We start from the raw sequence: 57671 nt of genomic DNA on the forward strand, positions 1-57671 counted from the left end.
CGCCTTGAACTCCGGCGAATGGTTCTTCCGTTTCGACATCTCTAATCTCCTTATCGTCGAAGACCAGCAGACAACAAATCGTAGCTTACGTCAGTGTCCGAATTTCAGGGGGTAGCTCACTATTCCAGGCCGCTCTCGTCGCCAGCCACCACAACCCGGTTCTCAAAACCTTCGCGGATCGCCTGCGCGCTGCTGGAAAACCCCATAAAGTGGTCATAACCGCCGTCGCCAGAAAGCTTGTCACAATCGCGAATGCGCTTTGCAGATCACGTCAAAAGTGGACCCGTCTGACCGCCTGAGAAATACAGTTGCTAAGGGGCTGGGTCACCTTCGCTACAACTATGCTCGCAAAAATAGCTGCGGTTTGGTGGGAAGGCAGTTCATGCCACTGGCTCAGTTGGTGCGACACGGCACTGGCCAAGAAGGCGGAAACCACGCATGCTAAGGCGTCTTGAAATGGTCGGAAACAGAGCGAAACGGACGCCGCATGTCTGAACCGGCATATCGCACGCGCGGGCTGACGAAAGTCTACGGCGAAGGCCGTTCCGCAGTGCATGCGCTGCGCGGGGTCGATCTCGATATCCCGCAGGGTGAAATCGTCGTATTGCTGGGGCCTTCGGGGTCGGGAAAGTCCACGCTTCTGAATATCATTGGTGGGCTGGACCACGCGACCGACGGCACCGCGCAGTTTCGGGACAGGTGCCTGACCGACATGACTGATGCGCAGCTCACCCGGTATCGGCGCGACCATGTCGGCTTTGTTTTCCAGTTCTACAACCTGATGCCCAGTCTGACGGCGCGGGAGAACGTAGAACTTGTGACCGAAATTGCCGCAGATCCGATGGATCCGGACGAAGCGCTGGATCTTGTCGGGCTGCGCGCGCGCAGCGACCATTTCCCGGCCCAATTGTCAGGCGGCGAACAGCAACGCGTCGCGATCGCGCGCGCCATCGCCAAGCAGCCGGACGTGCTGTTCTGCGACGAACCCACCGGTGCGCTGGACAGCGCGACAGGGCGCGCGGTGCTCAAGGTGCTCAGCGACGTCAATGCGCGGCTGGGCTCGACGGTGCTCATGGTCACCCATGCCGCGAGCACCGCGGCTATGGCCCACCGGGTCATCCATTTTGCCGATGGCAAGATCCGCGAAATCATCCGGAACGAGACCCGCGTGCCCGCCGAGGAGATCGAGTGGTGAACCCGCTGGACCGCAAACTCCTGCGTGACCTCTGGCGGCTCAAGGGGCAGGCCATCGCCATCGCCGCGGTGATTGCGGTGGGGGTGCTGATGCTGGTTATGATGACCGGCCTTGCCGCCTCGCTTTCCGAAACGCGGGATGCCTATTACGAACGGTATCGGCTGGCCGATGTCTTCGCGCCGGTCGCCCGTGCGCCGGAACGGATTGGCGACCGGCTTGGCAATATCGGGGGTGTCGCCACGGTGCAGACCCGTGTGGTGGGCCGTGCATTGATTACCATCCCGGGGCGGACATTGCCGGTGCAGGCCCGGGCCTTGTCCTTGCCGGATCGCGGTGCACCACGGCTGAATGATGTCTACCTGACGGATGGGCGCATGCCTGCGCCGGGACATCCGGACGAAATCCTGCTGCTCAGGAGTTTCGCACGCGCTCATGATCTGACACCGGGCGACACAATTCGCACCACGATGAACGGGGCCCGCCGCAGCTTTGATATCGTGGGGCTCGCCCAGAGCCCTGAATTTCTCTACACGACCGCGCCGGGCGAAATCGTGCCGGATGATGCGCGTTTCGGCGTGATCTGGATGAGCCGTTCCAGCCTGGCCGCCGCCTATGACATGGCAGGAGCCTTCAACGAAGCCTTGCTCGGCCTAACCCGGGACGCGCTTGAAGCCGAGGTGCTTGCCACGGTTGACCGCTTGTTGGAGCCCTATGGCGGAGCGGCGGCCTATGCCCGCGCTGAGCAGTTTTCCAATCGCTTCGTGACGGAGGAAATCAACGGTATCGGGGTGACCGCGCTTTTCATTCCTCCGGTCTTTCTCGCGGTGGCGGCGTTCCTGCTTTACATCGTGATCAGCCGCCTGGTTCAGGCTGAACGTGAGGAGATCGGTTTGTTGAAGGCGTTCGGATATACCAATTCGCAGGTCGGGACGCACTATTTCAAGCTGATCCTCGTGATCGCAGTCGGCGGTGCCCTTGCCGGGTGTTTCGGCGGGATCGCGGCGGGCCGCGCCATGACGGAACTCTACACGATCTATTACAAGTTTCCCTTTCTGGTGTTCCGCCTGGAGCCCCTCTCCTTTGTCGTGGGAGTCAGCGTCAGTATCCTTTCAGCGTCAACCGGGGGACTGTTCGTGATGCGGCGCATCTTTGCGCTGGCCCCGGCCGAGGCCATGCGCCCCGCCGCGCCGCCGAATTACAGCCGGTCCGGGCGCATCGGTCAGGGTCTTGCCCATTGGCTTGACCAGCCCAGCCGCATGGTGCTGCGCCGGATCACGCGCCAGCCGATCCGGATGGCGGGGGCCGTCGTCGGCATTGCCTGTGGGATGGCGCTGTCCTCGGCGATGACCACGCTTTATGCCGGGTTTGACCGCACCATCGATCTTACCTTTTCCGTCATCGACCGGAGCGATGTGGCCGTTACCTTTACGCATCCGGTGAGTGAAAAGACGCTTTTTGAACTCGCACGGCTGGACGGTGTGCAAAGGGTGGAACCCGTCCGCCACGTGGCCGCCGTTCTCCGTCACGGGCTGCGCACGCATCGCGGATCGGTCACCGGCCTGCCCCCCGATCCTGAACTAAACCGGGCACTGGATGCCGACGCTGTCCCGATCAGGCTGCCGCCTGATGGCGTGATCCTGTCGGATGTGCTGGCGCGTAAGCTCGCGATCTCCCCCGGTCAGGTTCTCACCGTGGATGTGCGCGAAGGGCGACGTCCGACCTTGCATATACCCGTTGCGGGCACTGCGGAGTCTCTTCTGGGCGCGCCGGCCTATATGAATATCGCAGCCTTGAACCGGGCGATGCGGGAACCCCGGCGTGTCTCGGGTGTCAACCTGATCATTGATGAAGCACAGAACGCGTCGGTCCACGGCGCGCTGCAGAACATGCCCGCCGTTGCCGGGGTCAGCCTGAAATCCGAGGCGCGGGCCGCGTTTGAAACACTGATGAACGAAGGGGCGGGAGCGACACGCTATGTCATGGGGGCTATTGCTTTCGTGATTACCTTTGGCATCGTCTATAACGCCGCGCGCGTGGCGCTGGCCGAACGCGCCCGGGATCTCGCCTCGCTTCGCGTTATCGGTTTCACCCGCGGCGAGACGGCCTTTGTCCTGCTGGGGGAATTGGCTGTTGTGACGTTGGTCGCGCTGCCGCTGGGGGCCGCTTTGGGATATGTGCTGTCTTTTGCAATCGCCGCTGGCTTTTCAACGGACCTTTACCAGATCCCCATCCTTTTCGATCCTGCCAGCTATGGTCTTGCGGCGCTGGTCGTGCTGGGAGCGGCGCTTGTCTCTGGACTGGTGGTCAAGCGTGACCTCGATCGTACCGATCTGGTTGCGACCCTGAAAACACGGGAGTGAACGGCATGCCGAAACACAAGAAGATATCGCGTGCATTTCTGACTCTTGCGGCACTGACGCTGGTTGCCGCGGGGCTTGCCGCCGCCTTCTGGCCCCGTCCGGTTTTGGTTGATCTGGGCGAGGTCACCCAGGGACCAATGGTCGTGACCATAGACGAAGAAGGCCGCACCCGCGTGCGAGAACCCTTTATCGTCTCCACGCCTGTCGCCGGTCGCTTGCAGAGAGTGCAGGTCCACCCCGGCGATCCGGTCATCAAGGATGAAACGGTAGTGGCACATATGCTCCCCACCAATCCCGCGGCGCTGGACCTACGCACCCGGGAACAGGCGCAGGCCATGGTTCAGGCCGCCGAGGCCGCCCTGCGCGTGGCCAAGGCGGATCACAATTCAGCCCTTGCCAGCCTGGACCTCGCCCGCACCGAATTGCAGAGGACCGAGACGCTGGCCGAACGCGAGATTGCCAGTGCCGCGGCGCTGGAGCGCAAAAGACAAAGCTTTCGCATTGCCGAAGCACAGGCCCAGACCACCGAAGCCGCCATCGCCATGCGCGAGGCCGATCTGGCCAATGCCCGCGCCCGGCTCATCGATTTTGACGATCGCGCGCCGCGCGGCGCGGATGGCGTGACAAATGGCGGGGATATTCCGCTGTACGCCCCGGCAAATGGGCGCGTGTTGCGGGTGATGCAGGAAAGCGAAACCACCCTGCCTGCTGGAGCCCCGGTGATGGAGATCGGCAATGTCGAAGACGATCTTGAGGTCGTTGTCGAGCTGATTTCATCCGACGCAGTAAAGATCAGGGTGGGTGACCGGGTGATCATCGACAACTGGGGCGGACCGGTCACGCTGGACGGGGAGGTGCGCCGCATCGATCCGCTGGCCATCAGCAAGTATTCTGCCCTCGGGGTAGAGGAACAGCGCGTTCCAATAACAGTTGCCCTGACCGGTCCGTCGGAGACACACCGCGCGCTTGGTCACGGTTACCGGATCGAGGCACGCATCATCGTCTGGCAATCCGACAACGCAATACGTGTTCCCTCAAGCGCGCTGTTCCGGGAGCGCGGGTCTTGGGCGGCGTTTACAGCCCATGACGGTCTGGCGCATCTGACACCAGTGGAGATCGGTCACAATAACGGGCGCGTTGCTGAGGTGTTGAATGGTCTGGAGTCCGGAGATCAGGTCATCCTCTATCCGTCCGCTGCGGTTCGGGACCGGATAGCCATTGCCGAGCGGGTAGCAGAATGAAGCGGGCGGAATTCGGCGGACGCCGTCCAGCGTGAAAAGCCACGTGCCCGTTCAGAGTCATTGAGATTGGGCCATGTTGACAAAACGGATCCACATCTGACTTTCGTCATGTTTCATACGTGGACACCGCCTTTGCAGGCGGCGCATCACGTCCAGCGTCCTCGTCCCGCCCGGCTTCGCGCTGACTTCCTGGGCCGTCAGGTTCGCGATGGGCTGAAGCGTCCAGCAGGCAAGGTGGCGCTGCGCGTCATTGTCGGACGTGGCCAAGGTCAAGCGAGTCTGCTCTTTAACCGTGTTCTGAATGCCGGATGCATCCCGAAGCCTTGCTCCGAGGTTGGTCAGCGATGCGCCGTTTGATTAGGGTGCCTGTAGCCTGCCAACACTGTTCCGGTCCTTCGCCGCGACTGGAAGAAATCCAAAGGGAGCCGCTGCATGGACGCACCATTCCAGACCGACCAACCCCAGGACGCTCTACTGCGCACTCTCTACGAGGCACAGGAGCGCCTGCCGCTGAGCTTCGAGGTGTTTCCGCCGAAGAACGCGACCGGACGCGCTGCGCTCGAACAGACGGTCGATCATCTTGCCCCCCTGGCGCAGCACGGCTTCTCTGTTACGATGGCGCGGGGCGGCGCGACGCGGGACGGCACGGTCGAGACCGTGACCGACATCGCCGCACGCACGGGACGCCCGGTCATGGCGCATCTGGTCTCCCTGGGCCTCACGCGAGATGAGGCGCTGCAGACGGCTGACCAGCTCTGGCGGCGCGGCATCCGTCACATTCTTGCGCTGCGCGGTGACCGCCCAGACGGCGCCTTTCCGCCGGGTTTTGCCTATGCCTCAGAGCTTGTCGCGGCTCTGCGCGCGCAGCACGACTTTGAGATTGCGGTGGCCGCGCATCCCGAAACACACCCGGAAGCGGACAGTCCGGAACAAGACATCGATCATCTAAAACGCAAGCTGGATGCCGGGGCTGAAACGGTCTATTGCCAGTTCGCCCTGGACCCGGCGGCTTATGGCCGGTTCGTTGAGGCGTGTGCGAAGCGCGGGATCAACGTGCCTATCATCCCGGGTCTGATGCCGTTGGAAGGGTGGTCCCGTGTCAGACGTTTCGCCCTGATGAACGGGGCGGTGGTGCCTGACTGGCTTGATCACATGTTCGCACGAGCCGCGGCCAACCCGGAGATTGAGCCTTATCTTGCGGCTGCCATCACCGTGGAACATGCGCGGCACCTTGTGGCCTATGGTGCCCCGGCGATCCATGTTTACACGATGAACCGCTGGCCGCTGCCGATGGCTCTGGCAAGCTTTGTGGGGCAGAGGTGAGACGGATCGTCGAGGGGGTGACCCGATGCCTTCCGCGAAAGGCGCGATGATCCCGGGGGCGCGCCCAGGCGTGAACACCCAGCTGAATGGATATCTTCAAATCTGGCCCTCGATGCCGTCGATGTCGATCTTGGCGCGACCTTCCGGAAAGGAGGCCAGGCGGATCAAAACTCTGTCCCAATAGCCTGCAGGGACACAGCGTCCGGTGTCCCGGTCGCCGCTGATCCCTTCGATTTCTGGAAATTTCTCATCCCACACCATCTTCCGGCGATGAACCGACAGGCACCAGATGGGTGAAATCTCAGGACGTCACGCGCGTGAAGCGCCGTGTTTGCCAGACCGGCCATCCGAGGATCTGGCTCACGGTCACGAAGCGCATGCCGCGTTTCGCCAGGCCGTCCAGCGTGCCGGGCATGGCGTCGATTGTGCCGCGATGGATATCATGGCTCAGGATGATCGCACCCTTGTGGCTGTGTTTGAGAATACGCCGCGCCACGACCGAGGCACCGGGCCGCCGCCAATCCGCCGGGTCGACCGACCACAGCACCGTGGGCAGTTTGCGCCCCTTGTGCAGCCATGTACGCTGGGCCCGTGTGAACGCGCCATAGGGCGGGCGGAAAGTGACCGGCGGGCGGCCTGTGGCGTTCCAGATTGCCATCGTGGTCTTGTCGATCTCGTTGAGCACATGTGTGTTGCCGAGCTTATTGAGAAACGGGTGCGACCAGCTGTGATTGCCGATCTCATGGCCTTCATCGGCGATGCGCTTGGCGATCTCGGGCCAGGTCACGACGCGGTTGCCGATCAGGTAGAAGGTCGCCTTGATATTGCGTTCGCGCAGCATATCGAGCAATCGCGGCGTGTTGCGCGGATGCGGCCCGTCGTCAAAGGTCATCGCCACCACTGGCGAGGGCGTGCGCACCGCGGTGATCGTGGCCGCATCGCGTTCGACAATGTCATTGGGCAGGGCAATCATCGCCCGTGCCTCGGCCGCCGCTGGCAGCAACCCGGCCGCAGCAAATCCGGCCCCGCCAATCAGGGCCTCCCGTCGTGTTACTCGCACATACAATCCCTCCCCAGGGGCGCGGCGGCAGACCGCGCAGCGTTCCAGTCGGTTCTTAGGAGGGTACGCCAAGGCGCTGAAATCAAAGCGTTTTTTGAATTGGCCCTGTTGCCCTATGGGCTTGGCCGCATTGGGCCACAGTATCTTGTGGTTGTGCGGGCGGGTCTGTGGCGAAAAAGCTGCAACTTTTTCACCCAATCGTGCTTGACGCGCCCCGCGCCCCCGCCTAAAAGCGCCCTCACGCTTCATATAGAAGCCAAAGCGCGGTTGTAGCTCAGTTGGTTAGAGTGCCGGCCTGTCACGCCGGAGGTCGCGGGTTCGAGCCCCGTCAACCGCGCCACTTTTCTTCCCGATCTCCACAGTTTGTGAACGCGCGCGCGCTCGGTGTTTTTGCGTGAACGGTCGGCATATACCCGGCGCGGAATCAAGGCGAAGCCGCCGCGCCATCGCCATGCCAAGGGCATGCTTTCGGCATGACCCGCCCCAACGGGGAGGCGAATTGTCGACGTATGCGCGTCGCTCGGACCGCATTCGGATTTGGCTGGCATAAAGTGCCCATCACAGCTGTCGGATCGCCACCCCAAGGGGTGGCGATAGCGCGGCCTACTGCTTCTGGCCAATCGAGTAGCTCGGCGTCAGCCGCAAGGGGCGCGGGGCAATTCGCGTGCGGGGCATTTTTTGCATTGACGCCCGCGCGCGCATCGCCTATCCCGCCCCTCACGCGGTTGTAGCTCAGTTGGTTAGAGTGCCGGCCTGTCACGCCGGAGGTCGCGGGTTCGAGCCCCGTCAACCGCGCCATTCCTTCCCTTAACATCGGTGATCAGAATGGCGTTTCTTGACCGCATCTCATGGACCATTGCATTGCTGCTCGCCCTGACGCTGGGATTGGCCCCCTTCGTGCCGGAACCGCATATCTGGGAAAAGCTCAGCATGCTGGCGGCGGGGAAGCTGCGCGCGCCCATCGACATGCTTGATCTTGCCATGCATGGCGCGCCCTGGCTGCTGCTGCTGGCCAAGGGGCTGCGCGCCGTGAAAGGCCGCTCAGTGGGTTAATCCGCCCCCTCATAGACATAGCCCATCGCCGCCTCCGTCCCCGGATCGAGCCGCGACAGCATATAGGCGCGGTCCTCTGCGCTCATCTCTGCGGGCGTCTCGGGGCGGGTCTCCACCGCTGGTTTGAACTTGGCCCCCAGCCGTTTCGTGACCGGCTTGAACCCGTCCCGCGCGGGCAGGTCCAGCCCTGTGCCCAGATCGTCCAGAAACGCCTCTGGCGCGGCCAGAACGGCCTCCATCCGCACGAAAACCACGCTGGGATGGCGCAGCGCGAAACTGAGCAGCGTGGCCATCTTCACCGCGCGCAGCTCGAACAGATCGGCGAACATCGCCCCCGTCACCGGGTGCCGGTCGGCCTGCAGCGGCTGGCCGCGATATTCCGGGGCGTCGGCCCAGGGGAAGTAACGCGGCCGGTCCACCCGGGTGTCCCATGGTGCGCGGATAAACTCGGAAAACCCCAGCGCCTGCAACGGCGGGCGGGCGTGCCAGGGTTTCGCATGCATCGACAGCGCCCAGCGGTTGGCGGCGCGGAAGCTGCAAATCACCGTCAAATCCGCCGGAATGGCCAGCATGCCCGGCACCCCATGTTTCCAGCCCAGAACCTCGGAATTCTCAAGCGCGCAATTATTGTCCACCAGCCGCTTGACATAGTTGGTGCCCGAGGACCGTTCGCCCATCACCTGAAACCGCCGCGAGGCCGAGCCACTGTGCCGGATCGCCCAGCCGCGCTCGCGCAGGTCTGTCATTATGTCACTCATGCCTGTCCCTGCTCTTTGCCATTTCCCGAGGGCGGTTAACCCGCTATTCTGACCCAAAGAGGTAAAGGGGCGCCAAGCCCCGCGCAAGAGCAGGACATATCATGCAGACAACAGCCGCCGCTTTGACGATGGTGCGCGACGACGCGTTTTTCCTGCGCGCCTGGCTGCGCCATTATGGCGAGGCGCTGGGGCGCGAGAATTGTTACGTGGTCAATCATGGCTGCGGGGAAGAGGTGGCAAAGCTGGCGGATGGCTGCAACGTCATCGGCATCCCCGGCACGCCTCACAAGAATTTCGACATGAAGCGCTGGCGGATGCTGAACAATTTCGTGCAGGGCATCCGCTGTTATTATGACCATGTGATCGTGGGCGATGTGGATGAGCTGGTGGTGGTGGACCCGGCGGCGGGGGTGTCGCTCTTGGAGTTTCTGAAGGCCCAGCCGCTGCGCCGCGTGCTGACGCCGGTGGGGCTGGAAGTGATCCACCGGATTGATCTGGAGCCGGAAGCGATCAGCGACCACATCATCGGCCCACGCCGCCATGTGCGGCTGGCCCCGCATTACTCGAAACCCTGCGTGGTGTCATTGGGGACCAAGATCGCGCGCGGCGGGCATTTCACCCAGGCGGACAAGCTGTTCACGCCGGATGAGCTGCTGCTCTTCCATCTGAAATTCTGCGACTTCCCGTCTTATGTGGAGGTGATGAACCAGCGCAACGCGGTAACCGAGGCGACGGGGGCAGGGGTCAAGGAAGCTTCCATCGGCCGCCACTGGTTCGCCGAGGCGCGAGGCGAGGACCGCGCGGTGTTCGAGGCGTTTGCGGAGCGGGAGATGGTGGACTATGACCTGACCGGCGTGCGCAAGGGGATGCACAGGAGTTTCAAGGCCCGGGGAGAGACGGGGTTTTACGAGTTCGCCCGGGCGGAGAATGATCAGCAGATGGTGCTGCCGGAGCGGTTTGTTGGGGTGGTTTGAGGAGCGTTCGCGCGAGAAACAAATTGCTTTTATAAACAGATAGTTAAGCCTCGGATCGGTGGCCGGATATGATCGTGAAGATTGCCCCAACGCACCGTTCGCTTCCTCGCGGTTAGGGGACAAGCCGCGCATTGCCGACGCGCGCGGGGGCGATCCAGCATTGGTGATGGACGCTTTATGCCTGCCAAATCCGCGGAACCTCTGAACGGCGCGCTGGCGGCAGCCAAATCGCCGCCGCGTCACGCCAAGGGCGTGCCACTTGACCTTGGCGCACCTTTGGTGCGACGGGGCGCGTCATGCCGAAGGCATGCCTCTGGCATGACGATGCGCGGCGACCTTCGGCCTCGATTCCGCGCGGCGGCTTCGCCACTGTTTCGCGCGGGAACTATTTTCAAACAGAAGAAGTAGGGAGGGCTTGCGTCAGAGGGTCGACAGGAATTCGAGCACAGCTTCACCAGTGGCTTTTGGCGCCGTGTCGGGAAAGAAATGGCCGCCGGGGATGGCGCGGGACTGCATGTCAGTGAGTTTGTCCGCCCAGGTGGCGGCCACATCATAGTGCTTGGCCATGGCGCCGTCGGCACCAAAGAGCACCAGTGCCGGACAGGTGACACGGGCGTCCGGTTCAGCGCTGTCATGGGCGAAATCATACAAGAGCGCGGCGCGATAATCGTCGCACATGGCGCGGATCGTCTCGGGACGTCGCCAGCTTTGACGGTAGGCGGCCAGCGCTTCCGGGGCGAAGTCGCTTAGGGAGGCGCCGCCCCAGCCGAGCAGGCAGCTTTCGAAATAATGGTCAGGATCATGACCGATCATCGTTTCGGGGAAGGGCGCAGGCTGGGCCAGAAAGAACCAGTGGTAATAGGCGTGCGCCACCTCCTTCTTGAGATCGGCCAGCAATGTGTGCGTCGGTACAATATCCATGAGAGTGAGGCTGATGATCCGGTCAGGCGCGTCCAGCGTGAGCCTGTGGGCCACCCGTGCGCCGCGGTCATGCCCGACAAGGTGGAAACGATCAAAACCGAGGCGCGACATCAGCGCCGTCATGTCCCCAGCCATGGCGCGGAAGCTGTAATTCTCCGGGCCTTGCGGTTTGAAACTGTCGCCATAGCCGCGCATGTCGGCGGTGATCACGGTGAAGTCCTGCGCCAGCATGGGGGCTATGGGTCTCCACATGGCGCGGGTCTGGGGAAATCCGTGCAAGAGCAGGACGGGCGGGCCATTGCCCGCCACGTCAAAAGCTATGTCGGTCATGTGAGCGCCCCCAAAACCCGCACCCAGCTCCGTATCCCCTTGTGGAAGCTCTCCACATCGTATTTCTCATTCGGCGAATGGATATTGTCGTCATCCTTGGCAAAGCCGATCAGCATGGCGTTCATGTCCAGGATATCCTTGAAATACCCCGCAATCGGGATCGAGCCGCCGCAGCCTGCAAAGGCCGCAGGCACGCCCCATTCTTCGCCCAGAGCCACGCGCGCCGCCTCGAACGACGGGTCGGAGACGTCCATCTGCGAGGCAGGCGACCCTTTCTCGGTGCGGTACTCCACGGTGAAGCCCTCGGGCAATTGCGCCTCAAGATAGGACCGGAAGGATGCGCGGATTTTCTCGGGGTCTTGCTGGCCCACCAGCCGGAAGGACAGCTTGGCCGAAGCTTTGGACGGCAGCACCGTCTTGAACCCGTCGCCGGTATAGCCGCCCCAGATGCCGTTCACGTCGCAGGTGGGGCGCGACCAGATCTGCTCCAGGGGCGTGCGGTCCTGTTCCCCGGCTGGGGTCACGAGCCCCACATCGCCAAGGAAGGCGGCGTGATCAAAGCCAAGCGCCTGCCATTGCGCGCGCATCTCGTCGGAAAGCTCCGGCACATCGTCATAAAACCCGTCCAGCGTGATGCGCCCCGTCTCGTCATGCAGCCCGGCCAAAGCCTTGGTCAGCACGCGGATCGGGTTCATCGCCAGCCCGCCATACATGCCCGAATGCAGGTCGCGGTCGGGGCCGGTGATGGTGAAATCCTCGCCCAACAGCCCGCGCAGCTGGGTCATGATGGCGGGCACACGGCTCTCAAACAGTCCGGTGTCACAGATCAGCGCGATATCGGCGCGCAGCTCCTCGGCGTTTTCCTCCATGAACGGCACCAGCGAGGGCGAGCCGCTTTCCTCCTCGCCCTCGAAGAAGAACGTGATGCGGCAGGGCAGGGTGCCATGCACCGCTTTCCAGGCGCGGCAGGCCTCGACAAAGGTCATCAACTGGCCCTTGTCATCGGACGATCCGCGCCCCCGGATCACCCGACCGTTGGGCGTCTCCTCGATCTGCGGATCAAAGGGATCGCGGTCCCACAACTCCAGCGGATCGACCGGCTGCACATCATAGTGACCGTAGAACAGCAGATGCGGGCCGTCGCCCTCCACATGCCCGACGACCATCGGATGCCCCGGCGTTTCCCGCTTCTCCGCCCGCACCCCCAGCGATTGAAGATCGGCCACCAGCCAGTCGGCGGCGGTCTGGCAATGCGCGGCAAAGGCGGGATCGGTAGAAATGGACGGAATACGTAACAATTCCAGGAGGCGGTCGGTTGCCGCATTGATATCTGTATCGATTCGGGCCAGTACGTCGTTCAGTTGCATGGAGTTTCCTTTCTGCTCCGGACCGTGTCGCATGGAAAACCGACTGTCCAGTGAGCTTTGACACAGATCAAAGCTGCGGCCAAAGGTCATGTTTAGAGAGGTTGCCACGCGGGCCATCTCGCGATAGGTATTCATGAACATGAATTTGATCGCGGGGGAGGTCTGCCGGTCAGGTTCACGAGGACGCAGGGCCACACCAGCCCCACGCTGAAAATAGGAGGTGCCGGTGGACTACACCGCGAAACTCGACGCTGCCCTGAACCGCCTGCACGAAGAAGGCCGTTACCGCACGTTCATCGACATCGAACGCAAAAAGGGCCAGTACCCCCACGCGACATGGCGCAAGCCCGATGGCCGCGAGGAGCCGATCACCGTCTGGTGTGGCAACGACTATCTCGGCATGGGCCAGCATCCGGTTGTTCTCAAGGCGATGCATGAGGCGATTGACGCCACCGGCGCAGGATCGGGCGGGACGCGGAATATTTCCGGCACGACGGTCTATCACAAACGGCTTGAGGCAGAGCTTGCCGATCTGCATGGCAAGGAAGCGGCGCTGCTCTTTACCTCGGCCTATATCGCCAATGATGCGACGCTGAGCACCCTGCCGAAACTGTTCCCCGGTCTGATCATCTACTCGGATGAGTTGAACCATGCCTCGATGATCGAAGGCGTGCGCCGCAATGGCGGGGCCAAGCGGATTTTCCGTCACAATGACGTGGCGCATCTGCGCGAGCTGCTGGAGGCCGACGATCCGGCGGCCCCCAAGCTGATCGCCTTTGAATCGGTTTACTCGATGGATGGCGATTTCGGCCCGATCGAGGCGATCTGCGATCTGGCGGATGAATTCAATGCGCTGACCTATATCGACGAAGTGCACGCCGTGGGCATGTATGGCCCGCGTGGCGCGGGGATCTGCGAACGCGACCGGCTGATGCACCGTCTGGACATCATCAACGGCACGCTGGCCAAGGCTTACGGCGTGATGGGCGGCTATATCGCGGCATCGGCGAAAATGTGTGACGCGGTGCGCTCTTACGCGCCGGGCTTCATCTTTTCGACCTCGCTGGCACCCGCGCTTGCGGCCGGTGCGACCGCATCGGTTGCGTTCCTCAAGACTTCTGAGGGCGCGAAGCTGCGCGAACAGCACCAGACCCAGGCCAGCATTCTCAAGCTGCGGCTCAAGGGGATGGGCCTGCCGATCATCGATCACGGATCGCATATCGTGCCGGTGATCGTGGGCGATCCGGTGCACACCAAGAAACTGTCGGACATGCTGCTGGAAAACTACGGCATCTATGTCCAGCCGATCAATTTCCCGACCGTGCCGCGCGGCACCGAACGGCTGCGGTTTACCCCGTCGCCGGTGCATGGACCGCGCGAAATGGATAAACTGGTCGGCGCGATGGACGATTTGTGGTCGCATTGTGCGCTGAATCGTGCCGAACTCTCGGCCTGAGCGCTTTTACCCTGCAATCGATCTTGCCCTGTGTTAAACTTGTCGCAACAAGTGGGGCGACTCGAATCGCCCTGCATCCCCAAGAGGTTGGGCACTCATAGGGTGGCGTAAGGACAGGGCAGAGCGGAATGATTGGGCGCAGATCAAAGCGCAGCGAGACTGCACAAGCGCAGGAAGACGTCGGGCCAAAGGGCTTTGACGACTATGCGCTGCGGCTTGGCGACGTCATGCGTGGCGAACGCGCAACCATGGGCAAGTCCCTTCTGGACGTTCAGCGCGAACTGCGCATCAAGGCCTCCTATATCTCGGCCATTGAGAACTGTGATCCCGAAGCCTTTGATACGCCTGGCTTTATCGCCGGGTACGTGCGCTCCTACGCGCGCTATCTCAACATGGACCCGGATGCCACGTTCAAGCAATTCTGCGCGGAAAGCGGATTTGCAACGGCGCATGGCATGTCGGCCGAGGCCTCGTCCAATGACCGCAAGCCCAAGGGCGTTGCCGCGCCTGTGTCGGGTACACGCGACGCCTTTGCCGACCCCAGGATGCCCTTTGCTCCGACAGGTGAAAGCGTCTTTTCGCGGGTCGAACCGGGCGCCATTGGTTCGCTTCTGGTACTGATCACGCTGATTGCGGGGATCGGCTATGGCGGCTGGTCCGTGCTGCAGGAAATCCAGCGGGTGCAGCTTGCCCCGGTGGACCAGACCCCCATTGCGCTGTCCGATCTTGATCCGCTGGCCGGTGCCGGAACGGCGCAGACATCCGTGGCCGACGCCGCGTCCATCGCCGCCGACCCCGATGAAGTGCAGGCCGCTGGCGTCTTTACCCCGCCCGCAGGTGAACCGCTGGACCGTCTTTACCGCCCCGAGGCGCTAGATGTGCCGGTGCTGATCGCGCGCGATGCGCCGATCTCGACGCTGGACCCGTCCCGCGTGGGCACTTTCGCCGAAGCCGCACGCGAGAAAGCCCCCGATTTCGCCACCGCAAGCGCAGAAGCTTCGGGTGATGTGCCGCTTCAGGAAGCCATCGAAACCCTTCTGCCGCAGGTCCTGGCCCCGGCCAAACCCGGTGTGCAGGTGGTGGCGGTCCGTCCGGCATGGGTGCGTGTGCGCTCCAGCGATGGCAGCGTGCTGTTTGAGGGCGTTATGGATGCGGGCGCAACCTATGACGTGCCGCAGACCGAAGGCACACCAACCCTGCGCGTTGGCGCGTCTGGCGCGATCTATTTCGCGGTAAACGGGCATACCTATGGACCGGCAGGACCGCGCGGTGCGGTCACGTCCAATATCCCGCTGACCTCGGATCAGTTGCTGGCCAAATACGAACCGGCTGAGCCCTCGAATGACGCCGATCTTGAACGTATGGTCGCGCAGTTGAACCTGCGCACCGGTCCCGCCCCGCAAGCGGCGGGCGAATAATCGGATCGTGATCCGCGCGGGTGGTTTTCCCGCGTGCCCCAAGCCGCTATATCCTCAGACAAAGAGCTGAACCCAAGGGGATCACATGAGCCTCAATCCCGTCCGTCCGTGGCGCAATATCTATCGCCGCAAAAGCCGCCAGATCATGGTGGGCAACGTCCCCGTCGGGGGCGATGCGCCGATCACGGTGCAGACCATGACCAATACGGTTACCACCGACATCCCCGGCACCATCGCACAGGTACAGGCAGCCGCCGAGGCGGGGGCCGATATCGTTCGCATCTCGGTCCCTGATGAGGACAGCTCCCGCGCGCTGAAAGAGATCGTGCGCGAAAGCCCGGTGCCGATCGTGGCCGATATCCATTTCCATTACCGCCGGGGGATCGAGGCCGCAGACGCGGGCGCCGCCTGCCTGCGCATCAATCCGGGCAATATCGGGTCGCAGGACCGGGTGAAGGAAGTGATCAAGGCCGCGCGCGATCACAACTGTTCCATCCGCATCGGGGTAAATGCCGGCAGCCTCGAAAAACACCTGTTGGAAAAATACGGCGAGCCGACCCCCGACGCTATGGTCGAAAGCGGGCTGGATCATATCAAGGTGTTGCAGGACAACGATTTTCACGAGTTCAAGATAAGCTGCAAAGCCTCCGATGTCTTTATGGCCGCCGCGGCCTATCAGCAACTGGCCGAGCAGACCGACGCGCCCATTCACCTTGGCATCACCGAGGCCGGGGGGCTGATGTCCGGCACGATCAAATCCGCCATTGGGCTGGGAAATCTCCTGTGGATGGGCATCGGTGACACGATCCGTGTCTCGCTCTCTGCCGATCCGGTGGAAGAGGTCAAGGTGGGTTACGAGATCCTGAAATCGCTGGGCCTGCGCCATCGCGGCGTGAATATCATCTCCTGCCCCTCCTGCGCGCGGCAGGGCTTTGACGTGATCAAGACGGTCGAGACGCTGGAGAAGCGGCTGGAGCATATCAAGACGCCCATGAGCCTGTCGATCATCGGCTGCGTGGTAAATGGCCCGGGCGAGGCGCTGATGACCGATGTGGGCTTTACCGGCGGCGGGGCGGGCAGCGGCATGGTCTATCTCGCGGGCAAGGCCAGCCACAAGATGTCCAATGACCAGATGGTCGAGCACATCGTCGAAGAGGTGGAAAAAAAGGCCGCCGAGATCGAAGCGGCTGAAGCGGCGCAGGCGGCCGCCGAATAAAGCCACCCCGCCAGCGGGCGATCAGCCATTTGGGCGATGCCGCCCCCATCGCCTATGACACGGGCGGGTAGGGGCAAAGGGCGCATCGCAGCTGGTTCCGCGGCGTGCATACGAATTTCAATCCGAACGTGGCCAATATGGCCGCTTATACCGCCGTGCCCGAGGACCAGTATGACCCCGACCGCCACGGCTTCCGCGTCTTATCCGTCGAGGAAAAACGCGCCAACCGGCCCGCCTGCTGCGGCTGCTCGACAAAGGTTCGGAGGAGCGTTTGCAGAGCTTTCTGGGCAAGATCGAACAGGATTTCCCCGAGGATGTCCGCCTCGCCCGGGACTGGCTGGCGGAACGCGAAGCCAACCGGTAAGGCCAATCTGATCTTCTTCTGTTTAAAAATACCTTGGGGGTGAGGCCGCAGGCCGAGGGGGCAAAGCCCCCTGAGCCGGAACTTACTGCGCCCGATCCCGCACATAGCGTTCGATCACAACAGGCGGCACATGCCCGCGCACCATCAGGTCCTCAAAGACATAAGAGGGCAGGGCGTCGAGCCCCAGAGCCGCGCCCAGCGTCTCGTCCTCGACCAGATAGACCCGCAGCGGCAGCGTCCGCGCCAGCGCCTCCAGCTCCGTGCGCGCAGCACCGCAATCCGCGCACTCCCCCGTCAGGAGTGCCAGCCGCACCGGCCCGTCGCCAAACCCCGGCAGCGCCGGATCAAACAACCGCGCCGCCAGCGCCGCGATCCGGTCGCGATCCGCCGCCGCCTCCGCCGCGTAGCCCCCGGGCTGCGCCGATGTCAGCGCCTGTTCCACCACCTCGGGATGCGCAAGTAGATAGGCGCGCAGTTCCGCCCGGAAGGCCGCGCGCTCCGCATCGCTCAGTGCCTGCAGATCGCTTTGCGCAAATGCAAACGGCGCCGCAAAAAGCAGCGCCGTCATCGTCAGGACCCGCATCGGGCTCACCCTGCGTCGCGCACCTGATCCACGAATTGGCGCATGCCTTCCAGCGGCACGTAGCCCCGGATCATTTCATCTTCGAGCACAAAGGTCGGCGTGCCGTTGATCTGCAGCCGCTGGGCCAGCGCGCGGGTCTCGGAGATCACCCTGGCCACCGCATCGCTTTCCATCTCGGCCAGCACCGCATCGGCGTCCACGCCCAGTCCCATGGCCAGCTTGCGCAGCGAACCCTCGGTGATCTTGCCATTGTAACGGATCAACGTGTCATTGGCGGCCACATAGGCGTCGTCGCCTGCCACGTTGCGCACCGCGATGGCGAATTTCGAGCTCTCAAGGCTTTCCGGCCCAAGGATCGGGAATTCCTTGGTGATGAAGCGGATATTGCCATCGGTGTTGATCAGCTCGTGGACCTCGTCATGGGCCTTGCGGCAATAGCCGCAGCGGTAATCGACGAATTCGACCATGGTGATATCGCCGTCGGGATTGCCGCCCACATGGGAGAACCCGTCATTGAAGATATCGTCACGATTGGCCTGAACCAGCGCGACATCCATGCCCTCCTGTGCGGCCTGCTGACGCTCTTCGAGCACCTGAACGGCCTCCATGATCACTTCGGGGTTGTCCAGAAGATAGGCCCGCACCTCGGCGCGGAATGCCTCACGTTCGGCGTCGGACATTTCGGTCAGGTCCGTGGCCAGCGCCGGTGTCGCCAAAGCGAGGGTCGAGGCCAGCGTGGCGTATTTCAGAAATTGGGTCATGAGGGTCTCTATCCTTCGATTGAATATCTCAGCGCAGGCGCACGTTCTTGGTGGCAGAAAGCACATCCTGGGCCCGCCGCCAAGGGCCGGAGCCCCGCGGCAGGAGTTTCTCGGCCCGCGTTGCGTGCAGCTTGGCGTCTTTCATCCGCCCCTGTAGCGCATAGCGTTCAGCGGTGACCAGCGAGGCCATGCCGTTTGAGCCGGTCTTGGCGTAGGCCACGGCCAGATCACGCAGGATGCGCGGATCGCGGAAGTCACGGGCCCGCGCGCGTTCAAGGCTTTGCAGCGCAGCGGCAGGGTTGCCCGCCGCCAGCTGCGCCCGGCCCAGCCCGCCAAGGATCAGCGGCTCGTTTGAGGCGCGGCGCGCGGCCTGGGAATAGACCGTCACGGCCTGAGAAAACTGGCGGCTTTCCAACAGGATCTGCCCCTTGAGCTCAAGATAGAGCGCATCAGTGGGGCGGATCGCCAGCGCGCCGTCAATCGCGCGCAGCGCTTTCTTGAGGTCCGAGCGCCGGTGATGGGCAATCGCTTCGCGCATCAGCCGGATATCCTTGCTCACGCTCGATCCCGCCCGGCGCAATGTCCAGTTTGGCGCGCGCAGAAACGCCGACAGCTTGCCCTTGGCCCGGTCCATCCAATAGACAGCAGCAGGGTCTTCGGTCGGGTTCGATTTGGTTCCGGCAACAAAGGCCTTGGCCGCCCGCTCGCGGTCGCGGGTCAGCGGGTGCGAGCGCATATAAGGGTCCTGCCGCCCGGCGGTCAGCACCTCTTGCCCGCGAAAAATCTCATGCACTTCCAGCGCGCCCCGCGTGTCGATCCCGGCGCGCAGCATGGTGCGCAGCGCGCTCTGGTCGGCCGAGGCCTCTTCGGCGCGGGTATGGCTCAGAAAGCGGCGCAGCGCCGAGGATTGCGTGCCAAAGGCGATGCCAGCGCCCACATCCGGGCTGCCCGCCGCCGCCGCGGCCGCGGCCAGCACAAAGCCCAGCCCCGCCGCCGTGCGCGCCGAACGCATGTTGCCCGCCCGCCGGGCCAGATGGCCATTGGCGATATGCGCGGCCTCATGCGCAATGACATATTGCAGGGCGCGGGCCGAGGGCATGCGCATGATCAGCCCGGAATGCAGGAAGATATGCTGATTATCTGCCACGAAGGCGTTCAGCGAGCTGTCATTGATCACCAGAATGCGCACCGAAGAGGGCAGTCCGGCGGCGCTCAGCACCGGTTTGGCCAGCTGCGCAAGCGCGTATTCCACATCTGCGTCGCGGATCAGCCCCTTGGCTGCCGCAGAGACGGTGAAAAGCGCCAGCATCGTTATGGACGCCACGAAATGTCGGACTGTTCGCATTGACCTGCCTGCTCTGATCCCTGACAACCGCAATTCAGCAGAGTGTGGGAGAGTTATATGCGAGACTCAAGCCGTGGCGAGGTTGATCCCTTTATTGTGATGGACGTGATGGAGGCCGCGCGGCAGGCCGAGGCGTCGGGTCGTCACATTATCCAAATGGAGGTGGGTCAGCCCGGAACGCCCGCGCCGCAAGGCGCGCGCGATGCCGTGGCCCGCGTGATGCGCGAGGACCCGATGGGCTATACCGTGGCGCTGGGCCTGCCCGAACTGCGCGCGCGGATTGCGCGGCTTTATGCGGATTGGTACGGGGTTGATCTTGATCCGGGCCGCGTTGTGGTGACGTCCGGCTCTTCCGCGGCCTTTCTTCTGGCCTTTACCGCTTTGTTCGACGCGGGCGACCGCGTGGCGATTGGCGCGCCGGGCTATCCCTCCTATCGTCAGATTCTCAAGGCGCTGTCGCTTGAGCCGGTCGACCTGCCCACATCGCCCGAAAATCGCTTGCAGCCCGTGCCAGCGGACTTTGCCGAGATGGATATTCAGGGCCTTATGGTGGCGTCTCCGGCCAATCCCACCGGCACGATGCTGGATCGTGCTGCCATGACCGCACTGATCGAGGCGGCGGCGGCCAAGGGCGCGGCCTTCATCTCGGACGAGATCTATCACGGCATTGAATACGAGGCGAAGGCGGTCACCGCGCTGGAGATCACCGATGACGCCTATGTCATCAATTCCTTCTCCAAGTATTTCTCCATGACCGGCTGGCGCATCGGCTGGATGGTGGTGCCGGAGGCGCATGTGCGCAAGGTCGAGCGGCTGGCGCAGAACATGTTCATCTGTGCCCCGCATGTGAGCCAGGTGGCGGCGCTGGCCGCGATGGAGTGTGACGTGGAGCTCCAGGCCAATCTGGCGGTTTATGCGGAAAACCGGCGGCTCATGCTGGAAGGGCTGCCGAAGGCGGGCTTTGACCGGATCGCGCCGCCCGATGGGGCGTTTTATGTCTATGCAGATGTCAGCCTTTTGACCGATGACAGCCTCGCTTTTTCGCGCGAAATCCTTGATCAGGCGGGCGTCGCCGTCACCCCGGGGCTGGATTTCGACCCGGCGCGCGGGGCAGGGACGTTGCGCTTCTCCTATGCGCGCTCGACAGAAGATATCCGCGAGGGGCTGGCGCGGCTGGATCGGTTCATGGCGAGCCGGGGGTAGGGTGGGCAATTCCTGCCCACCACTCCGTTACTCCGCCGCCTTCAACGGCAATTCCGGCTGCATCTCATCGGTCAGCACCAGCGGCTTGGTCTCGGGCGCATCGACCCAGATGATCTCCGGATGCTTGATACGCCGCGCCTCGCGCGCCAGCGCCCAGTCCCGCGCCGCGCGGCTGGAGCGGCGGGCACCAAGGCGGCCCAGTAGCCGCGCGATGCCAAAGATGATCGTCCAGAACCACACCCGCAGCGCCAGCATCGCGGGCGTGAAAACCAAGGTCAGAACCGTCGCAATGCCAAGGCCAAAAACCACCGCCGTGGCCAGTTGTTTCCACCACAGCGCTGTCGGGCTGTCGATGGAATAGCCGCCGCCCCAGAAATCAAGGCTCAGGCCAAACATCATCGGCGCAAGCCCCGCCATCGTCGTGATCGTGGTCAGCAACACCGGGCGAATGCGGTCCTCCGCGGTGCGGATAATCGCCTCGATCCGTGGCATGTAGCGCGAATATTCCTGATAGGTATCAATGAGAACGATGTTGTTGTTCACCACGATCCCCGCAAGCGCCACGATCCCCGTCCCGGTCATGATGATCGAAAAAGTCTGATCCATGACCAGCATGCCGATGAGCACGCCGGTGGTGGAGAGCACCACCGCCAGAAGCACCAGAACCGCGTTGTAGAAGGAGTTGAACTGCGCCAGCAGGATGATGAACATCAGCCCCAGGGCCCCCGCGAAAGCCGATTGCAGGAAGGCCTGGCTCTCCGCCTGATCCTCCTGATCGCCGGTCCATTCGGTTTCGATCCCGGTGGGCAGGGGGGACGTGTCGAGCCACGCCGTGAGCGTCTCGATCCGTTCGGTCGCGGTCAACGGCACGGCCCGCAAGTCGCCCCCTTCGGCAAGCGCCTGCAATTCTTCCAGCGGGGCGTCGCCTTCGAAGGCTTCAACCGCAAAGCTGCGCGCGCCAATGGTAAGCGGCCCGTCTTCGCCCTCGGGCAGGGCGCGGCCATGGCCGAGGATCTCTGCCGCATCGCCCTGTCCGGTTACAAATGTGCTCAGCCCCGCCGCGATCCCCGCTTTGACGTCGAAATAGCGTTTCTGGTCCACCCGCGTGATCTCGGCCAGTTTTTCCACCGGCTTGCGGGTGATGAAATTCGACAGCGGCACCAGCCCGTCGCTTGTGCGCACCTTGAGCGTATCCAGCGTGGAGAGCACACGGTCTTCTTCCGGCAGGCGCACGCGGATCTCGATTTCCTCGTCGCTGCTGTCCACCCGCATCGTGTCGAGCATGATGCCGCGCGTGACCAGTTGCACCATTGCGCCCACGGTTGCCACATCCGCGCCGAACCGTCCGGCTTTTTCCACATCCACGTCGATCTGCCAGTCGATGCCGGGCAGGGGGAGCGTATCCTCAATCAGTTCCAGCCCCGGCGTCGCTTCGAACCGCGCGCGCGTGGTACGGGTGGCGGCCAGAAGGTCATCCCAATTGTCGCCCTTTATGCGCAGATGGACGGGCTTGGCGCTGGCGGGGCCACGCGCCTGGGCCAGGATTTCGATCCGCACGCCGGGCATCTGTTCAAGTGCGGCCTGCAATTCGTCCAGAACGAGATCGCCGTCCAGTTCAGGCCGGTCGCTGCGGTCTTCCCATGGAATCGTCTCAAGCTGGATCTGGCCGATTGTTTCCTTGGGCGGTTGCGCGCCGCCGGTGTTGGAGTTCAAGCCCCCGTCTCCCGCAAAGGCAAAGGCGTTGTCCACCCCGGGATGGGCCAGCACGATGCGTTCGGCCTCGGCCACGATGGCGTCTTTTTCCTCAAGGCTGAGATTGCCCCGCGCCAGCACATAGACAATCGCCTGTTCCGGTTCGCTTTCGACAAAGAATTCCACGCCTTTGGAGTTCTCGCCGAAATAGGCAAAGACCGACATGACAAAGCCGATGACAGCCGCCACGGTAATCACCGGCATGATCGGGTTGCCCGCGATCAGCTTGATGAACCAGCCAAACGGCGTCCGGCGGCGTCCCGCGCGGATGCGGTTGCGACGCCAGTGAATTTGCACGGCGCCCATGGTCACGCTGGTCAGGAACGCGCCCGTCAGGAAGATGGTCGTGCCCAACAGCAACGGCACCATGCCGGGCAGGGTGGCCAGCGCCTCGCGCGGGAGGAGATAGGCGGGGTTGAGCACCTGCATCGCGCCGATGAACACCACCATCATCGAAGGCGGCACCAGAAGCGCCCGTATCACCCAGGGCAGGCGGCGCTCCAGCGCGTCGGACAGGTTGCCGAAAAAGCGGCTCATGCGGCCTGTCACCCCGCCCATCACCGGCAGGTAGATCAGCGCCACGATGAGCGAGGCCGACAGTACGAATATCAGCGTCACCGGCAGCATGCCCATGAATTCGCCCGGAACACCCGGCCAGAACAGCATCGGCAAAAAGGCGCAGAGCGTCGTCGCGGTGGAGGACACAATGGGCCAGAACATCCGCTTGGCCGCTTCCACATAGGCATGCATCGGGCCGGTGCCTTCGCGGATGCGTTTGTCAGCGTATTCCACCACCACGATGGCCCCATCCACCAGCATCCCCACCGCAAGGATCAGGCCGAACATCACGATGTTCGAAATGGTGATGCCCATGACGCCCAAAAGCACGAAGCAGAGCAGAAAAGATGTGGGAATTGCAAATCCAACCAGCAGCGCGGGCCGCGTGCCAAGCGCGCCCAGCACCACTATCATCACTAGTGCAATGGCGGTCAGGACCGAACCCTCAAGCTGGCTGACCATCGAGGCGACGGTGCGGCTCTGGTCGTTCGACGTGCCGACCTGAACGGCGGCCTTGAGTTCCGGCGGCCAGTCTTCGCGCGCGGCCTCGACCGCCTGTTTCACCTCTTCGGCGGTGTCGATCAGGTTGAAGCCCTTGCGCTTGACCACCTGCAGCGCAACCGTCGGATCGCCGTTGAAACGCGCCCTCCCCTCCCGGTCTTCAAAGGTCAGCTGGATTTTCGCCAGGTCGCCCAGCGTCACCACCCGGTCGCCATTGACCTTGACCGGCAGGTTATAAACGTCCTGTGGCTCGTCAAAGCTCGACGGGATTTTGACGGCGAAGGTGCCTTGGGCGGATTCGATCTCACCGGCGGCGATCAGCTGGTTGTTGTTCTGCACCACATTGATCAGCTCGCCGGCGGTGACGTTGTAGGCCTCAAGCCGCAGCGGGTCGATCGTGACTTCCAGCATCTCGTCGCGATTGCCCGCGATCCCGGCCTCCAGCACCGAATCCAGCGCTTCAACCTTGTCCTGCAAGTCCTTGGCAACGCGCGCCATCGTGCGTTCAGGCACATCACCGGTCAGGTTGACGATGACAATGGGGAATTCCGAGAAATTGATCTCGTTGATGGAATATTGCTCTGCGCCTTCGGGAAAATTCGCCTCGGCATTGTTCATGGCGTCGCGCACATCGGCCATGACCTTGGTCTTGTCCCAGCCGAACTCGAACTCCAGTGCGACCCCGGCATAGCCTTCAGCCGCCGTCGCGCTCAGCCGGTCGAGCCCGTCGAGATCGGCCAGTTCCGTTTCCATCGGCTTGACCAGCAGGGTTTCGGCATCCGCCGCGCTGATCCCGGGAAACGGCACCGAGACAAAGAGCGCCGGGATCTCGATATCCGGTTCGCCCTCTTTCGGCAGGCCCACATAGGCAAAGCCCCCCGCCAGCAGCGAGAGGGCGATAAAGGCCAGAACCATCCGCGCCCGCGACGCGGCCCAATCGACGATACCGGTCATTGCGTGGCCTCTTCGGCTGTGTCGGCGCTGTCACGGAAGCTGGGGATCACCTTGACCCCGTCCACCACGTATTCCTGTCCAAGCGTGATCACATCGACATTGTCCGGCAGCCCGGCAACCCAGACGCCTTCGCGGGTGTCGCGCAAGAGCTCAACGGGGATAAAGGCCACGCTATTGCCCTCGGCCACGGTGCGCACGCCGAGCACGCCTTCATCATTCAGGGTCAGCGAGGATTGCGGCAGAAGATGCGCGGTCACGCCATCGGCCTCGATCAGGATTTCCGCGGTTTGCCCATCCCGGATGGCAAGATCGGGGTTCGGCACTTCAATCTCGACCCGGAATGTGCGGGTGGTCTCATCGGCAGAGCGCGACAGGAAGGTCACCCGCCCGATCACGTCCGAGCCTTCGGACAGCCGGGCACCCGCGCGCGCGCCAACCTCGACGCGCGATACCTCTGTCTCGGGGACAAAGCCCACCAGCTTGATCGGGTCCAGCTGGATGATGGTGGCGCAGAGCGCGCCGGGCTGCATCAGCGTGCCCAGTTCTGCGGTATCCGATTCGAGCAATCCGGCAAAAGGCGCCACCGCGCGCAGGCGTTCGATTTCCTTTTCCGCGCCGGCCACGGCGGCCTGGGCCGACTGGATCGCGGCCTGGGTGCTTTCCATGCCGGAACGGGCCGCTTTCACTCCGGCCTCGGCGCTGGACACGGCCGCTTCGGCGGCTCGCACCGCCGCGGCGGTAGAGGCAACGCGCGTTTCGCTGGCAAACCCGTCCTCCTGAAGCTTGGTCGCGGCATTGGCGTTGATCACCGCTTCCTCAAGCCGCGCGCGGGCCTCTTCCAGACGCGCTTCGGCCTCGGGGATGCGGGCCTCGGTCGTGGGGACCTGCGCCCGCGCCTCGGCCAGTCTTGCGCGCATCTCGTCCAGAGTGGCGGACCGCGTGCCGGGGTCCAGTTCGCACAATTCCTCGCCTTCTTCGACGAATGCGCCCTTGCGCAGAGGCTCGGAGATCACCAGCCCGCTGGTTTCCGCCATGACGCTGACCTGTCGCGCGGCCTCGGTCTCGCCGCGCAAAAGCACCGCGCTGTCCACCACCTGTGCCACCGAGCGCAGGGCAACGACGCGCACGCCTGTCTCGGGCGCATCCGCTTCGGTTTCCTCTGCCTCGGCTACGTCTTCCGCGGGCGCGTCGTCGCCGCTTTCCTCTTCGCCGGTCAGAAGGCCCAGATGATCGAGCTGAGCGAATTCCAGAAGCCGGTCCCGTTCGAGGATGGCAAAGGCAATGAACGCCGTGACCGCGACGGCGAGAAGTATCGGGATAAGTCGCATCTTGTGCCTTTGACCTCATCAAATCAGAACGGGCAGCCCCTTGGGCTGTCACAGGACAGCGCGTATATAGAGGCAATACGCTAAACTAACCAGTTCAGATTAAACTTTTCTGCACTGCCGCGCAACTGCGCCACAACCTGTTGCGATGTGACACCGTCCGGCACCTCTTGGCACTGGGAGGCTCACGGGGTATGACGGGCCGCAATAGCCGGATTGATCCGGCCCTGTTGGCGATGCGTCGCGATGGGATAGGCACAGGAAACAGGCGGGGGCAGGGCAGAGTGAGCGACACTGACAGCTTCATCGAGGAAGTCACCGAAGAGGTCCGCCGCGACCGGCTTTTCAAGACATTGCGCAAATATGGCTGGATCGGTGTTGTCGCCGTCGTGGCCATCGTGGGTGGCGCGGCGTGGAATGAATATACCAAGGCACAAGAGCGCGCCAAGGCCGAGGCGCTGGGGGATTCGATCCTGGGCGCACTTGAGCCTGAAGCCCCGGAAGATCGTATTGCCGCGCTGGGCGAAATCGAGGCCGAGGCACCGGGCGGTCGCGCGCTTCTGGGTATGCTGACCGCGGCAGAGCAGGGCGCGGACGACCGCGCCGGGGACGCGGCCGAAACGCTGGGCGGCATTGCCCGTGACGGTGAGGTGCCCGATATTTACCGCGATATCGCGAGTTTCAAACGTCTTTTGCAACTGGGCGACAGCCTGTCGGTTGACGAACGCCGCACCGCGTTTGATGCGCTGGCACGTCCGGGCAATCCGCTGCGCCTGCTGGCCGAAGAGCAACTGGCGCTGATCGAGGTGGAAACCGGTGATACCGAGGCGGCGATCACCCGTCTCAAGGCCATTCTGGAAGACAGCGAAACGAGCTCGGGCTTGCGCCAAAGGGCATCTCAGGCGATTGTCGCCTTGGGCGGAGAGCTTGACGCGGCCTGACCGGGACACGGGCAGCCGCAAATAATTGGAAAAAACGGGGGCGGATCACGTGACCACCGCAAAGATCAAACTGGTTATGGGCGCGCTTGGCCTGTCGGTGCTTATCGGCTGTGTAGAGCGCGAAGTGATCCTGCCCGGCGCGCGCGAAAACCTGCGCGCCGATGAGCCGACGCTGGTGGATGACGCGGCTCCGGTCTCGACCGCATTCGCCGTCCCGGCCACGACCCGCAATGCCAACTGGCTGCAAGGCCATGGCACGCCGTCGACCCGCACCGACCACCCGGCCTTTGGCACCTCTGTCACGCCGCTCTGGTCGGCCAATATTGGCAAGGGCGACAGCCGCAAGTTCCGCATCACCGCCGATCCGGTGGTGGCGGACGGGCGTATCTTTACCCTCGACAGCCAGGCCACCGTGACGGCAACCTCGACCTCTGGCGAAACGCTCTGGAGCATTGATCTGGCCCCGGCCCGTGATGGCGCGGGGCAGGGTTCGGGCGGCGGAATCGCCTATGGTCAGCGGCAGGTTTATGTGACCTCGGGTTTTGGTACGATCACCGCGCTGGACCCGTCCACCGGGGCCGAGATCTGGCAGCAGCGCCTGCGCGCCAGTGGTTCGGCTTCGCCGACTTATCATGAGGGCCTCGTCTATCTGGTGGCGGGCGACCGCACGGCCTGGGCGCTTGAGGCGGATACCGGCCGCATCCGCTGGACGCTGGACGGCATTGACGATGTGCATAACGTGCATGGTGGCCCGGCCCCGGCGGTGAATGATCAATATGTGGTCTTTGGCTATGGCTCGGGCGATGTGCAGGGCGCGTTCCGCAAGGGCGGTCTGCGGCTCTGGAACGCCACGATCGCGGGCAACCGCGACGGATTTGCCATCAACCGCGTGGGCGATATCACCGGCGATCCGGTGATTGTCGGTGAGACGGTCTATGCAGCCAACCATTCCGGGCGGCTCGTGGCGATGAATGTCGGCTCCGGCACCCGCAAATGGACCGTGCGCGATGCGGCGCTGCAACCCGTTTGGGTTGCGGGCGGCTCTGTCTTCTTTGTCTCGGACCGTAACGAGCTGATCCGCGTGGACGCCGAAACCGGCGCGCAGGTCTGGGCCAGGGAACTGCCCGGCTACACCACCCAGCGCCCGCGCCGCCGCGAACGCATTCACGGCAATTACGGCCCGCTGCTGGCCGGTGGTCGGCTTTACGTGGCGGGCGGTGATGGCGTCATGCGGATCTATAACCCGGAGTCCGGGGACCTGTTGCAGACCGCCGATATCCCCGGCGGTGCAACGACAAACCCGGTCGTGGCAAACGGCGTCATGTATGTCGTGACGAAAAAGGGCCAATTGCAAGCCTATGGCGGGTGATGTATCGGGGGCGCTTGATGATGCGTCCCTGACGCAAGCCGGAGCCTGACATGTCCTTTTCCCTTGCCATCGTGGGCCGCCCCAATGTGGGCAAATCCACGCTTTTCAACCGTTTGGTGGGCAAACGCCTTGCGCTGGTCGATGACCAGCCCGGCGTCACGCGTGACCTGCGCGAGGGCGAGGGCAAGCTGGCCGACCTGCGATTCACGGTGATCGACACCGCGGGGCTTGAAGATGCTACCGACGATTCGCTGCAAGGGCGGATGCGGCGGCTGACCGAGCGGGCGGTGGACATGGCCGATATCTGCCTGTTCATGATCGACGCGCGCGTGGGGGTGACCCCGGTGGACGAGATTTTCGCCGAGATCCTGCGCAAACGCGCCAAGCACGTGATCCTGGCCGCCAACAAGGGCGAAGGGGCGGCTGCGGATGCGGGCGTGCTGGAGGCGTGGAACCTCGGGCTGGGCGAGCCCATACGCCTGTCAGCCGAACATGGCGAAGGGTTGCCCGATCTCTACAACGCGCTGATGCCGCTGGCCGATGAATACGAGGCCCGCGCAGAAGAGGAAGCGCCCGAGATCGACGTGACCGTGGGCGAAGATGGCGAGGACATCCCCGACCACACGCCAACGCAGAAGAAACCGCTGCAAATCGCCGTGGTGGGCCGCCCCAACGCGGGCAAGTCCACGTTGATCAACCAAATCCTTGGCGAGGACCGGCTGTTGACCGGGCCAGAGGCGGGGATCACCCGCGATGCGATCTCACTCACGCTGGACTGGCACGGCACGCCCTGCCGGATCTTTGACACGGCAGGTATGCGCAAACGCGCCAAGGTGCAGGAAAAGCTTGAGAAACTCTCGGTCTCCGATGGCCTGCGCGCGGTGAAATTCGCCGAGGTCGTGGTGGTCCTGCTGGACGCGGCGATCCCGTTTGAGCAGCAGGACCTGCGCATCGCCGATCTGGCGGAACGCGAGGGCCGCGCCGTTGTTGTGGCGGTGAACAAATGGGATATCGAGGACGAGAAACAGCAGAAGCTGCGCGATCTGAAAGAGGCGTTCACCCGCCTCCTGCCGCAGCTGCGCGGCGCGCCGCTGGTCACCGTTTCGGCCAAAACCGGGAAGGGGCTGGACCGGCTGCATGATGCGATCCTGCGCGCGCATGACATCTGGAACCGCCGGGTGACCACCGCCCAGCTCAACCGCTGGCTCGAAGGCATGGTGGCCGCACATCCGCCCCCCGCGCCACAGGGCAAGCGGATCAAGCTGCGTTATATTACCCAAGCCAAGACCCGCCCGCCCGGCTTTGTGGTGATGTGTTCGCATCCCGACAAGATGCCCGCGAGTTACAACCGCTATCTGGTCAACGGGCTGCGCGATGATTTCGACATGCCCGGCACGCCGATCCGCATGACCCTGCGCGGGCAGGGCGACAAGAACCCCTATAAGGGCAAGAAGAAATCGACGCCCTCGCGCCTGCGCAAGCATCTTGGCAAAGGCCGCGCCGACGGCAAGTGAGTCGGGCGCGGTTTTTGGCCGGCCCCCGTTGTGCGCGTTTGCATTTGCGGGACTTGGCCGATTGCGGTGGCGGGGCTTTGCCGGTGGGGCATGATCCTTCAGCTTAGAGGCGAAACTTGGCCGAGATTTGCGGCGGCTTGTCGCCTGCGCCCGGCGATGCATTGCCGGTTTCCACGCGCATCTTTCTAAGCGGTTTCAGGGGCTTGTCGCGGTCGTTTCGCGTTGTCACCTTTTGCCCCGGGCGGCACCACTCGCCGCCTTGGACAACCAAAAGGAGACGTCCCATGAAAACCACTGCATTGAGCTTCGCCACGATCCTTGGTCTGAGCGTGACACCCGTTCTGGCCGAAATCATGGTCGAGGATGCCGATGCAAGCGGCGGCTATTCGATCGAGGAACTGACCGCCGCCTGGCCCGATATGACCGAAGAGCTGTTTGTTCAGCTTGACGTAGATGCCAGCGGTGAGGTGAGCCCTGACGAGCTTGCCGCCGCGCAGGAGGCGGGCCTGATTTCCGAATGATCCCACTCACTCACGGGATCGCCGGTCTAAAGCACCCTGGGTTAGAGACCGGCAGGGCGGCATCTTCGGTGGGGGAGGTGCCGCCCTTTTGCAAAACACTGTTTCAGCTATGGCTATACTCAGATACGGTTTTGACAGGGCAAAATTTTAACTACCAAAAAAATTGGGCAGCTAAATGGAACGAATGAATAGGGAAGCTCCGCTCCCGCCTGAAATGCAAGGTGAATGGAAGGGCATGTGGGATCCAGGAGTAACCTTGGTTGTCGACGGCGGATTGGTTCGGTGTTTTGGACAGGTCATGGAATATGACTTCAAATTGGTCGGTCAGGAGGACGGCGCGATTATCGTGTCGCTTGGCGTGGACGATCTTGAGGGCGAAGATGAGTTTGCCCGGGCAAATGTCACCGATTTGGTGATCACTCCAGAAGGCGAATTTCATGCCTACAACGTAAAGTTTTCGGAGCAATTTACGCGAGGCACATTCCAAAGCTCGTAAGTTCGGAAAGGTCTTACTCGGGACGAGCGGTTGACGCTTACACCCGAACCACCAACCGCTCCAAGCCGTGGAAATGGTAGAGATTGGCGTAGCGCGGTGTCTCGGCCAGAGACAGGCCGGGGCAGCGCTCAAACAGGATCGGCAGGGCGATCTGAAGCTCCAGACGGGCCAGCGGTGCGCCGACGCAGAAATGCCGCCCGGCACCGAAGGCCACATGGGTTTTCACCGGGCGTGTTGGGGCAAAGCGGTCCGGTTCGTCCCACATCTGCGGGTCGCGTCCGGCGGCCCCCAGCATCAGCCCGATCTGCTGTCCGCGCTTCAGGGTAAACCGCCCGATCTCCACATCGGCGTAAGCGTAGCGCGTGAACATATGCAGCGGCGGGTCATAGCGCAGGATTTCCTCGACGGTGCCCTCAATGGCGTCCGGGGCCAGCCATTCGGGCCGCGCCCCGTTCTCCAGCAGCGCCTTCACCCCGTTGCCCATCGTATGCACCGTGGCCTCGTGGCCCGCATTCAGCAGCAGGACACAGGTGGCGATCAGTTCCGGCGTGCTCAGGCTCTCGCCGTCTTCTTCCGCAGCGATCAGATGGGTGATCAGGTCGTCGCCCGGCGTTTTGCGCCGGGTGCCGATATAGTCCGACAGGTAGGAGGCAAAATCGCGGGCGGCGGTGTTGGCAGCAATCTCGACCGCCCGGTCGCGGCGGGCCTGGTAGATGGCGACCATATCATTGGACCAGCGCAGAAGCTGGTCGGCCATGTCATCCGGAATGCCCAACAGCCGCGCGATCACGATCACCGGTACGCGCGAGGCATAGCTGTGCAGCAGGTCATGGTCGCCGCTTGGGAACCTGTCGATCAGATCATGGCAGAGCGCTTCGATCTCAGGCCCCAGCGCCGCGATCCGCCGTGAGGTAAAGGCGCGCAGCACCAGCTTGCGCAGCCGTGTATGCCGCGCCCCTTCCAGTTCCAGCATGGAATTGTCGTCAATCGCGTAGAAATCGCGCAAATGCTCCGGCGTGGGCTGCCGCAATTCCTCCGGCACCTCGCGCCCGAGCCGCCCATCGCGCAGGCAGGCATTGATCACCGCATGGGAAAAGGCGCAGTCCAGATCATACTCGACCCAGCGATGCACCGCGCCTTGCGCCCGCGCGGCGGCATAGAACGGGTAGGGGTTCTGGAAGAAATCGGGATCGGTGGGCGATTGATGCAAGTCTGTCATATCCGCATCCATGCGGGTTCGGCTTTCCTTTGCAAGGGCTTGGTTGCTAGAAACGGCACATGACCACCCGCTCGTCCTCGATCTATGGCCTTGTTGCACTTTACGTGTCCGCCATCGTGCTGTTCAGCGCGCTGGTCTGGCAGACCGGTTATCGGCAGGGGCTGGACCAGTTGTCGAACCGCGGGCAATCGGACCTGTCGCTGGCCGCGGACCGGTTGCAGGCGCAGCTTGAGCATTACCGCGAGGTCGCTGTTCTGACCTCGGATCATCCGCATCTGGCCGCGCTACATGCGGGGGCGGACCCGGCAGCGGCGCAGGCGCTGCTTCTGGATGTGATGGACAAAAGCTCGGCCATGACGCTGTTTTATGCCGATACATCGGGACGGGTTCTGGCCTCGGCCACGGATGCGATCCCCGCCGATCTGGCTGCTGCGCCGTGGTTTTCCCGTGCGCTCCAGGGCGCTTTGGGCACCGGCCACCGGGTGAGCGACGTGTTCGGCGTGCGCGCATGGTTCTTTGCCGCGCCGGCCTTTGGTCCGGACGGGGCGGTACAGGGGGTGCTGGTTCTGGGCATCAATATCGACCGCGCCGAAGAGGAATGGCGCGGCGATCGCCCGGCGATCTATTTCGTCGATCGCTCGGGCACGATCTTTATCTCCAATCGCTCCGAGCTTCTGTTTTGGTCCCGTCCCGAAGGTGCGGCAGGACCCGCGACGCCCGATGGCAATGTCCCGTTCGAGCTGCATATGGGTGGGCATGAGATCTGGCAGCTGGACTGGTCGGCCTATGTCCCGCGTCATGCGCTGCATCTGGAAAAGGACCTGCCGGTGATCGCCATGACCGCCGAGGCACTGGTGGACACGGCACCGGCCATGCGTCTGGCGCTGTGGCAGGCGGCGGCGATGGCGGCGCTGATGGCCACGTTTGGTGCGCTTCTGTTCCTTGCCGGGGCACGGCGGCGGGCCTTGGCGCAGGCCAATACCGTGCTGGAAACCCGTGTCGCGGACCGCACGCGGGAACTCTCGAACACAAACACCATGCTGCGGCGCGAGGTGCGCGAACGCGAAGAGGCCGAGGCCGCGCTGAAACGCGCACAGGCCGATCTGGTGCAGGCGGGCAAGCTTTCTGCGCTTGGCCAGATGTCCGCCGGGATCAGCCACGAGCTGAACCAGCCGCTGATGGCGATCCAGCAATATGCCGAGAATGCCGGGGCCTTCCTCGACCGCGATCAGCCCGCAACCGCGCGCGATAACCTTGGACGCATCGCCGATATGGCGCGGCGCATGGCGCGGATCATCAAGAACCTGCGCGCTTTTGCCCGCAATGAGAGCGAGCCCATGGGCAAGGTGGATATCGTGGCTGTGATCAATTCCGCCGTGGAACTGACCGAGGCGCGGCTGCGTGGGTCCTCCGTCCATTTGGACTGGACCCCGCCCGAAGGTCCGGTCTGGGTCTGGGGGGGCGAGGTGCGGCTTGGTCAGGTCTTTGTCAACCTGATCTCCAATGCCGCCGATGCGATGGAAGGGGCCGACACTCGCGCCTTGTCCATCACGCTGGAGGGAACGGAGCGCCCGCGCGTGACCGTGCGCGACACCGGGCCGGGGATCGAAGACCCCGAGCGCATCTTTGATCCGTTCTATTCCACCAAACAGGTGGGCGGCCCGGACGGGATGGGGCTTGGCCTGTCGATCTCTTACGGTCTGGTGCAAAGCTTTGGCGGCACGATCAAGGGGGCGAACGCGCCCGGGGGCGGTGCGGTGTTCACCGTCGAGCTGGAGCATTGGCACGAAGGGGAGAAAGCGGCATGACCCTGACCAAGGTGCTTCTTGTCGATGATGACGCGGCGCTGCGCGATGCGCTAAGCCAATCGCTGCAACTGGCCGATTTTAAAGTTGTGCCCTGCGGGTCTTTTGTTGTGGCCAAGGATCATATCACACCGGAGTTCGATGGCGTGATCCTGTCCGATATCCGCATGCCGGGGCGCGACGGGTTTCACCTTCTGGATTATGCGCAGGAGGTGGACCGCGACCTGCCGGTGATCCTTTTGACCGGCGAAGGGGATATTCCGATGGCGGTGCGCGCCATGGGGGCGGGGGCCTTTGCCTTTCTCGAAAAACCCTGCAAGACCGAAGAACTGCTCAACGTGCTGACCCGCGCGCTGTCCACCCGCATGATGGTTCTGGAAAACCGCCGCCTGAAATCGCAGCTTGAGGCCGGCGACCCGGCGGCGCGCATGCTCTTTGGCATCTCTGACCGGGCCGAGGCGTTGCGCGCGCAGGTGCGACAGGTGGCGCTGTCCACCGCCGAGGCGCTGGTGACGGGGCCGCAGGGGTCGGGGATTTCCAAGGTGGCCGAGGTCATTCACCTCTGTTCGCCCCGCGCCAAGGGCCCGTTCGAGAAACGTGCCGCGCGCACGCTGGACCGCGACGCATTACAGGATGCGTGGGAGGCGGCCAGGGGCGGGACGCTATTCCTTGACGGAGTGGGGGATCTTCCGGCGGACAGCCAGCTTGCGCTACTGGATTTTCTGGACGGCGACGATCCGGTGCGATTCATCGGCGGGGCGGTGGACGGGCTTGAACCCGCGCAGGAAGAGGGGCGCATCGACACCGACCTGTTTTACCGACTGAACGTGCACCCGGTGCGTATCCCGGCCCTGTCGGAACGTCCCGAAGACATCCCGGTGCTGTTCCGTCATTACGTCGATCAGGCAGCGGAACAGGCGGGCGTCAAAGCCCCCGATCTCTCGCCCGAGCACTTGTCGTCGCTGATGACACAAAGCTGGCCGGGCAATGCCCGCTCGCTCATGTCCGCTGCCATGCGCTTTGTGCTGGGCATGCCGGACGAGGCGGCGATGGTGGCCGAGATGGGGCTGGCCGAGCAGCTGGCGCAGGTGGAACGCTCGCTGCTGATCGCGGCGCTGGGCCGCCAGAATGGCCGCGCCTCGGAGGCCGCCAAGCAATTGAAGCTGCCGCGCAAGACCTTTTATGACAAGCTCGCGCGCTACGGCATCAAGCCCGAGGATTACCGGCGTTGAGGTGACGGCGGGCCGGAATGTGCGGAATCTCGCACTGTTAACCGCTAACGCTGTGCGGGAATTCGCACATTGCTGCTTTGCAGCAGGCTTTTCTGTGTTTGCGCGATGCCGCATTTTCCATCGTTTTCAGGGGGTTGCGCCGCAAGTTCCAGCAGCTCTCACAAACTGTTGAGACCTCGACGCAACGCGGTTTCACTGAGTCGTGTGTTGCCGGGCGTATGGCCCGGGCAAATCACCATCACTCTGGGAGGAGACCCAAAATGAAATCCATTCTGACCACTGCCGCCACCGCGCTGGCCCTGACCGTGACCGCCGCAACCGGTGCCATGGCGGCCTGCGATGACGGCGAGATCGTGATCAAGTTTGCCCACGTGACCAACACCGACAAGCACCCCAAGGGCATTGCCGCGTCGCTGCTGGAGCAACGTGTGAATGACGAGATGAACGGCAAGGCCTGTATGGAGGTTTTCCCGAACTCGACGCTCTACAATGACGACCAGGTGTTGGAAGCGCTGCTGCAGGGTGACGTGCAGATGGCTGCGCCCTCGCTGTCCAAGTTCGAACGCTTCACCAAGCAGTTTCGCATTTTCGACCTGCCCTTCATGTTCAAGAACATCAACGCCGTGGACGCGTTCCAGAACTCAGAAACCGGTCAGGCGATGAAGGAATCCATGACCCGCCGTGGCCTGCTGGGTCTGGCCTTCTGGCACAATGGCATGAAGCAGATGTCGGCCAACAAGCCGCTGATGCTGCCGTCGGACGCCGAGGGCCTGAAATTCCGCGTACAGTCCTCTGACGTGCTCAAGGCGCAGATGTCCGCGATGGGTGCCTCGCCCCAGCCGATGGCCTTCTCCGAAGTGTATGGCGCGCTGCAGACCGGCGTTGTGGATGGACAGGAAAACACCTGGTCCAACATCTACGGCCAGAAATTCTTTGAGGTGCAGGACGGCATCACCGAAACCGATCACGGCATCATCGACTATCTCGTCGTGACCTCGGTCGATTTCTGGGACTCCCTGCCCGACGATGTGCGTGACCAGCTGAAAACCATCCTTGATGAAGTGACCGCCGCACGGAACGCCGAATCGACCAAGGTGAACGCCGACGCCAAGCAGGCGATCATCGACGCGGGTGGCACCGTTCGGACCCTGAACGCCGAGCAGCGTCAGGCCTGGGTCGACGTGATGAAGCCGGTCTGGGAACAGTTCAAGGACGATGTCGGTCAGGAAAACATCGACGCCGCCCAAAAGATCAACATGACCAACTGATCTGAGGCTTTGCCATCCGGTCCGGCGCGTGATCCGCGCCGGACCATCCCGGACTGCGGGCTGTGTCCGAGAGGTTATTTTTCGTCGGAAAATCGACCACCGGCCGCGCAGGATTTCTTCACAACAGGGGAGGGGGCGCATGTCGACCCATTACGAACCCAGGGGCGTCCTTGGACGTCTGGTGCATGAGATCGAGGAAACCGCCATTGCGCTGATCCTTGGCCTGATGACCCTGATCACCTTTATCAACGTGGTGCTGCGCTACGGCTTCAACACCGGCCTGATCTGGGGGCTTGAGGCGACGGCCTTTCTGTTTGCCTGGCTTGTGCTCTTCGGCATGAGCTACGCCGTCAAGGTCACTGCCCATCTTGGCGTGGATGCCATCATCAATCTCTTCGACAAACCGGTACGCCGGGCTCTGGCCTTTCTCGCTGCGGCGGTCTGCATCGTCTACGCTGCGCTCCTGCTCAAGGGGTCGTGGGATTACTGGGCCAATTTCGCCAACCTGCCGCAGACCGAGGGCCGCTGGTTCCCGCTGGGGCTGGAAGAGATGAAACGTTCCTCCTATCGCGCCTGGTACGAGGTCAATGACATCCCCATGCCCGACTGGCTGCGCTGGATCGAGCCGCTGATGAATGAAGGCGAGGCTTACGAAAAGATCCCGCGCTTCATCCCCTATGCGATGCTGCCCTTTGGCGCGGCACTGCTCCTGTTCCGTTTCATTCAGGCCGCCATGCGGCTTGCCACGGGCGAGGCCCAGAGCCTGATCGTCAGCCATGAAGCCGAAGACGCCGTCGATGACGTGCGCCACATGAATTACGAGGAATAAAACCATGGAAGTCGCAATTCTCTTTGCCATGGTCATCGGCCTGATGCTGATCGGTGTGCCGATCGCCATCGCGCTGGGCATGTCCTCGACCATCTTTCTTCTGGTGCTCAGCGATACCTCGCTGGCCTCCATCGCCCAGACCTTCTTTCAGGCGATGGCGGGGCATTATACGCTGCTGGCCATTCCCTTCTTCATCCTGGCCTCCAGTTTCATGTCCACGGGCGGCGTGGCGCGGCGGATCATCCGCTTTTCCATCGCCATTGTCGGGCATTTCCATGGCGGTCTGGCGATTGCAGGCGTCTTCGCCTGTATGCTCTTTGCCGCGCTGTCCGGGTCTTCGCCCGCCACCGTGGTCGCCATCGGCTCCATCGTGATCGCGGGTATGCGCCAAGTGGGCTATTCCAAGGATTTCGCCGCCGGTGTCATCGCCAACGCAGGGACCCTCGGCATTCTGATCCCGCCGTCGATCGTGATGGTGGTCTATGCCTCGGCAACCGACGTCTCCGTGGGCCGGATGTTCCTGGCCGGTGTCATTCCGGGCCTGATGGCGGGCACCATGCTGATGGTCACGATCTACGTGATCGCCCGTATGCGCAACCTGCCCAAGGGCGAATGGAAAGGCTGGGGCGAGGTGTTCGAGGCCGGATTCGAGGCCGGTTGGGGCCTGTTCCTGATCGTGATCATTCTTGGTGGTATCTATGGCGGTATCTTCACCCCGACCGAGGCCGCGGCAGTGGCGGCTGTCTACGCCTTCTTCATCGCCACCTTCGTCTATCGCGATATGGGGCCGCTCTGCCGCCCCGAGGGTGAACGCAACCTGACGCTCCTGGACAAACCCATCGCGCTGGTCACCGCGTTCTTCCACCGCGACACCCGCGATACGCTGTTTGATGCGGGCAAGCTGACGGTCACGCTGATGTTCATCATCGCCAACGCGCTGATCCTCAAGCACGTGCTGACCGATGAACAGATCCCGCAACAGATCGCAGGCGCGATGCTGTCGGCAGGTTTCGGCGCGGTGACCTTCCTGATCATCGTGAACGTGATCCTGCTGATCGGTGGTCAGTTCATGGAGCCCTCGGGCCTCATCGTGATCGTCGCGCCGCTGGTCTTCCCGATTGCCATCGAACTGGGCATCGACCCCATTCACCTTGGCATCATCATGGTGGTCAATATGGAGATCGGGATGATCACGCCGCCGGTGGGTCTCAACCTCTTCGTGACCTCGGGTGTGGCGGGCATGCCGATGATGCGGGTTGTGCGCGCGGCGCTGCCCTTCCTCGCCGTGCTTTTCGTTTTCCTGATCATGGTGACCTATATTCCGGCGCTCTCCACATGGCTGCCCACCACCTTCATGGGGCCGGAGATCATCGTGCAGTAGGAGGCGGTACTGCAACAATCCAAAAGGGCGGCGCCTCACTCAGCGCCGCCCTTTTTTGTTTGCGGTTAATCCGCGATGGTGTTTCGGATCACCCGCTCCAGCTTTTCCAGAAGCGCCTGATTGTCGAAGCGCGCCTCAGACACGGCCCGCGCCTCGCGCGCCATCGCATCGCGCCCCTCGGCCTGCATTGCGTTGCGGATCGCGTCGCCAAATCCCGCCTCGTCATGTTCCTCGACCAGCCAGCCGGTCCGCCCCTCGTCAATCGCTTCGGGGATGCCCGCGTGCCGGGTGGAGACGGTCAGACAACCACAGGCCATGGCCTCCTGAATGGCGGTGGGCAGACCCTCGGTATTGCCGTTCTTGGCGGTGATGGAGTGCTGTAGGAAAAACTCGGTCGTGGCCAGCTTCTCGCGCACCACCTCATGCGGTTGCGCGCCGTGGAAGGAGACTTTGCCCACCGCCCCGGCCTCGGCCACCAGCGCTTTGGCGGGGTCCAGCAGCGGTCCGTCGCCGATAAAATCCAGATGCGCGTCCGCCATATCCTGCGTTGAAGTCAGAAAGGCGCGCAGCGTCACCAGCGGCGCTTTCTTCTCCACCATGCGTCCCACGGCAAGGCAGGAGCGCGGGCGCTTTTCGCCGGGCTGGAACAGCCGCACATTCACGCCGGAGGGGATCACATGGGCGTTGTCGTGGCGCACGCCGTGGGCGGCCAGATTGTCGAGCAGGAACTGCGACACCGCAAAGACCCCGGCAAGGCGCGGGAACATTTTGCGATACGCCCCCGGCACGTTGCTCTGGTTCAGCGCCTTGGAGGCATCGGTGCCGCGAAAATAGGTGAAACAGGGAATGCCCATCTCTTCGGCCAGCGGCGCCATGGCCAGGGCCTGCGTGCCGAACTCGGCCAGGATCACCTCGATCCTGTGCTCCAGCAAAAACGCCCGCAACTCGGCCTTGGCCCGCCCAAAGGGCAAGCGTCCGGTGCCGTATTTCATCCGGTTCAGGCCCATGACAAAAGGCTGGGCCAGTGTGTCTAGAAAAGGCGCCGAGCGGCCACGCCGGTTGAAATACGCGACATCATAGGGGTTTTCGCCGTGATAGCGCCCGCAGATCACCGCCGCCGCCCCGCCAAAAAGATGCTGGATATGGCGGTTGATAAAGGTCTCGCCAGCGAGGTGGTATTCGCCGGTAACAATGGCTGCGCGCATCTGGCTGGTCTCGTTTGGTTTTCCGGGGGTGCCTAGCAGCGGGGCAGGGCACCGGCAAGCGTCAGACGTGAAACAGCGTCCCGACGAAATAGGCAATGGCCGCCGCGATGCCGCCGATCAAAAGCGTCTCGCCGCCCGATTTCCACCAGCTGGCCAGCGACCAACGGCTCTTGGCCGCGCCGATCACGAAGAACACCGCGAAGGTCAGGAAAGCCGAGACGGCAAAGGCATTGGGCACTGAGAAGATAAAGGGCAGGAGCGGGATCATACCGGCGATGAGAAACGCCACAAAGGTCACAATGGCGGCGTGCAGCGGGTGCGGCTCGATCTCGCCGACGCCGTATTCGCCCTCCATCATCATCGCGATCCAGCGGTTGCGGTCGCGGCTGATTTCTTCCGTCGCGGCCTCCAGCGTGTCGCCCGACAGCCCTTTGTTGCGCAGGATTTCTTTCAACTCCAGCCGCTCGCCGTTGGGGTACAGGCGCAGATGCTCTTCCTCGATCTGGCGCAGGCGTTTGGCATTATCCAGCTCCGCCTTGGTGCCGGAAAAATTACCCGCCGCCATGGAAAACCCGTCTGCCAGCACATTGGCCAGCCCCAGCGCCACGATGACATAGGGTGACAGGCCCGCCCCCGCCACGCCCGCGACAATGGCAAATGTGGTGACCGAGCCATCAATGCCGCCATAGATCGCGTCGCGCAGATGGCCAGAGCCGCGCAGCGCGTCCAGTCGTGCGCGAATCTCTTCGTGGCTGTGTCCGTGGTCTTTCATTCCTCGTTACTCCGTTCTGAACAACCCGCTGAGCGCGCTTTGCACGATCTTGCGGACCGGGGGGCGTTTTGCGCTGACAAAGGGCAGGGGGCGGCAGACTTCCATCGCCGCCGCGCCCACCCGCGCCGTCAGCGCACCGTTCACCATGCCTTCGCCAAAGCGGCGCGACAGCTTGCCAAGGATCGAGCCGCCCAGCAGTGGCTCCAGCATGTCATCGCCCACCGCCACAGCACCCGTGGCCACCAGATGCGCCATCACCGCGCGGGTCAGCCGCCAGCTTCCCAATGTGCCCGAGCGTCCGCCATAGATCTCGGCGATGCGGCGGATCATGCGCACATTCGCGGTGAGCGCCGTCACCACATCGGCCAGCGCCAGCGGCACCAGCGCGGTGACCGTGGCCACTTGCCGCGCGGCGGCCTCGACCTCGCGCTGGGCGGCGGCGTCCAGCGGGCTGAGCAAATCGGCCTCGACCTGACCCAGCATCGCCTCGGCGTCGAATGAGTCCTCAAGCCGGTCCTTGAGCTTGTCACGGCCCCAGCGGGTGTCCTCGCGCCCGCCATAAAACCCGATCAGGTCACGCGCCACGCTGCGCGCGGCCTTCAGGTCCCGATCCGCCAGCGCCTCGTCGGCGCGCATCTTGAACCGGTCCACGCGTTTGAGCCTGCCAAAGGCCGCCATTTCCCGGACAATGATGATCAGCGCCACGAAGACCAGCAGACCGATCAGCCCGGTCACCGCCCAGCCCAGAATAGGTTGCCGCGCGATCAGACCCAGCGCGAAATCCCACGCCGCGACCGAGATCACCGCGCCCAGCACCGCCAGCAGAAGCCCCCAGAACCAACGCGCTAGCCGCGACGGTGGCCGCGCGGCCAAAAGAGCGGCGGTCTGCATCGCTTGTCCCTGTGGCGCCGGTTGGCCAAGCTCCGGCACCGGCGGCGCGTCCGAGGGAGAGGGCGCCTCGCCTGCCTCAAGGTCAATCAGCACCGGGCCTTTGCGTTCACTCATGCTCTTTCTCCCAGACAAAGCGGATATCGGGCAGGCCTTCGTCATTGGTGCTGCCATCGCCCCGCCCGGCCTCTTTGAAACCATGGCGCAGGTAAAAGCGCCGCGCGGCGTCGTTTTTCTGAAACGTCCAAAGTTCAAGCCGCTCGGCCCGTGCCTTGGCCTCATCCAGCAGTGCGGTGCCGATCCCCTGTCCCTGATGCTGCGGATGGACGAACAACACGTTCACCTCGTCCCCATCCCGCGCGATGAAGCCTGCGATTTGGCGTTCGGAGGCTTCGGCGACGCGCACCCAGCCCCGGTCGATCATCCGCCCGCAAAACGCCACGTCCTCGGCCCCGCTATGCAGCGCGGGTTTCCACGCGGGCGCGGCATTGGCCTCGGTCATGATCTGGCCGATCTGGCCGGCATCGGTCGGGCGGGCGGGGCGCAGGGTGATCATCACAGCTTGTCCCCGATCAGGAACTGCGCCGACCGGTCCAGCCGGATATGTGGCGGCCCGTCGCCGGGTTTCAGCGTCAGCGGGGCAGGGGCAAAGCGCATGATCTGATAGTCCCCGTCCAGCCAGGCCTCCTGTCCGTCGCGGGCCGGGCCAAGCAGTGCGTTTGGATCTTCCGGCAACTCTCCGGGATACATCGCCGCCGCCTTGCCGGTATCGAGCAAATGCCCGCGCACCACATCCAGATCGCGCCCGTCATGGCGCAGGGTTTCCTCGGTCGTGGCGCGCAGGGACGCGATGGACATGGCCGCGGTTTCCGCCCCGGCAAAACGCGCCCGGTCGCGGGCCTCCCGCGTCAGCGCCTCCATGATGGCGGTCAGGCGCGGGTGCTGCGTATGGTGGATATGGTCGGCCTTGGTCGCGGCAAAGAGGATCTTTTCCACCCGCTTGCCCATCAGGAGCCGGGTCAGGAAATCGTTCCGCCCGGGCCGGAAGGCCCCAAGGATATCGGCCATGGCATGGCGCATATCCTCGACCGCCTGCGGCCCCTTGTTGATCGCCCCCAATGCGTCGACCAGCACCACCTGCCGGTCGATGCGGCTGAAGTGATCGCGGAAAAACGGCTTCACCACCTCGCGCTTATAGGCCTCGAACCGCCGCTCCATCTCGCGCCAGAGCGACCGGCGCGGCGGGCTGTCTGGCCGGGCCAGCGGCGCAAAGGTCAGCACCGGCGCGCCGTCGAGATCGCCGGGCAACAGGAACCGGCCCGGGGTACAGTCATAAAAGCCCGCGCGCCGAGCCTCGTTCAGATAGGCCGTGAAAGACGCCGCCAGCGCCTTGGCCTGCGGTTCTTCCATTGCGCCACTGCCATCCGTGCCCGTGGACAGCGCCAGAAAATCCGCCGCTTCCGCGCGGCCCTGAATACGGGCCAATACCTCTTCGGACCATTGCGCAAAGCTCTTGTCCAGAAGGGCCAGATCAAGCAGCCATTCGCCGGGATAATCGACGATATCGAGGTGAATGACCTTTGGCCCCTGAAGGCCCGACAGGAACCCGCCCGGCTGCACCTTGAGCGAGAGGCGCAATTCGCTGACCGCGCGCGTGCTGTCCGGCCAATGCGGCGCACGAGCGGTCAGCGCGCCCAGATGCGATTCGTAATCAAAGCGCGGCACGGTGTTGTCGGGCTGCGGTTGCAGATAGGCATGCAAGAGCCGCCCTTCCGAGCCCGCAACCAGCCCGTTCATCCGCCCCCGGTCCATCAGGTTGGCCACCAGCGAGGTGATGAACACCGTCTTGCCGGATCGCGCCAGCCCGGTCACGCCCAGCCGGATCACCGGCTCGAACAGGGCCTCGCTTACCGTGTCCGTAACGGTCTCGACACTGCGCACCACGCTGTCGGCCAGAGTGTTGATGATCAAGCCTGCCCCCGTTTCCTGCCTGTGTCAGAGGATAGGCATGGCGGGGCGGCGTTACCAGAGGGCGATTGGGGGGATTGTTTGACGCGTTGCGTCACGCTACATCGCGGCTCATGCCCAGATACGCGCTCAAAGTGGAATATGACGGCACCGGTCTGGCCGGGTGGCAGCGTCAGGCCGACCAGCCCTCGGTTCAGGGCGCGGTCGAGGCGGCGCTGGCGCGCCTTGAGCCGCGCGATCATACCATCGCCGCCGCGGGACGCACCGATGCGGGGGTACATGCGCGGGGGCAGGTGGCGCATTGCGATATGGAGAAGGACTGGGATCCGTTCCGGCTCTCGGAGGCGCTGAACCATCATCTGAAACCGGCGCGCGTGGCGATCCGCGATTGTGCCCGCGTGGAGGATGACTGGCACGCGCGCTTCTCGGCGCGGGAGCGGCGCTATCTCTTTCGCCTTTTGACCCGCCGCGCGCCCTGCACCATGGAGGCGGGGCAGGTCTGGCGCGTCAACCATCGACTTGATGTGGACGCCATGCGCGCAGGCGCGGCGCATCTCATCGGGCATCATGATTTCACCACCTTCCGCTCGTCCATTTGTCAGGCGGCCTCGCCGGTGAAAACGCTGGACAGTCTGGAGATCGACGCGGTCGAGACCGATGCAGGGACGGAAATCCAGTTCCGTCTCGCCGCGCGCAGCTTCCTGCACAACCAGGTGCGCAGCTTTGTCGGCACACTGGAACGCGTGGGCGCGGGGTCCTGGCACCCCGATCAGGTGCGTGATGCACTTGAGGCCCGCGACCGCGCCGCCTGTGGCCCGGTCTGCCCGCCACAGGGGTTGTATCTCATGAGCGTGGGCTACCCGGACGATCCTTTTGCTGCAAAATAACGCTTGCCGGGACGCCGCTTTGCGTCTATCCGCCACGGAATGAGCACGCAGACCCATATCCGACGAGACATCTAAGTCCCTGTCCCCCATGCCACAGCGCATGGCCTTTCTGCCTGTTTACCCCCCAACCCAACTTGACTTGCCCCCGTGCCCTTGGCACCCATTGGGCTTCTTATTTTCGAGGATATCGACATGATCCCTGCCGTTCTGCCGACTTACAACCGGGCAAAACTGAACTTCGTCAAAGGCGAAGGCTCCTGGCTGATCGAGGCGGACGGGCGACGTTTCCTTGACCTTGGCTCTGGCATCGCGGTGAACGCGCTGGGCCATGCGCACCCCCGTCTGGTGCAGGCGCTTACCGATCAGGCTGGCGCGCTCTGGCATGTCTCGAACCTCTACGAGATCCCGCAGCAGGAGAAACTGGCCCGGCAACTGACCGAGGCGAGCTTTGCCGACACGGTGTTCTTTACCAATTCCGGCACCGAAGCCTGTGAACTGGCGGTCAAGATGGCGCGCAAGCATTTCTTTGATGCCGGTCAGCCGGAGCGGGTGGAGATCATCACCTTTTCGGGCTGTTTCCATGGCCGCTCCACGGCCGCCATCGCGGCCTCGGGCGCTGAGAAAATGGTCAAGGGCTTCGGCCCGCTCCTGCCCGGGTTCAAACATCTGGACTGGGGCGATCACGACGCGCTGAACGCGGCGATTGATGACAAAACCTGCGCTATCCTCATCGAACCGGTGCAGGGCGAGGGTGGTATTCGCCCGGTCCCCGATCAATGCCTCAAGGGGCTGCGCGATCTCTGTGATGAACACGGCATCCTGCTGATCTTTGACGAGGTGCAATGCGGCATGGGCCGGACCGGCAAGCTCTTTGCCCATGAATGGGCGGGCGTCTCGCCTGATATCATGATGGTGGCCAAGGGCATTGGCGGCGGCTTCCCTCTGGGCGCGGTGCTGGCCACGGAAAACGCCGCCTCGGGCATGGTGGCGGGCACGCATGGCTCCACCTATGGCGGCAACCCGCTGGCCTGCGCCGTGGGCAGCGCGGTCATGGACCATGTGGCCGATCCCGCCTTCCTGTCTGAGGTCAACCGCAAGGCGGGTCTCCTGCGCCAAAAGCTCGAAGGTCTGGTGGCCGCCCATCCCGACACGTTCGAGGCGGTGCGCGGCGCGGGCCTCATGCTTGGCCTCAAATGCGTGAAACCGGCGGGCGACATCGTAGCGGCGGGCTATGGCAAGGAAGTCATCACGGTCCCCGCCGCCGACAATGTGGTGCGCCTCTTGCCCGCGCTCAATATCACCGACGAAGAGATCGCCGAGGCCATCAACCGGCTGGACGCCGCGGCATCATCCCTTGAGAGCTCCTGATCTTCTTCTGTTTCCAAATACCTCGGGGGAGGCCGCAGGCCGGGGGCAGAGCCCCCATAGCCCCGCATCGAAAAAGCGATACGCCATGAACCATTTTCTCGACATCCACAAAACCGACGCCACGGCGCTGCGGACTATCCTCGACAGCGCGGCGGCGATGAAATCCGCCCGCAACGGTCGCCCGCGCGGTGCCGCCGATGATGAGCAGCCGCTCAAAGGCCAGATGGTGGCGCTGATCTTTGAAAAACCGTCCACCCGGACCCGGGTCTCCTTTGACGTGGGCGTGCGCCAGATGGGCGGCGAGACGATGGTGCTGTCCGGCTCCGATATGCAGCTGGGCCATGGCGAAACCATCGCTGACACCGCCCGCGTGCTGTCGCGCTATGTGGACCTGATCATGATCCGGACCTTTGACGAAAGCGTGCTGATCGAGATGGCGGAATATGCCTCCATCCCGGTGATCAACGGTCTGACGGACCGCACGCATCCCTGCCAGATCATGGCTGATATCCAGACCTATGAGGAACATCGCGGACCCATCAAGGGCAAGAAGGTCGTTTGGTGTGGCGACGGCAACAATGTCTGCGCGTCCTTCCTGCATGCCGCGGGGCAGTTCGGGTTCGACATGGTCTTTACCGGTCCGGCCCAGCTTGATCCCGAGGATGAATTCGTGGGGCTTGCCCGCAAGGCAGGCGTGAGCGTTACCATCGAACGGGACGCGGAAAAAGCAGTGGACGGAGCGGACCTGGTGGTCACCGATACTTGGGTGTCGATGCATGACAGCCAATCGTCAAAAGAGCGCCGCCACAACATGCTCCGCCCCTATCAGGTGAACGATGCGCTCATGGCCCATGCCAAGCCGGACGCGCTGTTCATGCACTGCCTGCCCGCGCATCGCGAGGAAGAGGTGACCTCGTCGGTGATGGATGGGCCGAACTCGGTGATCTTTGACGAGGCCGAAAACCGCCTGCATGCGCAAAAGGCGATCATGCGCTGGTGTCTCGGCGTCTGAACAAGCGTCAGCCCGGAGCGATCCGGGCTGCGAGCGCTTTACCCGGCGACGCTGTTCAGGATCACAAAGATCACGCCCGACATCACCGCCGCCGCAGGCACGGTGATGACCCAGGCCGCCGCGATGGTCATGAAATGCGACCGGCGCACCAGCTTGCGGCGGCGCTGTTCCTCAACCGCAAGACGATTGGCGCTCGGGCGCGCCGCCCGGGTCTGACGCCGCCGCCGCTCTGCGTGCCATTCGCGGAAGAAGCCCACGCCAAAGACGCCGCCCACCGCGATATGGGTGGAGCTGACCGGCAGGCCCAGCCAGGACGCCACGATCACCGTGATCGCCGCCGAGAGCGCCACGCAATAGGCGCGCATCGGGTTGAGCTTGGTGATCTGGCTGCCGACCATGCGGATCAGTTTCGGACCGAACAGGAACAGGCCAAAGGAAATCCCCAGCGCCCCGATCACCATGACCCATTGCGGGATGGCCACCTTGGCGGCGAAATCACCGAATTCGGTGGCATGCACGATGGCGGCCAGCGGTCCCACCGCATTGGCCACGTCATTGGCACCGTGCGCAAAGCTCAGCAGCGCGGCCGAGATCACCAGCGGAAGGCCGAACAGCACCTTGAGCGATTTGTTGCGGTTTTCCAGCCCCTCGGATTGCCTGCGGATCAGTGGTTTGGACAGCAGGTAAGACAGAACCGCGATGCCAAGCCCGATCAACAGCGCCGTGCCGATATCGATCTTCCAGATGCGTTTCAGCCCCTTGAGCGCGAGATAGGCCGCAAAGGCTCCGGCCATGATTGCCACTAGAACCGGCACCCAGCGCCTAGCAGCGGCGATCTTGTCATCCTGATAGATGATCCGCGACTTGATGAAGGCGAGGAACGCCGCCGCGATGATCCCGCCCAGCACCGGCGAGATCACCCAGCTGGCCGCAATGGCCCCCATGGTGGGCCAGTTCACCGCCGCCATGCCAGCCGCCGCGATCCCCGCGCCCATCACGCCGCCGACGACGGAATGGGTGGTAGAGACCGGCGCGCCGACCCATGTGGCCAGGTTCACCCACAGCGCCGAGGACATCAGCGCCGCCATCATCGCCCAGATGAATGTATTGGTCTCACCCATGCCGGAGGGGTCGATAATGCCTTTGGAAATGGTCGAAACCACATCGCCCCCCGCCAGAAGCGCGCCCGCGCTTTCAAAGATCGCGGCAATGGCAATGGCCCCGCCCATGGTCAGCGCATTGGCCCCCACCGCCGGGCCCATATTGTTGGCCACGTCATTGGCACCGATATTGATCGCCATGTAGGCGCCCAGAACGGCGGCCGCGACGATCACGTAATTGATCGGTTGCTGGCCAAAGAAAATCGCCGCCGCAAGTCCTGCCAGCGCCATAAAGACAAGGGCGATGCCCATGCCCACCATCGGCCGCGCCACGTAAGCCGTGGCATATTCCAGCGTTCCGATCCGCCCCAGATCGCGGTCAAGCGTGTCGAAATGACGGTCCGTGTCGTCTTGCATGCGTGAATCCCCCTAGGTCTTGGCCAAGGGGGTAGGGACAGCGGCCCGATGCTGCAACCGGGCCGTTACAAAAATGTCGTGAAATTGTTACAAAAGGGCAGCGAAGTCACACTGCGCGCAGCAGGTCCTGCAACCCGGGTTCGCTGACCAGTTGCGCCGCTTCTTCCGGGGAAACCCATTTGCGGGTGCGTTCGTCGGCCTCGGGGAAATCATTGGCCACATCGCCCACTTCGATGGCATAGACCTGCGCCTCGACCGGAACGGGAAGGCCGCCCTTGAGACGCTTGTCATAGTCAAAGGTGCCGATTGCGGTCTTGCTGACCTTGGCAGGTTTGACGCCCGCCTCTTCCCAGGCTTCCTGCACCGCCGACCCCTTGGCATCGAGACCATCCACGAGCCAGCCCTTGGGCACGATCCAGCGACCGCTGTCCCGGCTGGTGACAAGCAACACCTTGCGTTTGTCACCCTTGCCCCGGTAGCACAAAGCGGCCACCTGGATACGTTTGGGGCGTTGGTAAAGGGGGCGCACAATGTTGCGCCATGCGTCTTTTAATTGCATCGTTTTGGAAACCCGTCTGCTCTCGGCTTGTTGTTATATCGACAGAGTATATACATTGCAATGAACAAAATCCAGTATATTTCGATAATTAACGGGGAAACAGTTTCACAAAACCGTCAGGAGTAACGCATGAGTGATGCAAAAATCGCGATCTACGGGCTGGGCACGATGGGCAGTGCGCTTGCGCTGAACATGGCGGAAAAAGGCGTGAAAATCGCGGTGTCGAACCGGTCGTCTGATGCGGTGCCGACATTCCTGGACGAGGCGGGGGAACTGGCCGTGCAGATCGACGGGTTCGATACGCTCGAGGCGATGATTGATGCGCTGCCCAGCCCGCGCACCATCCTGTTCATGATCCCCTCGACCGGGCCGATGGACGATATGATGGATCATGTGATCCCGCTCTTGTCGCCCGGCGATACGGTGATTGACGCAGGCAATGCGGATTTCCACGCCACGCGCGCCCGCTCCGCGCGCCTGTCCGAGCATGATCTGCATTTCGTCGGCATGGGCGTGTCGGGCGGCGAGGAGGGGGCGCGCACAGGCCCGTCCATGATGGTGAGCGGCACGGCGCATAGCTGGGAACAGCTGCAACCCGTGGCCGAGGCGATTGCCGCGAAATTCGACGGTGTTCCTTGCGTGGCGCATCTGGGGCCGGATGGTGCGGGCCATTTCGTCAAGATGGTCCATAACGGCATTGAATATGCCGATATGCAGGCAATTTCAGAGGTTTACGGCCTCATGCGCTACGGCGCGGGCGAGGCGCCGGAGACCATCGGCGCGCGCTTTGCCTGCTGGAACGCCGGGCCGCTCAAAAGCTTCCTGACCGAGATTACGGCGAAAATCCTGACCTCCACCGATGATCACACCGGGCAGCCGATGATCGACGTGATCGTGGACAGCGCGGGTCAGAAAGGCACCGGGCGGTGGACCGTGATCGAGGCGCTGAAACTGGGGCAAAGCGCTTCGACCATCGAGGCGGCGGTGGGCGCGCGCATCTGGTCGTCGCAGCGCGACAGGCGGGCGGCGGGCGCGACGCTCCTGGACGGGCCGGGGCTGCTGGACCTGCCCTCGGACGAGGATCTGGAAGCGGCTCTGATGGCGGCGCGCATCCTGGGCCATGCGCAGGGGTTTGACGTGATGCAAACGGCCTCCGAGGACTATGACTGGGCGCTGGACATGGGCCAGATCGCGCGTATCTGGCGCGCGGGGTGTATCATCCGCTCGGCGCTTCTCGATGATATTTCCGAGGCATATGAGGGCGATATGCCGGAACGCTCACTTATGCTGGCCCCAGCGATGCGCGCGCGTCTGGCCGATGCGGTGCCTGCCCTGCGCCGCGTGGTGGGGGCGGCGGTGGCGTCGGGGTATCCGGTGCCGGTGCTCTCGGCTGCGCTGGCCTGGCATGACAGCATGCGGCAGGCGCGCGGCTCGGCCTCGATGATCCAGGCGCAGCGGGACTTCTTTGGCCATCACGGCTTTGCCCGGTTGGATGACGCGGGCCAGCATCACGGGTCCTGGACGCGCTGATCCCTGCAACGTCATGTCTTCTCTGGCTTTGTAAATATCCCCGCCGGAGGCAAGAAAGTTATTGCGGCGCGCCAGCCAAAGGGCGCGCCGCAAGGCTATCAGTGTGCCGGTTTGATAAAGGTGTTGTTGCGCAGATCGGCAAAGGCCTGCATCAACTCGGCCTGCGTGTTCATCACGATCGGCCCGTGCCAGGCCACCGGCTCCTGAATGGGCGCGCCCGAGATCAGCAGAAAGCGGATGCCCTCGGGGCCCGCCTGCACCGTGACCTCGTCACCGGTGCCAAAGCGGATCAGCGTGCGGTTGCCGGACATGTCGCGGATATTCACCTCTTCGCCCGCCACTTCCTTTTCCAAGAGCACACCTTGCGGGGTGGAAGCATCGGCAAAGGCCCCCGCGCCGTCGAACACATAGGCAAAGGCGCGGCGGTAGGTGTCGATCTTGAAGGTCTTTTTCACGCCCGCAGGCACGAAGATATCGAGATATTGCGGATCAGCGGCGATGCCGTCCACAGGGCCGCGTTTGCCCCAGAACTCGCCGACAATCACCTTTACCCGCGTGCCGTCATCGTCGATGATTTCCGGGATATCGCGGCCCTTCACATCCTGATAGCGCGGTGCCGTCATCTTGAGCGAGGAGGGCAGGTTGGCCCAGAGCTGGAAGCCATGCATCTGGCCCTGCGCGTTGCCCTTGGGCATTTCCTGATGCAGGATACCCGACCCGGCGGTCATCCATTGCACATCGCCCGCGCCCAGCGTGCCGGTATTGCCAAGGCTGTCGCCGTGATCCACCGTGCCGTTGAGCACATAGGTGATCGTCTCGATCCCGCGATGCGGATGCCAGGGAAAGCCCGCCATGAAATCTTCGGGCCGCTCGTTGCGGAAATCGTCAAAGAGCAGGAACGGATCAAGTTCGCTGGGGTCCTGAAACCCGAAGGCGCGGTGCAGTTTCACGCCGGCCCCTTCCATCGTGGGCATGGCGCGGCGGTTTTCGAGAGTGGGACGTAAGGACATTGGACTGTCTCCTGTGAACTGTCTTTGGAACAGAGATAGAGCGGTGCCTGTGTCCACTCAACACATGCAAGGGCAAAGTCTTTGTGCATCTTTGCACAGCTCGTCATGCGCGTGGCGGTTTTTGCCCGGATGGGGCCAATTTTAGCGAAGATCCTCGCCACCCATCCGGAACTGTGCGCCGGGTCACAGTCGGATGCAGGATTTGCGTGTCTAACTTGCGGCAGTTTCAATCAGCAGGAGAGTCGCCATGCGAATGCCACTACTGACCGCAGCTCTGGCCATGTGCCTTCCGGGGCTTGCGCCCGAGCGCGCCGCGGCGCAGGACTATCAACAGGATGCGCTGTGTTATACGGGGCAGGACGAGATTTGCGAATTCCTGCCTGTCGACCTGACCGGGCTCAAGGTCAATCCCGGCTATACGCCCAATACCAATATTGCGGACGGTGACAGCGCCAAGCAGCAGAATTTCGACTATTTCGCATGGCAGATGTTCGTGGCGCTGAACTGGCCGTCGGATGGCACCGGCGCGCCCGAGGGCAGCATTCTGGACTCCGGCACGCTGGATCAGCCGCGCGTCTGGGAAAGCTGGCCGGGCATCGAACATGTCTTTGACGAAAATAACAACGTCCCGGCCACCTGTGCTGCCGGGCGTCTGACGATGAGCGAGACGAACAAGGTCACCTCGTCCAGTTTCATCGAACCCTTCACCCCCTGGCCGCTGATCGACGTGGCGGGCAATTACGTGATGTATGACATCCGCCTCAACCAGACAGAGGCGGCTTATATCCTCAAGAACGGGCTGAACACCAAGGCCGGTCAGCAAGCCTTTGGTCAGGCCTGGGACCTGCCGCGCGGCGTGGTCACCTCGGGCACGCATGACGACGTGGCGGCCGCCATTCCCGGCGCGATGGAGATGAAAACCGCCTGGCGCGTCCTGCCCGATGGCGATGACGGGCTGGGCTATTTCACGGTGCCCGGATCGGTGCATGTGGCGGCTGAGAACTCTGCGACCGGTGAACCGCTTTGCCTTGATGTGACGCTGGGGCTGGTGGGGATGCATGTGATGCAAAAGATCACCAATCCGTCCGATTTCTCGGATTTCTGGGTCTGGGCGACCTTTGAGCATGTGCGCAATGCGCCTGATGCGGCCAACGCCCCGGTGAGCCAGTCCAACAGCAATTCGCCGCTGTCGGGCAATGACCCGGTGGCATCCTGCCCGGTGCCCACCGATGCCTCGGGCGATTGGGCGTTTTTCAACGCGGACTGCACGCGTGATGGGGCGGCCTGTGCGCCCAATACGCCACCGGCGGGCAAATCCCCCTTCCTGTGGCAGGCCCAGCCGCCCTATGCCGCCAGTTACCTCGATGATGGCAAATACGGCACCCAGGTCACGCGCTGCTTTGACGTCTATGAAAGCGCCGACAATATCTCGGCCAAGTATCAGGACGCGTTGTCCGGCACGCCTTTTGCCAATTACCAGTTGATCGGCGCGCAATGGGCGCAGGCGCAGATCGTCGAATATCCCGATCCGCTCAAGCCCTTCCCGGCACCGATCTACCTGGTGAATTCGACGCTGGAAACCTACCTGCAGAACAAGCCGGTGATCGACCCGCAGACCGGCGCGCCGAACAAGAACGCGTCCGGCTCCTGCATCATCTGTCACGACATTGCGACGGACAGTGCTGGCAACAAGTCTGATTTCAGCTTCCTTGGCGGCTACGCGCATTGATCGGGGTTTGGACGGCGTTCTGCGTCGCCCTGATATAAAAACACGGAATCGGGCGGGGCCCTTCCCGCCCGTTTTCACGCCTGGACCCGCCGCAGATGCGCGGTCGTCTTCGCCGTTCGGGGATGCCTTTGGGAATGCGCCTGACCGCTGCGGTCAAGCCTCCCAATCCGGCGCGCGGAAAGCATCGGCGACAAAATCCACGAAACTGCGGATGCGCGGGACGATCTGGCGTTCGGGCAGGAACACCGCCTGAATTGCCGTGTCGTCGGCCGGGCGCAGATCGGGCAAAAGCTGCACCAACCGGCCTTCGCGAATGGCTGGGCGCGCGAGGTGTTCGGCCACGCGCATCACCCCCATTCCGGCAAGACACATCTGAAACAGCGACATGCCCTGATTGCCGCGCAGGCGGCTTTGGGCGTGAAACGTCACCGTGTCGTTGCCATCCACGAACCGCCAGCGGTTCAGATGTGCGCGGCTTGCATCCCAGGCCAGGCAGGGCAGGGAGGACAGGTCCCCGACCGACCCGGGCAGCCCATGGCGCGCCACGAGATCAGGGGCGGCCACCACCAGCCGCCGCAACCGGCAGAGCTTGCGATGCATGAGGCTGGCATCGGGCAAGGCCCCCATGCGGATGGCCACGTCGATGCCGCCTTCGATCAGGTTCTCGTGGTCGTCGGTGAGCCGAAGATCGAGGGACAGGCCGGGATGGCGGGACAGGAACTCCGGGATAAGCGGCGTGATCCGGTCGAGGCCAAAGGCGATGGGGGCCGAGACACGCAATTGGCCCTCCAGGCGCGCGGCATCGTCCTGCCATTCCGCGTCTGCCGCATCAATCGCCGCCAGCGTCCGGCGCACGAGGTCCATATAGCGCGCCCCCTCGGGCGTAAGCCGGTGACCACGTGTCGTGCGGTGCAACAGGGTCACACCAAGCCGTGCTTCAAGCCGCTGGATCGTCTGGCTGACAAAGGGCTGGCTGGCCTCCAGCACGCGTGCGGCCGCGCTGAAGCCGCCCGTGTCGACCACCGCGCGGAAAACCCGCATTTCCACCAACCTGTCGTCGCGCATTACGCCATAACCACAATAACAGTTATTGCCACAGTGATATTGAGCGAAACCCACGCAACATTCAATATCCGCGCGAACCGCGCAACAGGAGACCCGCCATGCTTGACCTCGGCAACCGTATCTCGATCTACCAGCCCGAACAGGAGGGGCTGATCTTCCCCGAAATCCCCGATTTCGAGACCGTCGAAGACGAACGCCGCCACCGCAAGGAGCGGCTGGTCGCGGCCTGCCGCGCCTTTGCGCAGGCCGGGTTCGATTATGGCTTTGCCGGGCATCTGACCGTGCGTGATCCGGAACGCCCCGAGCTTTACTGGACCAACCCGATGTGCGTGCATTTCGACAAGGTGAAGATGTCGAACCTGATCCTTGTCGATCATGCGGGCACCGTGATCGAAGGCGATTATGCGGTCAACCGCGCGGGCTTTGTCCTGCACGCCAATGTGCATGAGGAACATCCCGACATCATCGCGATGTGCCACGCGCACACCACCTATGGCACCGCATGGTGCGCCACCGGGCGGCCCATTGACCCGATTACCCAAGATGCCTGTGCCTTCTTCGAGGATCACGTGGTGATCGGCGAACAGGGTGGACAGGTGGCCGTGGAAAACCACGCAGGCAGCGACGTGGCCAAGGCGTTCAAGGGCGTCAAGGCGGCGCTGCACCAGAATCACGGGCTGCTGACCGCGTCGCGTCATTCGATTGAATCGGCGGCGTTCTGGTTCATTGCGCTTGAGCGTTGCTGTCAGCAACAACTGGACATCGCCGCCAGCGGCATCGAGCCGATCCGCATCCCCGAGGATCGCGCGCGCTACAGCCGCGAACATGTGGGCAGCGACTATATTGGCTGGCTGCATTTCCAGACCATCTGGAACCAGCTGGTCGAGGATCAGCCCGACATGTTCGACTGAACCGGAGCAGAGTGAGGAAACGGGCGCCACAGAAACCGGCGCCCGTTTTGTGCGTTTACCCCAGCACCTCGTGCACGGCCTCTTTCAGCTTGCCCGTGATCTCGTCCGCCTCGGCCCGGGTGAGGCAGAAGGGCGGCGCAAAGCCAAGGATATCGCCCTGTGGCATGGCCCGCGCAATGACCCCGCGTGACAGCAGCGCCCCGGCAAGTTTGGCCCCGGTTGTCTTGCTTGGGTCAAAGAAGGTCCGGCTGTCGCGGTCCTCAACAAACTCCACAGCGCAGAGCAGCCCTTCGCCGCGCACATCCCCCACATGCGCATGATCGCCGACGGCGTCCATGAGCGCGGCTTTGAAATAGGCCCCGGTTTCGCCCGCGTTCTGCACCATGTTCAGCGCGTCGATCAGCTTGAGGTTGGCCACCCCTGCCGCCGCGCCGATGGGATGCGCGGAATAGGTCCAGCCATGGCCGATGGGGCCGTTTTCATCGGTGCCTTGCTCCAGCACCGCCCAGACCTTGTCGCTTACGATAGAGCCCGAGAGCGGCGCATAGGCCGAGGTCAGACCCTTGGCGATGGTGATGATGTCGGGCTTGATGCCGTAATGCTCTGACCCGAACATGGTGCCCAGACGCCCGAAACCGGTGACCACCTCGTCGGCGATGAGCAGGATGTCATGCCGGTTCAGCACCTCCTGAATGGCGGCCCAATAGCCTGCGGGCGGCGGCACAAGACCGCCGGTGCCAAGGGCCGGTTCGCCGATAAACGCGGCAATCGTGTCCGCGCCTTCACGCTCGATCAGCGCTTCCAGTTCGGCGGCGCAATGGGCGACGAACTGTTCTTCGCTCATCGACAGGTCATCGCGGCGGAAATAATAGGGTGCCTCAGTGTGCAGCACTTGCGCCAGCGGCAGGTCGAATTTCTTGTGGAACAGCTCCAGCCCGGTGAGCGACCCGGTCATCAGCCCGGACCCGTGATAGCCGCGCCAGCGCGAGATGATTTTCTTCTTCTCGGGGCGGCCAAGGATGTTGTTGTAATACCAGACCAGCTTGATGTTGGTTTCATTGGCGTCCGACCCGGACAGGCCGAAATAGACCTTGGACATGTGATCCGGCGCGCGGTCCAGCACCATCTTGGCCAGCGTGATCGACGCCTCTGTGCCGTGGCCCACGTAGGAGTGGTAATAGGCCAGTTCGCGGGCCTGATCGGCGATGGCCTCGGCAATCTCGGGGCGACCATAGCCAACATTCACGCAATACAGCCCGGCAAAGGCGTCCAGAAGGCGATTGCCGTCACGGTCCTCGATATGGCAGCCGCTGCCGCCGGTCACCACGCGATTGGGCACATTACCCCGCGCGAATTCGGCCAGGTGGGTGGAGGGGTGAAAGAAATTCTCGCGGTCCCACTGGTCCAGTTGGTCATTTCTGAGCATGGCTCACCTCAATACATCAGGCGGCGCGCCGCCGGTTTCAGACAGGGAGGGGCTTTTCGCGCGATGACCTCTGGCCCCGAGGCCAGCGGTCGAACGGTCAGGCTCCGCCCATCCCGGGCAGCAGCGCGCAATGCCTTTATTGCCGGGGACGGCCCAGCCCTAGCGCAGTTTTGCGTCGGGTGCCAGAGGGCAGGGGCGGGGTTTTGCCGCGCCTATCGCAGGTAACGGGTCGGGTCATAGGGCGCGAGGTCGAGGTTCGGTGCGGACCCGCCGATCATCTGTGCCAGCAACTGCCCGGTGCGCGGCCCGGCGGTCAGGCCCAGATGCTGATGCCCGAACCCGGTATAGATGCCGCTGTCGCCGATCTGGCCAATCAGCGGCAGGCTGTCGGGGGTCGAGGGACGGAACCCCATCCATTCCTGCGTGCCGGAATAGCTCAGGCGCGGAAAGGCGCGTTTCGCCTCGCGCCGGATCAGCTTGATCGGCCCGTCGCTGGGACCGGCATGGTGATCACCCAGCTCCACCGTCCCGGCGCAGCGCAACCCGTCACTCATGGGTGTGACGCCAAAGGCGCCGGTGGAGATCATCATCGGGTTGCGGGGCAGTTCAGAGGGGTTCTCAAACAGCACGTGATAGCCGCGCTCGGTCTCAAGCTGCACCTTGAGGCCCAGCATGCGCATCATCTCCTTGGACCAGATGCCCGACGTCACCACCGCCGCGTGGCAGTCAAAATTGCCCTGATCGGTTTCGACCCGCGTGATGCGGCCCTGTTCGCGTTGAAACCCCTTGACCTCGGCCTGCACAAATCGCCCGCCCCGGTCCGTGACATGATCCACAAGCGCGGCCACGTATTGCCCCGGATGCAGCACATGGCCCTGACCCTCCAGCACGGCGAGGCACTGGAAATCCTCGCCCAGGATCGGCTCTTCCTCGCGGACCTCCGCCCCGGTCAGGACCGTCGGCGCGAACCCCGCCGCGCGTTTCATGGCCCAGCCATAGCCATCCGCGTCAAACGCCTTGCGGCTGGTATAGGCATAGCCCAGCTTGCTGTCGGCGATCCATTGCTCCAGCCCGGTGCCCTGCACCAGCGCCTTGTGATCGGACACCGCATCGCCCACCAGAGGCAGCAGCGCGCCCACGATGCGCCGCGTCTCGGCATCCGTGGCATGGGACAGGAAGCGGGTGAGCCATGGGATGAGCTTCGGAAAATATCCCCATTTCATGAAGAGCG

At 63.3% G+C, this 57671-nt stretch carries 49 protein-coding genes and 2 tRNA genes (1 of these 51 running past the window's edge); 28 read left to right on the forward strand and 23 right to left on the reverse strand.

Translation table 11 applies throughout. The annotated features are described in order from the left end of the window. Positions 1–487 precede the first annotated feature (487 nt). From PGB28_RS09035 to PGB28_RS09045, 3 genes are read left to right on the forward strand one after another with little or no spacing between them, the layout of a single operon-like run. Positions 488–1195 (forward strand): ABC transporter ATP-binding protein, encoded by a 708-nt coding sequence (locus PGB28_RS09035; RefSeq protein WP_271421189.1) that lies wholly within the window; start codon positions 488–490, stop codon positions 1193–1195. After that, positions 1192–3555 carry an ABC transporter permease gene (locus PGB28_RS09040; protein ID WP_271421190.1) on the forward strand — a complete coding sequence of 788 codons (2364 nt, stop codon included), beginning with the start codon at positions 1192–1194 and terminating at the stop codon, positions 3553–3555. The genes PGB28_RS09035 and PGB28_RS09040 overlap by 4 nt, the downstream gene beginning before the upstream one ends. Positions 3556–3560: 5 nt before the next feature. Beyond that, a complete protein-coding gene (locus PGB28_RS09045) occupies positions 3561–4796 on the forward strand; it encodes an efflux RND transporter periplasmic adaptor subunit (protein ID WP_271421191.1) in 1236 nt (411 codons plus the stop codon). A gap of 57 nt (positions 4797–4853) precedes the next feature. On the opposite strand, the gene PGB28_RS09050 is transcribed toward PGB28_RS09045, so the two are convergent. After that, entirely contained in the window at positions 4854–5063 is a 210-nt protein-coding gene (locus PGB28_RS09050; protein WP_271421192.1) for a hypothetical protein, read from the reverse strand. Between the two features lie 165 nt (positions 5064–5228). On the opposite strand from PGB28_RS09050, the gene PGB28_RS09055 reads away from it, so the two are divergent. Next, positions 5229–6119 (forward strand): methylenetetrahydrofolate reductase, encoded by an 891-nt coding sequence (locus PGB28_RS09055; RefSeq protein ID WP_271421193.1) that lies wholly within the window; start codon positions 5229–5231, stop codon positions 6117–6119. A gap of 96 nt (positions 6120–6215) precedes the next feature. Here the strand turns inward: PGB28_RS09055 and PGB28_RS09060 are convergent, their stop codons facing one another. Together PGB28_RS09060 and PGB28_RS09065 are read right to left on the reverse strand one after the other, a co-directional pair. After that, a complete protein-coding gene (locus PGB28_RS09060; RefSeq protein WP_271421194.1) occupies positions 6216–6380 on the reverse strand; it encodes a hypothetical protein in 165 nt (54 codons plus the stop codon). A gap of 40 nt (positions 6381–6420) precedes the next feature. Continuing rightward, entirely contained in the window at positions 6421–7179 is a 759-nt protein-coding gene (locus PGB28_RS09065; protein ID WP_271421195.1) for a polysaccharide deacetylase family protein, read from the reverse strand. Between the two features lie 263 nt (positions 7180–7442). Here PGB28_RS09065 and PGB28_RS09070 point away from each other — a divergent pair. The 3 genes from PGB28_RS09070 to PGB28_RS09080 all read left to right on the forward strand — a co-directional run bounded on the left by PGB28_RS09070 (position 7443) and on the right by PGB28_RS09080 (position 8232). Continuing rightward, positions 7443–7519, forward strand: a tRNA-Asp gene (locus tag PGB28_RS09070). A gap of 381 nt (positions 7520–7900) precedes the next feature. Further along, positions 7901–7977, forward strand: a tRNA-Asp gene (locus PGB28_RS09075). A 27-nt stretch (positions 7978–8004) separates the two neighbouring features. Then, a complete protein-coding gene (locus PGB28_RS09080) occupies positions 8005–8232 on the forward strand; it encodes an RND transporter (RefSeq protein ID WP_271421196.1) in 228 nt (75 codons plus the stop codon). Here PGB28_RS09080 and PGB28_RS09085 read toward each other — a convergent pair. Continuing rightward, positions 8229–8990, reverse strand: a complete 762-nt coding sequence (locus PGB28_RS09085; protein WP_271421197.1) for a hypothetical protein — start codon at positions 8988–8990, stop codon at positions 8229–8231. The two genes, PGB28_RS09080 and PGB28_RS09085, sit on opposite strands and share 4 nt — an antisense overlap. Before the next feature lie 101 nt (positions 8991–9091). Here PGB28_RS09085 and PGB28_RS09090 point away from each other — a divergent pair, with 101 nt between their 5' ends. Next, a complete protein-coding gene (locus PGB28_RS09090) occupies positions 9092–9964 on the forward strand; it encodes a glycosyltransferase family 2 protein (RefSeq protein ID WP_271421198.1) in 873 nt (290 codons plus the stop codon). Between the two features lie 420 nt (positions 9965–10384). On the opposite strand, the gene PGB28_RS09095 is transcribed toward PGB28_RS09090, so the two are convergent. Both PGB28_RS09095 and PGB28_RS09100 read right to left on the reverse strand, forming a co-directional pair. Further along, positions 10385–11215, reverse strand: coding sequence for an alpha/beta fold hydrolase (locus PGB28_RS09095; RefSeq protein WP_271421199.1), 831 nt, complete (start codon positions 11213–11215; stop codon positions 10385–10387). Next, complete coding sequence (locus PGB28_RS09100) at positions 11212–12582, reverse strand: M20/M25/M40 family metallo-hydrolase (protein ID WP_271421450.1); 1371 nt, start codon at positions 12580–12582, stop codon at positions 11212–11214. The genes PGB28_RS09095 and PGB28_RS09100 overlap by 4 nt, the downstream gene beginning before the upstream one ends. Before the next feature lie 226 nt (positions 12583–12808). On the opposite strand from PGB28_RS09100, the gene hemA reads away from it, so the two are divergent. From hemA to ispG, 3 genes are all read left to right on the forward strand, one after another. Beyond that, the gene (hemA, locus tag PGB28_RS09105) at positions 12809–14038 is read left to right on the forward strand and encodes a 5-aminolevulinate synthase (RefSeq protein ID WP_271421200.1); all 1230 of its coding nucleotides are present in this window, start codon (positions 12809–12811) and stop codon (positions 14036–14038) included. 128 nt (positions 14039–14166) lie between these two features. After that, positions 14167–15456 carry a helix-turn-helix domain-containing protein gene (locus PGB28_RS09110; protein ID WP_271421201.1) on the forward strand — a complete coding sequence of 430 codons (1290 nt, stop codon included), beginning with the start codon at positions 14167–14169 and terminating at the stop codon, positions 15454–15456. Between the two features lie 85 nt (positions 15457–15541). Beyond that, positions 15542–16672 carry a flavodoxin-dependent (E)-4-hydroxy-3-methylbut-2-enyl-diphosphate synthase gene (ispG, locus tag PGB28_RS09115; protein WP_271421202.1) on the forward strand — a complete coding sequence of 377 codons (1131 nt, stop codon included), beginning with the start codon at positions 15542–15544 and terminating at the stop codon, positions 16670–16672. Between the two features lie 446 nt (positions 16673–17118). Here the strand turns inward: ispG and PGB28_RS09120 are convergent, their stop codons facing one another. From PGB28_RS09120 to PGB28_RS09130, 3 genes are read right to left on the reverse strand one after another with little or no spacing between them, the layout of a single operon-like run. Further along, positions 17119–17619, reverse strand: coding sequence for a hypothetical protein (locus PGB28_RS09120; RefSeq protein ID WP_271421203.1), 501 nt, complete (start codon positions 17617–17619; stop codon positions 17119–17121). A gap of 5 nt (positions 17620–17624) precedes the next feature. Further along, positions 17625–18380 (reverse strand): DsbA family protein, encoded by a 756-nt coding sequence (locus PGB28_RS09125; protein ID WP_271421204.1) that lies wholly within the window; start codon positions 18378–18380, stop codon positions 17625–17627. Positions 18381–18408: 28 nt separating this feature from the next. After that, positions 18409–19725 (reverse strand): M48 family metalloprotease, encoded by a 1317-nt coding sequence (locus PGB28_RS09130; protein ID WP_271421205.1) that lies wholly within the window; start codon positions 19723–19725, stop codon positions 18409–18411. A gap of 57 nt (positions 19726–19782) precedes the next feature. Between PGB28_RS09130 and PGB28_RS09135 the strand changes: the two genes are divergently transcribed. Continuing rightward, on the forward strand, positions 19783–20928 hold the full coding sequence (locus PGB28_RS09135) for a pyridoxal phosphate-dependent aminotransferase (protein ID WP_271421206.1): 1146 nt from the start codon (positions 19783–19785) through the stop codon (positions 20926–20928). Positions 20929–20955: 27 nt separating this feature from the next. Here PGB28_RS09135 and PGB28_RS09140 read toward each other — a convergent pair whose 3' ends face one another. Next, complete coding sequence (locus tag PGB28_RS09140) at positions 20956–24693, reverse strand: efflux RND transporter permease subunit (protein ID WP_271421207.1); 3738 nt, start codon at positions 24691–24693, stop codon at positions 20956–20958. Beyond that, complete coding sequence (locus PGB28_RS09145; protein ID WP_271421208.1) at positions 24690–26021, reverse strand: efflux RND transporter periplasmic adaptor subunit; 1332 nt, start codon at positions 26019–26021, stop codon at positions 24690–24692. The genes PGB28_RS09140 and PGB28_RS09145 overlap by 4 nt, the downstream gene beginning before the upstream one ends. Positions 26022–26302: 281 nt before the next feature. Here PGB28_RS09145 and PGB28_RS09150 point away from each other — a divergent pair, with 281 nt between their 5' ends. From PGB28_RS09150 to PGB28_RS09170, 5 genes are all read left to right on the forward strand, one after another. Continuing rightward, a complete protein-coding gene (locus tag PGB28_RS09150; RefSeq protein ID WP_271421209.1) occupies positions 26303–26959 on the forward strand; it encodes a hypothetical protein in 657 nt (218 codons plus the stop codon). Positions 26960–27008: 49 nt separating this feature from the next. Beyond that, entirely contained in the window at positions 27009–28328 is a 1320-nt protein-coding gene (locus PGB28_RS09155; protein ID WP_271421210.1) for a PQQ-like beta-propeller repeat protein, read from the forward strand. A gap of 50 nt (positions 28329–28378) precedes the next feature. Then, a complete protein-coding gene (gene der / locus PGB28_RS09160; RefSeq protein ID WP_271421211.1) occupies positions 28379–29842 on the forward strand; it encodes a ribosome biogenesis GTPase Der in 1464 nt (487 codons plus the stop codon). A 284-nt stretch (positions 29843–30126) separates the two neighbouring features. Then, positions 30127–30363 carry an EF-hand domain-containing protein gene (locus PGB28_RS09165; RefSeq protein WP_271421212.1) on the forward strand — a complete coding sequence of 79 codons (237 nt, stop codon included), beginning with the start codon at positions 30127–30129 and terminating at the stop codon, positions 30361–30363. A 175-nt stretch (positions 30364–30538) separates the two neighbouring features. Next, positions 30539–30859 carry a hypothetical protein gene (locus tag PGB28_RS09170; RefSeq protein ID WP_271421213.1) on the forward strand — a complete coding sequence of 107 codons (321 nt, stop codon included), beginning with the start codon at positions 30539–30541 and terminating at the stop codon, positions 30857–30859. Between the two features lie 37 nt (positions 30860–30896). Here the strand turns inward: PGB28_RS09170 and PGB28_RS09175 are convergent, their stop codons facing one another. Beyond that, positions 30897–32078, reverse strand: coding sequence for a cytochrome P450 (locus PGB28_RS09175; RefSeq protein WP_271421214.1), 1182 nt, complete (start codon positions 32076–32078; stop codon positions 30897–30899). A gap of 59 nt (positions 32079–32137) precedes the next feature. Between PGB28_RS09175 and PGB28_RS09180 the strand changes: the two genes are divergently transcribed. The 5 genes from PGB28_RS09180 to PGB28_RS09200 all read left to right on the forward strand — a co-directional run bounded on the left by PGB28_RS09180 (position 32138) and on the right by PGB28_RS09200 (position 38593). After that, entirely contained in the window at positions 32138–33886 is a 1749-nt protein-coding gene (locus PGB28_RS09180) for a sensor histidine kinase (RefSeq protein WP_271421215.1), read from the forward strand. Continuing rightward, the gene (locus PGB28_RS09185; protein ID WP_271421216.1) at positions 33883–35115 is read left to right on the forward strand and encodes a sigma-54-dependent transcriptional regulator; all 1233 of its coding nucleotides are present in this window, start codon (positions 33883–33885) and stop codon (positions 35113–35115) included. The genes PGB28_RS09180 and PGB28_RS09185 overlap by 4 nt, the downstream gene beginning before the upstream one ends. 260 nt (positions 35116–35375) lie before the next feature. Continuing rightward, complete coding sequence (locus tag PGB28_RS09190) at positions 35376–36383, forward strand: DctP family TRAP transporter solute-binding subunit (RefSeq protein ID WP_271421217.1); 1008 nt, start codon at positions 35376–35378, stop codon at positions 36381–36383. 139 nt (positions 36384–36522) lie between these two features. Next, a complete protein-coding gene (locus PGB28_RS09195; RefSeq protein WP_271421218.1) occupies positions 36523–37212 on the forward strand; it encodes a TRAP transporter small permease in 690 nt (229 codons plus the stop codon). A 4-nt stretch (positions 37213–37216) separates the two neighbouring features. Continuing rightward, positions 37217–38593 (forward strand): TRAP transporter large permease, encoded by a 1377-nt coding sequence (locus PGB28_RS09200; RefSeq protein WP_271421219.1) that lies wholly within the window; start codon positions 37217–37219, stop codon positions 38591–38593. 65 nt (positions 38594–38658) lie between these two features. Here PGB28_RS09200 and PGB28_RS09205 read toward each other — a convergent pair whose 3' ends face one another. The 5 genes from PGB28_RS09205 to PGB28_RS09225 all read right to left on the reverse strand — a co-directional run bounded on the left by PGB28_RS09205 (position 38659) and on the right by PGB28_RS09225 (position 43429). Next, positions 38659–39798 (reverse strand): glycosyltransferase, encoded by a 1140-nt coding sequence (locus PGB28_RS09205; RefSeq protein WP_271421220.1) that lies wholly within the window; start codon positions 39796–39798, stop codon positions 38659–38661. Between the two features lie 61 nt (positions 39799–39859). Continuing rightward, positions 39860–40570 carry a VIT1/CCC1 transporter family protein gene (locus PGB28_RS09210; RefSeq protein ID WP_271421221.1) on the reverse strand — a complete coding sequence of 237 codons (711 nt, stop codon included), beginning with the start codon at positions 40568–40570 and terminating at the stop codon, positions 39860–39862. A 6-nt stretch (positions 40571–40576) separates the two neighbouring features. Then, complete coding sequence (locus tag PGB28_RS09215; protein ID WP_271421222.1) at positions 40577–41575, reverse strand: YcjF family protein; 999 nt, start codon at positions 41573–41575, stop codon at positions 40577–40579. Continuing rightward, a complete protein-coding gene (locus PGB28_RS09220) occupies positions 41568–42014 on the reverse strand; it encodes a GNAT family N-acetyltransferase (RefSeq protein WP_333908230.1) in 447 nt (148 codons plus the stop codon). The genes PGB28_RS09215 and PGB28_RS09220 overlap by 8 nt, the downstream gene beginning before the upstream one ends. Beyond that, positions 42014–43429, reverse strand: coding sequence for a YcjX family GTP-binding protein (locus tag PGB28_RS09225; RefSeq protein ID WP_271421224.1), 1416 nt, complete (start codon positions 43427–43429; stop codon positions 42014–42016). Before PGB28_RS09225 ends, PGB28_RS09220 begins: the two co-directional genes overlap by 1 nt. Positions 43430–43539: 110 nt before the next feature. On the opposite strand from PGB28_RS09225, the gene truA reads away from it, so the two are divergent. From truA to argF, 3 genes are all read left to right on the forward strand, one after another. Next, the gene (truA, locus tag PGB28_RS09230; RefSeq protein WP_271421225.1) at positions 43540–44313 is read left to right on the forward strand and encodes a tRNA pseudouridine(38-40) synthase TruA; all 774 of its coding nucleotides are present in this window, start codon (positions 43540–43542) and stop codon (positions 44311–44313) included. A gap of 192 nt (positions 44314–44505) precedes the next feature. Then, positions 44506–45681 carry an aspartate aminotransferase family protein gene (locus PGB28_RS09235; RefSeq protein ID WP_271421451.1) on the forward strand — a complete coding sequence of 392 codons (1176 nt, stop codon included), beginning with the start codon at positions 44506–44508 and terminating at the stop codon, positions 45679–45681. An 85-nt stretch (positions 45682–45766) separates the two neighbouring features. Continuing rightward, a complete protein-coding gene (gene argF, locus PGB28_RS09240) occupies positions 45767–46693 on the forward strand; it encodes an ornithine carbamoyltransferase (RefSeq protein WP_271421226.1) in 927 nt (308 codons plus the stop codon). 38 nt (positions 46694–46731) lie between these two features. Here argF and PGB28_RS09245 read toward each other — a convergent pair whose 3' ends face one another. Beyond that, positions 46732–48210 (reverse strand): inorganic phosphate transporter, encoded by a 1479-nt coding sequence (locus PGB28_RS09245; protein ID WP_271421227.1) that lies wholly within the window; start codon positions 48208–48210, stop codon positions 46732–46734. 106 nt (positions 48211–48316) lie between these two features. Next, positions 48317–48739, reverse strand: coding sequence for an NUDIX hydrolase (locus PGB28_RS09250; RefSeq protein ID WP_408636238.1), 423 nt, complete (start codon positions 48737–48739; stop codon positions 48317–48319). Positions 48740–48898: 159 nt separating this feature from the next. Between PGB28_RS09250 and gndA the strand changes: the two genes are divergently transcribed. Continuing rightward, positions 48899–50299: an NADP-dependent phosphogluconate dehydrogenase gene (gene gndA / locus PGB28_RS09255; protein WP_271421229.1), complete on the forward strand. Its 1401-nt coding sequence runs from the start codon at positions 48899–48901 to the stop codon at positions 50297–50299. Between the two features lie 98 nt (positions 50300–50397). On the opposite strand, the gene PGB28_RS09260 is transcribed toward gndA, so the two are convergent. Then, on the reverse strand, positions 50398–51309 hold the full coding sequence (locus PGB28_RS09260; RefSeq protein WP_271421230.1) for a pirin family protein: 912 nt from the start codon (positions 51307–51309) through the stop codon (positions 50398–50400). Positions 51310–51556: 247 nt separating this feature from the next. On the opposite strand from PGB28_RS09260, the gene PGB28_RS09265 reads away from it, so the two are divergent. After that, positions 51557–53038 (forward strand): hypothetical protein, encoded by a 1482-nt coding sequence (locus tag PGB28_RS09265; protein ID WP_271421231.1) that lies wholly within the window; start codon positions 51557–51559, stop codon positions 53036–53038. 153 nt (positions 53039–53191) lie between these two features. Here PGB28_RS09265 and PGB28_RS09270 read toward each other — a convergent pair whose 3' ends face one another. Continuing rightward, complete coding sequence (locus PGB28_RS09270) at positions 53192–54103, reverse strand: LysR family transcriptional regulator (protein ID WP_271421232.1); 912 nt, start codon at positions 54101–54103, stop codon at positions 53192–53194. A gap of 98 nt (positions 54104–54201) precedes the next feature. Between PGB28_RS09270 and PGB28_RS09275 the strand changes: the two genes are divergently transcribed. After that, the gene (locus PGB28_RS09275) at positions 54202–55014 is read left to right on the forward strand and encodes a class II aldolase/adducin family protein (protein WP_271421233.1); all 813 of its coding nucleotides are present in this window, start codon (positions 54202–54204) and stop codon (positions 55012–55014) included. A gap of 55 nt (positions 55015–55069) precedes the next feature. On the opposite strand, the gene PGB28_RS09280 is transcribed toward PGB28_RS09275, so the two are convergent. Together PGB28_RS09280 and PGB28_RS09285 are read right to left on the reverse strand one after the other, a co-directional pair. Continuing rightward, entirely contained in the window at positions 55070–56440 is a 1371-nt protein-coding gene (locus PGB28_RS09280; RefSeq protein WP_271421234.1) for an aspartate aminotransferase family protein, read from the reverse strand. 212 nt (positions 56441–56652) lie between these two features. Then, on the reverse strand, positions 56653–57671 hold the 3' portion of the coding sequence (locus PGB28_RS09285; protein ID WP_271421235.1) for an NAD(P)/FAD-dependent oxidoreductase. Its footprint extends 226 nt past the window's final position; only the last 1019 of its 1245 coding nucleotides appear in the window; its start codon lies off the right edge, out of view; the stop codon is at positions 56653–56655.

Origin of the sequence: Primorskyibacter aestuariivivens, assembly GCF_028023675.1 — a bacterium.
Lineage (GTDB): Bacteria > Pseudomonadota > Alphaproteobacteria > Rhodobacterales > Rhodobacteraceae > Marinovum > Marinovum aestuariivivens.

Bases quoted from the DNA above. Each gene is read 5' to 3' on its own strand.
- PGB28_RS09200 (WP_271421219.1), top strand. From the start codon at position 37,217: ATGGAAGTCGCAATTCTCTTTGCCATGGTCATCGGCCTGATGCTGATC.
- PGB28_RS09060 (WP_271421194.1), bottom strand. From the start codon at position 6,380: ATGGTGTGGGATGAGAAATTTCCAGAAATCGAAGGGATCAGCGGCGAC.
- PGB28_RS09100 (WP_271421450.1), bottom strand. From the start codon at position 12,582: ATGCAACTGAACGACGTACTGGCCCGAATCGATACAGATATCAATGCG.
- PGB28_RS09140 (WP_271421207.1), bottom strand. From the start codon at position 24,693: ATGACCGGTATCGTCGATTGGGCCGCGTCGCGGGCGCGGATGGTTCTG.
- PGB28_RS09080 (WP_271421196.1), top strand. From the start codon at position 8,005: ATGGCGTTTCTTGACCGCATCTCATGGACCATTGCATTGCTGCTCGCC.
- PGB28_RS09120 (WP_271421203.1), bottom strand. From the start codon at position 17,619: ATGCGGGTCCTGACGATGACGGCGCTGCTTTTTGCGGCGCCGTTTGCA.
- PGB28_RS09275 (WP_271421233.1), top strand. From the start codon at position 54,202: ATGCTTGACCTCGGCAACCGTATCTCGATCTACCAGCCCGAACAGGAG.
- PGB28_RS09205 (WP_271421220.1), bottom strand. From the start codon at position 39,798: ATGCGCGCAGCCATTGTTACCGGCGAATACCACCTCGCTGGCGAGACC.
- PGB28_RS09215 (WP_271421222.1), bottom strand. From the start codon at position 41,575: ATGAGTGAACGCAAAGGCCCGGTGCTGATTGACCTTGAGGCAGGCGAG.
- PGB28_RS09110 (WP_271421201.1), top strand. From the start codon at position 14,167: ATGATTGGGCGCAGATCAAAGCGCAGCGAGACTGCACAAGCGCAGGAA.
- argF (WP_271421226.1), top strand. From the start codon at position 45,767: ATGAACCATTTTCTCGACATCCACAAAACCGACGCCACGGCGCTGCGG.
- PGB28_RS09265 (WP_271421231.1), top strand. From the start codon at position 51,557: ATGCGAATGCCACTACTGACCGCAGCTCTGGCCATGTGCCTTCCGGGG.
- truA (WP_271421225.1), top strand. From the start codon at position 43,540: ATGCCCAGATACGCGCTCAAAGTGGAATATGACGGCACCGGTCTGGCC.
- PGB28_RS09045 (WP_271421191.1), top strand. From the start codon at position 3,561: ATGCCGAAACACAAGAAGATATCGCGTGCATTTCTGACTCTTGCGGCA.
- PGB28_RS09175 (WP_271421214.1), bottom strand. From the start codon at position 32,078: ATGACAGACTTGCATCAATCGCCCACCGATCCCGATTTCTTCCAGAAC.
- PGB28_RS09190 (WP_271421217.1), top strand. From the start codon at position 35,376: ATGAAATCCATTCTGACCACTGCCGCCACCGCGCTGGCCCTGACCGTG.
- PGB28_RS09165 (WP_271421212.1), top strand. From the start codon at position 30,127: ATGAAAACCACTGCATTGAGCTTCGCCACGATCCTTGGTCTGAGCGTG.
- PGB28_RS09220 (WP_333908230.1), bottom strand. From the start codon at position 42,014: ATGATCACCCTGCGCCCCGCCCGCCCGACCGATGCCGGCCAGATCGGC.
- PGB28_RS09235 (WP_271421451.1), top strand. From the start codon at position 44,506: ATGATCCCTGCCGTTCTGCCGACTTACAACCGGGCAAAACTGAACTTC.
- PGB28_RS09130 (WP_271421205.1), bottom strand. From the start codon at position 19,725: ATGCGAACAGTCCGACATTTCGTGGCGTCCATAACGATGCTGGCGCTT.
- PGB28_RS09170 (WP_271421213.1), top strand. From the start codon at position 30,539: ATGGAACGAATGAATAGGGAAGCTCCGCTCCCGCCTGAAATGCAAGGT.
- PGB28_RS09245 (WP_271421227.1), bottom strand. From the start codon at position 48,210: ATGCAAGACGACACGGACCGTCATTTCGACACGCTTGACCGCGATCTG.
- PGB28_RS09195 (WP_271421218.1), top strand. From the start codon at position 36,523: ATGTCGACCCATTACGAACCCAGGGGCGTCCTTGGACGTCTGGTGCAT.
- PGB28_RS09270 (WP_271421232.1), bottom strand. From the start codon at position 54,103: ATGCGCGACGACAGGTTGGTGGAAATGCGGGTTTTCCGCGCGGTGGTC.
- PGB28_RS09185 (WP_271421216.1), top strand. From the start codon at position 33,883: ATGACCCTGACCAAGGTGCTTCTTGTCGATGATGACGCGGCGCTGCGC.
- der (WP_271421211.1), top strand. From the start codon at position 28,379: ATGTCCTTTTCCCTTGCCATCGTGGGCCGCCCCAATGTGGGCAAATCC.
- PGB28_RS09090 (WP_271421198.1), top strand. From the start codon at position 9,092: ATGCAGACAACAGCCGCCGCTTTGACGATGGTGCGCGACGACGCGTTT.
- PGB28_RS09095 (WP_271421199.1), bottom strand. From the start codon at position 11,215: ATGACCGACATAGCTTTTGACGTGGCGGGCAATGGCCCGCCCGTCCTG.
- PGB28_RS09085 (WP_271421197.1), bottom strand. From the start codon at position 8,990: ATGAGTGACATAATGACAGACCTGCGCGAGCGCGGCTGGGCGATCCGG.
- PGB28_RS09135 (WP_271421206.1), top strand. From the start codon at position 19,783: ATGCGAGACTCAAGCCGTGGCGAGGTTGATCCCTTTATTGTGATGGAC.
- PGB28_RS09145 (WP_271421208.1), bottom strand. From the start codon at position 26,021: ATGCGACTTATCCCGATACTTCTCGCCGTCGCGGTCACGGCGTTCATT.
- PGB28_RS09125 (WP_271421204.1), bottom strand. From the start codon at position 18,380: ATGACCCAATTTCTGAAATACGCCACGCTGGCCTCGACCCTCGCTTTG.
- PGB28_RS09180 (WP_271421215.1), top strand. From the start codon at position 32,138: ATGACCACCCGCTCGTCCTCGATCTATGGCCTTGTTGCACTTTACGTG.
- gndA (WP_271421229.1), top strand. From the start codon at position 48,899: ATGAGTGATGCAAAAATCGCGATCTACGGGCTGGGCACGATGGGCAGT.
- PGB28_RS09280 (WP_271421234.1), bottom strand. From the start codon at position 56,440: ATGCTCAGAAATGACCAACTGGACCAGTGGGACCGCGAGAATTTCTTT.
- ispG (WP_271421202.1), top strand. From the start codon at position 15,542: ATGAGCCTCAATCCCGTCCGTCCGTGGCGCAATATCTATCGCCGCAAA.
- PGB28_RS09210 (WP_271421221.1), bottom strand. From the start codon at position 40,570: ATGAAAGACCACGGACACAGCCACGAAGAGATTCGCGCACGACTGGAC.
- PGB28_RS09260 (WP_271421230.1), bottom strand. From the start codon at position 51,309: ATGTCCTTACGTCCCACTCTCGAAAACCGCCGCGCCATGCCCACGATG.
- PGB28_RS09055 (WP_271421193.1), top strand. From the start codon at position 5,229: ATGGACGCACCATTCCAGACCGACCAACCCCAGGACGCTCTACTGCGC.
- PGB28_RS09035 (WP_271421189.1), top strand. From the start codon at position 488: ATGTCTGAACCGGCATATCGCACGCGCGGGCTGACGAAAGTCTACGGC.